Source organism: Mycoplasmopsis sturni DSM 22021 (assembly GCF_000701485.1).
Taxonomy (GTDB): Bacteria; Bacillota_I; Bacilli_A; order Mycoplasmatales; family Metamycoplasmataceae; genus Mycoplasmopsis; species Mycoplasmopsis sturni.
Genome location: NZ_KL370785.1, coordinates 57,672 through 115,342 on the forward strand (window position 1 = coordinate 57,672; position 57,671 = coordinate 115,342).

34 protein-coding genes (2 of these 34 cut by a window edge) are annotated in these 57,671 nt (G+C 28.0%); 4 read left to right on the forward strand and 30 right to left on the reverse strand.

The genetic code is table 4. The features are described from left to right. A protein-coding gene (locus Q349_RS01890) for a hypothetical protein (RefSeq protein ID WP_036464482.1) crosses the window boundary here: on the reverse strand, positions 1-2,342 show its 5' portion. Its footprint begins 10,537 nt before the window's first position; 2,342 of the gene's 12,879 nt are visible here — the first part of the coding sequence; it begins with the start codon at positions 2,340-2,342; its stop codon lies off the left edge, out of view. Between the two features lie 691 nt (positions 2,343-3,033). Here Q349_RS01890 and Q349_RS01895 point away from each other — a divergent pair. Beyond that, entirely contained in the window at positions 3,034-4,251 is a 1,218-nt protein-coding gene (locus tag Q349_RS01895) for a YbhB/YbcL family Raf kinase inhibitor-like protein (RefSeq protein WP_036464485.1), read from the forward strand. A gap of 125 nt (positions 4,252-4,376) precedes the next feature. Here Q349_RS01895 and Q349_RS01900 read toward each other — a convergent pair whose 3' ends face one another. The 3 genes from Q349_RS01900 to efp all read right to left on the reverse strand — a co-directional run bounded on the left by Q349_RS01900 (position 4,377) and on the right by efp (position 16,775). Next, on the reverse strand, positions 4,377-15,506 hold the full coding sequence (locus Q349_RS01900) for a CCDC158 family protein (RefSeq protein ID WP_036464488.1): 11,130 nt from the start codon (positions 15,504-15,506) through the stop codon (positions 4,377-4,379). Between the two features lie 397 nt (positions 15,507-15,903). After that, a complete protein-coding gene (locus Q349_RS01905) occupies positions 15,904-16,212 on the reverse strand; it encodes an MMB_0454 family protein (RefSeq protein ID WP_051616751.1) in 309 nt (102 codons plus the stop codon). Next, the gene (efp, locus tag Q349_RS01910; protein ID WP_036464494.1) at positions 16,212-16,775 is read right to left on the reverse strand and encodes an elongation factor P; all 564 of its coding nucleotides are present in this window, start codon (positions 16,773-16,775) and stop codon (positions 16,212-16,214) included. The genes Q349_RS01905 and efp overlap by 1 nt, the downstream gene beginning before the upstream one ends. Before the next feature lie 288 nt (positions 16,776-17,063). On the opposite strand from efp, the gene Q349_RS01915 reads away from it, so the two are divergent. Continuing rightward, positions 17,064-18,644 carry an APC family permease gene (locus Q349_RS01915; protein ID WP_051616752.1) on the forward strand — a complete coding sequence of 527 codons (1,581 nt, stop codon included), beginning with the start codon at positions 17,064-17,066 and terminating at the stop codon, positions 18,642-18,644. Positions 18,645-18,678: 34 nt separating this feature from the next. On the opposite strand, the gene Q349_RS01920 is transcribed toward Q349_RS01915, so the two are convergent. The 21 genes from Q349_RS01920 to Q349_RS02015 all read right to left on the reverse strand — a co-directional run bounded on the left by Q349_RS01920 (position 18,679) and on the right by Q349_RS02015 (position 44,298). After that, entirely contained in the window at positions 18,679-20,460 is a 1,782-nt protein-coding gene (locus Q349_RS01920; RefSeq protein ID WP_036464498.1) for an MIP family Ig-specific serine endopeptidase, read from the reverse strand. Continuing rightward, complete coding sequence (locus tag Q349_RS01925) at positions 20,444-21,814, reverse strand: MSC_0618 family F1-like ATPase beta subunit (protein ID WP_036464501.1); 1,371 nt, start codon at positions 21,812-21,814, stop codon at positions 20,444-20,446. Before Q349_RS01925 ends, Q349_RS01920 begins: the two co-directional genes overlap by 17 nt. Continuing rightward, on the reverse strand, positions 21,814-23,346 hold the full coding sequence (locus Q349_RS01930; protein WP_036464503.1) for an MSC_0619 family F1-like ATPase alpha subunit: 1,533 nt from the start codon (positions 23,344-23,346) through the stop codon (positions 21,814-21,816). The genes Q349_RS01925 and Q349_RS01930 overlap by 1 nt, the downstream gene beginning before the upstream one ends. Before the next feature lie 6 nt (positions 23,347-23,352). Further along, positions 23,353-25,368 (reverse strand): MSC_0620 family F1-like ATPase-associated subunit, encoded by a 2,016-nt coding sequence (locus Q349_RS01935; protein ID WP_036464506.1) that lies wholly within the window; start codon positions 25,366-25,368, stop codon positions 23,353-23,355. Next, on the reverse strand, positions 25,359-25,832 hold the full coding sequence (locus Q349_RS01940; protein WP_036464509.1) for an MSC_0621 family F1-like ATPase epsilon subunit: 474 nt from the start codon (positions 25,830-25,832) through the stop codon (positions 25,359-25,361). The genes Q349_RS01935 and Q349_RS01940 overlap by 10 nt, the downstream gene beginning before the upstream one ends. Further along, positions 25,813-26,706, reverse strand: coding sequence for an MSC_0622 family F1-like ATPase gamma subunit (locus Q349_RS01945; protein ID WP_036464512.1), 894 nt, complete (start codon positions 26,704-26,706; stop codon positions 25,813-25,815). Before Q349_RS01945 ends, Q349_RS01940 begins: the two co-directional genes overlap by 20 nt. Next, positions 26,672-27,229, reverse strand: coding sequence for an MSC_0623 family F1-like ATPase-associated protein (locus tag Q349_RS01950; protein WP_036464515.1), 558 nt, complete (start codon positions 27,227-27,229; stop codon positions 26,672-26,674). The genes Q349_RS01945 and Q349_RS01950 overlap by 35 nt, the downstream gene beginning before the upstream one ends. Beyond that, the gene (locus Q349_RS01955; protein WP_036464518.1) at positions 27,219-28,685 is read right to left on the reverse strand and encodes an MSC_0624 family F1-like ATPase-associated membrane protein; all 1,467 of its coding nucleotides are present in this window, start codon (positions 28,683-28,685) and stop codon (positions 27,219-27,221) included. Before Q349_RS01955 ends, Q349_RS01950 begins: the two co-directional genes overlap by 11 nt. After that, a complete protein-coding gene (locus Q349_RS01960) occupies positions 28,678-32,100 on the reverse strand; it encodes a putative immunoglobulin-blocking virulence protein (RefSeq protein WP_036464521.1) in 3,423 nt (1,140 codons plus the stop codon). The genes Q349_RS01955 and Q349_RS01960 overlap by 8 nt, the downstream gene beginning before the upstream one ends. A 10-nt stretch (positions 32,101-32,110) precedes the next feature. Further along, complete coding sequence (mip, locus tag Q349_RS01965) at positions 32,111-34,444, reverse strand: Ig-specific serine endopeptidase MIP (protein WP_051616753.1); 2,334 nt, start codon at positions 34,442-34,444, stop codon at positions 32,111-32,113. A gap of 282 nt (positions 34,445-34,726) precedes the next feature. Continuing rightward, positions 34,727-35,464, reverse strand: coding sequence for a CDP-diacylglycerol--glycerol-3-phosphate 3-phosphatidyltransferase (gene pgsA, locus Q349_RS03285; protein ID WP_051616754.1), 738 nt, complete (start codon positions 35,462-35,464; stop codon positions 34,727-34,729). Further along, positions 35,451-36,074: an MHJ_0274 family protein gene (locus tag Q349_RS01975; RefSeq protein WP_036464524.1), complete on the reverse strand. Its 624-nt coding sequence runs from the start codon at positions 36,072-36,074 to the stop codon at positions 35,451-35,453. The genes pgsA and Q349_RS01975 overlap by 14 nt, the downstream gene beginning before the upstream one ends. Before the next feature lie 24 nt (positions 36,075-36,098). Continuing rightward, positions 36,099-36,419: a hypothetical protein gene (locus tag Q349_RS01980; RefSeq protein ID WP_036464527.1), complete on the reverse strand. Its 321-nt coding sequence runs from the start codon at positions 36,417-36,419 to the stop codon at positions 36,099-36,101. Positions 36,420-36,427: 8 nt separating this feature from the next. Next, positions 36,428-38,056 (reverse strand): magnesium transporter, encoded by a 1,629-nt coding sequence (gene mgtE / locus Q349_RS01985; RefSeq protein WP_084270841.1) that lies wholly within the window; start codon positions 38,054-38,056, stop codon positions 36,428-36,430. A gap of 10 nt (positions 38,057-38,066) precedes the next feature. Next, a complete protein-coding gene (locus tag Q349_RS01990) occupies positions 38,067-38,648 on the reverse strand; it encodes a diadenylate cyclase (protein ID WP_051616755.1) in 582 nt (193 codons plus the stop codon). Further along, positions 38,648-38,932, reverse strand: a complete 285-nt coding sequence (locus tag Q349_RS01995) for a hypothetical protein (protein ID WP_036464528.1) — start codon at positions 38,930-38,932, stop codon at positions 38,648-38,650. Before Q349_RS01995 ends, Q349_RS01990 begins: the two co-directional genes overlap by 1 nt. A 173-nt stretch (positions 38,933-39,105) precedes the next feature. Next, entirely contained in the window at positions 39,106-40,185 is a 1,080-nt protein-coding gene (locus Q349_RS02000; protein ID WP_245601326.1) for a CNNM domain-containing protein, read from the reverse strand. Then, positions 40,160-40,417 (reverse strand): CNNM domain-containing protein, encoded by a 258-nt coding sequence (locus Q349_RS03460; RefSeq protein ID WP_245601327.1) that lies wholly within the window; start codon positions 40,415-40,417, stop codon positions 40,160-40,162. Before Q349_RS03460 ends, Q349_RS02000 begins: the two co-directional genes overlap by 26 nt. Positions 40,418-40,434: 17 nt before the next feature. Next, positions 40,435-41,889, reverse strand: a complete 1,455-nt coding sequence (locus Q349_RS02005) for a DnaB-like helicase C-terminal domain-containing protein (protein WP_036464530.1) — start codon at positions 41,887-41,889, stop codon at positions 40,435-40,437. Then, complete coding sequence (gene rplI / locus Q349_RS02010) at positions 41,876-42,334, reverse strand: 50S ribosomal protein L9 (protein ID WP_036464532.1); 459 nt, start codon at positions 42,332-42,334, stop codon at positions 41,876-41,878. The genes Q349_RS02005 and rplI overlap by 14 nt, the downstream gene beginning before the upstream one ends. Further along, the gene (locus Q349_RS02015) at positions 42,334-44,298 is read right to left on the reverse strand and encodes a GGDEF domain-containing protein (protein ID WP_245601328.1); all 1,965 of its coding nucleotides are present in this window, start codon (positions 44,296-44,298) and stop codon (positions 42,334-42,336) included. Before Q349_RS02015 ends, rplI begins: the two co-directional genes overlap by 1 nt. Positions 44,299-44,507: 209 nt before the next feature. Here Q349_RS02015 and Q349_RS02020 point away from each other — a divergent pair, with 209 nt between their 5' ends. Continuing rightward, entirely contained in the window at positions 44,508-45,323 is an 816-nt protein-coding gene (locus tag Q349_RS02020; RefSeq protein WP_036464535.1) for a PTS sugar transporter subunit IIAB, read from the forward strand. A 76-nt stretch (positions 45,324-45,399) separates the two neighbouring features. Here the strand turns inward: Q349_RS02020 and Q349_RS02025 are convergent, their stop codons facing one another. The 4 genes from Q349_RS02025 to lepA all read right to left on the reverse strand — a co-directional run bounded on the left by Q349_RS02025 (position 45,400) and on the right by lepA (position 55,517). Next, complete coding sequence (locus tag Q349_RS02025; protein WP_036464538.1) at positions 45,400-50,112, reverse strand: hypothetical protein; 4,713 nt, start codon at positions 50,110-50,112, stop codon at positions 45,400-45,402. A gap of 413 nt (positions 50,113-50,525) precedes the next feature. After that, entirely contained in the window at positions 50,526-51,554 is a 1,029-nt protein-coding gene (locus Q349_RS02030; RefSeq protein WP_198763711.1) for an MIP/aquaporin family protein, read from the reverse strand. Between the two features lie 244 nt (positions 51,555-51,798). After that, positions 51,799-53,703, reverse strand: coding sequence for a M13-type metalloendopeptidase (locus tag Q349_RS02035; protein WP_036464540.1), 1,905 nt, complete (start codon positions 53,701-53,703; stop codon positions 51,799-51,801). Next, positions 53,703-55,517, reverse strand: a complete 1,815-nt coding sequence (gene lepA, locus Q349_RS02040; RefSeq protein WP_036464542.1) for a translation elongation factor 4 — start codon at positions 55,515-55,517, stop codon at positions 53,703-53,705. The genes Q349_RS02035 and lepA overlap by 1 nt, the downstream gene beginning before the upstream one ends. Before the next feature lie 253 nt (positions 55,518-55,770). Between lepA and Q349_RS02045 the strand changes: the two genes are divergently transcribed. Then, entirely contained in the window at positions 55,771-57,279 is a 1,509-nt protein-coding gene (locus Q349_RS02045) for a DUF2130 domain-containing protein (protein WP_036464544.1), read from the forward strand. 23 nt (positions 57,280-57,302) lie between these two features. On the opposite strand, the gene Q349_RS02050 is transcribed toward Q349_RS02045, so the two are convergent. Next, positions 57,303-57,671, reverse strand: the end of a protein-coding gene (locus tag Q349_RS02050; RefSeq protein ID WP_036464546.1) for an MFS transporter. The gene runs 1,626 nt beyond the window's last position; the window shows 369 of its 1,995 coding nt (coding positions 1,627-1,995); its start codon lies beyond the right edge, outside the window; it ends in the stop codon at positions 57,303-57,305.

Below are 57,671 nucleotides of genomic sequence, written 5' to 3' on the forward strand. Positions count from 1 at the left end.
ATTTGCTCTTGTGTTTTAGTTTGTGCACTATTTGCTTGTTCAAATGCTGACTGTGTAAAGTTAGATTTATTGAATCTATTATTTACAATATCTTTTGCTAATTCTACTTTTGGTTTAATATCTTTGATATCATGGATAGTTTGACGAATATCTCTAACTGTTTTATCTCAATAATCAACCCGACTTAAATTATCACCTGTTCCTGTATAAAAATGCTCTTTGGTCCAGTCATTAGCAATCCCATCTTTAACTTCTTCTTTTTGAGTAGCATTTAAAACATCTTGTGCACCATAAGTTAAAGTACTATAAGTATTACCTGTTTGTCCGTTTTCTAAGTTTTTAGTAAAAGGTAATTCTTTAATTGTTTCTAGCTTTTTACTTCCGGCTTTACTTCATTTTAAATCAGCAAAGGTATTAAATCTAAAGTCTGGATTAAATAAAGTTGAAGTATTTTGAATATAAGTACCAGTTGGGTTATTAGTTGAGTTTGCATTAGTACTTCTGGTTGAATAATTTTTATAAAGATCATTAGAACTATAATCAAAGAAATCAGCTAGATGCCAATCGGTAGGCTCAATAATTTCTACTTTATATTTTTGTCAATCATTTAAATCTCTTGCGGTTTTTAATTCAATTCCTGTTTGATTTTTATCTTTTAAACTATTTAAATTTGCAGTAGCTGTATACTTAATTTGCAATTTTTTATCTGTACTTGCAGTATCAGTAAAGTTATAAACTTTTGCTTTATCAATTACCTCTGCAGGAATTTCCGCAATAGTTTTATTTCCAAATTTAAGTCTATATCCCAACCCTTTTGGTAAATATCTAAAATCAGAAAAAGTATCATTTTCAGAATAAACATTTTCATTTACATCAAAAGAAAAAACTCTTTTTTCATCTCTAAAAAAGAATAAAGCATCCGTTCCTACGGTTGACTTATTAATATTTTCATCATAATTACCATAACCATGTTCTAAAGCTGCTGCCGCAAAAACACCAGATTTAGTGTTATTAAATAAAGTCAAATCACCATCAAGTAGTGCATCATTATTTTCTGTTTCAAAATCAACAATAATAGTAGGTACATAGTCTGAATCTCAAAAGTTTTTACTTCCACCGTTTCTTCAAAAACTTACTTCCCCTTGAAAAAAAGCTCCAGCATTATTAATTTGTTCATGCAAAAAAGTTTTGTTAAAAAGCTCAGAGTCAGTATTTTGGAAAGTTCTAATAACCGAAAGCGATCTTCCGCTTGATTCGTTATCATACCCATTACCATTGTTTTTTACTCCATAGAAAATATTCTTAATTGTATTTTTAAAATATGTTTTATTTTCTAAGTTAGCTCCATAATACCTTCAATTGACTAGTTTAAGTCTATTAGAATTATTTGGACCATAAACATCATAATTAGGATTTGTGAAATTTTCAACATTACCTTGCTGTCCCATTTCATTAACATTGTTGCCACTTAATTTAAGAGTTTCTTTATGAACAGAAAAATAACTTCCACTTTGATTAAGTTTCTTATAAGTATTAAAATCACCATCATTTGGTCTTGATATGCTTGTATCAGGAATAATAGGTTTTTGATTAGAGTCTTCTAAAAAATTATAAATTCTTCCTTTGATATCAGAACCATCATCTTGTCTTAAGATAATATTATCTTGGTAACCTGTATTTATATCTTTACTTCTATAAACTAAAGAAACCTTTAAAGAGTTAGGTTTAATTTTTAAATCTTTTGAGATAAAAAATCCAAACTTAAGATTTGGCCTACCAATTGCATATATAGATGCACTTCCGTTTCCGTCTCCATTTCCTGATGATAAATCATTTGGTAAATAGAAATTATTAACGGTTATTTTTCATCTTCGTGTTTTAACTGCGTTGTTATTATTTTCTCTATAAATATCATTAATTTGGTTTATATGGGTATAACTTTTGTTATCAATTGGGGCATTACCATCTAAAGTTACTTCTTGTAAATTTATCCAGTTTTTTACTTTATTGTTTTCTCCTAATTGTCGATCTGAGTTCTTTTCATAACCAAGTCCACGAACATAAGCAAATGATTTTCCATTAAATCACATTCTTTGTTCTCCGTTAATAGCAGGAAATGTTTGAAATTTATCCACAGGAAAATTATTTGAGTTAGCTTCAGATTTATTTCTTCAAATATTTAAATATTCATTATCTTTATAACTTATATACCATCATTTATCAGCTGGATTTTCTTGTTGTTCACTAGTGTTTGGTGTTGCCGAAAGAGCGACAAAAGTTACTCCTGACACCGTTAGTGTGGAGGAACTTAAAAGTAATAGTATTTTTTTATTCTTTTTCATTTTTCTCCTTAAAATTACTATGTTTTTGTTATGTTTTTATTTATGTTATTAATTAATTGAAATTAATTCCTTTTTTAAAAAAATTTTACAAAAAAAAAAAAAAAAAAAAAATTTAAGTTTCAAAATATATATAAAAATAAAAACATATAAGAATCTTCTATTAGAAATTTTCATACATCATATATAATCATTTATGCCTTTAACATCATCATAACAATAATAAAATTCAACCCTATTCATTTGTGTTATTTTTAAACAACACAATAATGTGGTATTGAAATTTTTGGTATCTCTACTTAATTTTTACCTTTCAATTCTCGAAATGACGAAATGAAAAAATAAAAAACATTAATTCAACCCATAATACAAAAAATATCAAAATTGATCTAAATAATTTTTAACTTTTAAATATAAAATTCAATTCTTGGATTATTTAAAATAATAGATACATAAAAATAAGTATGAAAAAATATAAATCTAAATAAACATAAACAAGAAATAAAAAATAATAAAAAGCGATAATAATTCTTTGAAAATATCATGTTTTTAAAAAATATAAATAAAATATGTTCAATAAAAAATAATAAAAAAATATAATTAATTAAAAAACATTAAAAAAGACATTTTAAAAACTTCAATAATTAATCGATAGGAGCGGGTTAATCATCTTTGTCTAACCCAAAATATAAAAATGGAAAAATTAACCAACTTGAATATTAGATCTTCGGCAATTGATCAAAATACACATCATTTAAAAGATGAAAACCATGCTATTAAAGGTGGAAACTCAATTCATTTACAATGAGACTCAGTCCCAACTGCTAAAAGCTATGCTATTATAATTACAGATTATCAAGCAGCAGGTGCTGTTTGTGCCCCTTTTATACATTGAGTTGGACTTACAAAAGGAAATATCACTTCAATACCGGCAAATTTAAATCAAGAAAATGCAAAAAAATATCTTTTTCCTTTTGAAAATTCCACTTCTAAGAAAATAATAAATTCTGCCGTGCCTAGTGCATTTCAGACAGATAATTCAACTTCATACTTTGGGCCTTTCCCTCCTGATTCAGATCATAAATACGAAATCAAAGTAATGGCTTTAGCTAAAGAATATAACGATGAATCATTAAGAAAATTATTGGGTAATGACAAAAATGAGCAAAGTTATGGTTGTCTTTTTGAACTTACAAAAATTATCAAAGATGCCGGGGTAATTGCATATGATGTGCTAACTTTTATCGCCAAACAAAGTCTTCCTGGGGATGAAAAAAGTGGTCCCAAATTTGCAAATAATAACTTTCAAATAAGCGGAAATTTCTTTAATAACAAAGATAGAGGCCATATTCAAATTGAAATCTTAACTAACCTTAATGATGAACAAGCAAAGGCATTAAAAAGTCAATTTGATGAAAAACTTCAAAAATTTATCGTAAGTGATAAACCTTTTGAAATATCCTTAGATGCCTCACAAGCCAAAAATGTCAAAAGTTATGTTGTTTTAGTGTTAGATAATTCAAAAACAAATTCATGAGCCGTTCAAACAATTAATGGTGTTGCCTATTCAATTGCAAATAATTGAGATAACAAAGTTCAGGTAAATCTTAACCAAAAAGAAAACGATGTAAATATTAAATTTGGGGTAAATTCATACAACCAAACCAAAACTGCTTTTGTTAATATTATTACTCAAAAAATAAACCTAAAAGAAATTCCTGATACAAACTTAATCTTAACTGATTTTGATTCAAAACACAAAAACCACTATACAATTATTGCTTTTGCAACTAATTTAGATGCAAATGATCCAAAACTAGCATTTGAAGAAGAAAAACCAAATATTGCCCAAATTCTAAAAGCTATCCATAGTAATGTTGTTGGTTATGGAAGTAAATCTTTTGAATTTTAGTTAAAAGAACACTATTTAAAGTGTTCTTTTTTGATTTTATAAATTAAGACCAATAATAATAATAATAACAATAAAAAAACACCGTAATAACACGGTGTTTTATAATTGAATAAAATAATTTAATTTTATTGTTTATTGCGTCTTTTAGCAAGAGCAATAATAATTCCTAAAATTAAGGCTGAGTTAGTTGCAAGGAAAACTCATCATAAGAATCCAAGTTTTTCTTCAGCTACTCTCATTTCTTTAAAGTTTTTTACTAAAGCACTTTCTAAAACATTTGAAATATCATCAAAATCAAGTTTTGAAAGTTCGTTTCAAATACTTTGTAATAATTGGTAATCATCAGCTCTACCGGCTACAATTTTTCCAAAGTATTTAATTCTATTTAAAGTATTAGCAAAGTTATTATATTGATCAAAGTGACCACGGTTATTAAGGTCATAAACAACATTGTTAAACTTATCTTTTTCAGCTGCTCGTAAAGCTTCAACTAAAGCAATTTCATCTTCACTTTGAGCTTGGTAAGTTTTTAGCGAAGCGTTAATAGTGTTAATTAAAGTATTTAGTTTTGGATATTTGGTGGTATTTAAGAATTTAACTAAACTAATTTCTTGCTCTAATTTTTCTTTGAGCTCTTGGTAATCACTTTCTTCTACTCCTGTTTTTCTGTATTTTTCAAGGGCATCAAGAAGAGAGTGATAACGACTAATTGCTTCTTTTGTTTCGATAAAGTCTTTGGTTGAAACACCTAAATCATCAAGGTGTTTAATGAGTTGATCAATATCTTTAACAACTTGGTTAAGATCACCTTCATTAAAGTAATGAGCTTCTTTGGCGATTAATTCATTAACTGAATCTGAAATATCTTTAGCTTTAGCAAGTTCGGCAAGAATATCATCTTCAGTAGGTTGATTGTGAATATTTTCTTTAATTTGAGGTTTTTCCTCTTCGATTAAACCGTCTAAATTATCAATAATATTATCAATAACTTTATCATGTTCTAACTTAATTTTGTCAATTAAGTCTTGTACTTGATCTTTGTCAAGATTTGCATTTGTATTATCATTAATTGGCTTGTTAGTGATAGTGTCATATGCATCTTGAATTGCTTTAATAAATGCATCTTGAGCACCTTTTGAGGCATTTTGTTCAAAAGCTGGTTGGTCAATTAATTTTGATGCAATATCACTAACTTGTTCAAGTTCTGACATCTTATCATCAAGTTCTTGAGCTGTTGTTTGAATTTCTGTTACTGATTTTTGATTATCTAATAATTCTTCTTCATGTAATTGAGTATTAATAATTTGATCTTTGAAATATTCTTTTTGATCATTGTTTAAATGTTTTTGTCCTAAAATCGAATCAACAATGTCTTTTTTAGCTTGGTTATCTTTTTGGGCTTGTTCTCAAATTTTATTTGCATCTTCAGGATTTTCGGTATTTTCTAGTTGATCCTTAAATTTAGCTTTTTCTTCAGGTGAAAGATAATCTAATTGATCAACTTTATCTTGAATGCTTTTAATTTTGTCATAAAACTCTGCCATTTTAGCAAGAACATCATTGATTATTTTATTAAGTTCATCAACTTGAGCTTTGTTTCAATTTGCTTTGTGATCAGAAGCATCTGCATTTGAAGTTTCTGGTTTAGCAACATTTGGATCTCAATCATTTTGAAGGTTATTAGTATCTGAAGAAATATCACTTCGATTATTTTGGAGATCTTTTGAAGCATTAATTGCATGATCGTAAAGATCTTTGTATTTTTTCGATGCTTTTTGATATTTAGGATCATTGTGAATTTGGTCTTCATCTGCAATTAATTTTTGATTATCATTCATTGAATCATCTAAACTTCCTGCCCGTTCAATAACTTGATTTGGCGTTTCAAGTTGAGGGTGAGAATTTTTGATTTCCTCATAAATTGGTGTATCAGGAGTTAATGAATTGATAATTTCTTGTTTAATAGCATCTTTTTGATCTTGATTTAGGTGTGGGAAGTTTACATCAAGATTATCAATTAAATCTTTTTTGGTTTTTTTGATGCTATTTGCTGTATCTATTTGTTTTTGAATCTCATCAAGTGAAGTAGCATTTTTAACATTTTCATAAAGTTTTGCTTTTTCTTCAGGTGAAAGATATGGATTGTTTTTGAAACTTGCTTCCGCTTCAAGTTTTTTAAGAGCTTGATCAATAAGATCATTTAAGTGATCCACTTGTGTTTTGTCTCAAGTATTATCTTCTGGTTTAGCTAGCTGATCACCTCAAGTAGGTAATTGAGTTGAATTTTTGTCATATTGATTGTTTTTCAATTTATTTGCAGCATCAATTAATTGATCATAAATTGCTTTGGTTTCATCAGTAGCATCGCCATATTTTGCAGAATCACTTCTAATTGCAGGAGCTGCGTCTTCACGATCTTTAAGTTCTTTCATTGAATTATTAAGATCTGTAGCGCGTTTTTCTACTTCTGAATAATTATCAACGTGCTCGCCTTCTGAGATTTTACTTTGAGCTTCTTGAGTAATTGAATCTGCTGAATCATCTTCAAGGATTGACTTAACAATTTCTGTTTTTACTTTATTTTTTTGATCGTTATTTAAATATTCATAAGTATGATCAGTAGCTGGATTTGCTGATACTTCATTAAATAAATCTTCTTTTTTCTTATTAATTTGTTTTGCTTTATTAAGCACATTATCATAATCATTAATTCCATTATTTGAAGTTTTATCTGGATTATCAGCACGAGCTTTTAAAGCTTCTTTTTCTTGATCAGAAAGATATTGCATATCATCAATTTGACGTTTTACATCATCTAATTTATTAAGATTTTTCTCAATTTCATTTTTAACAAGTTTAAGCATCTTAGTGAGATTATCAACTTGTTGTTTATTTCAATCAGCATGTTCATCATTTTCAGAAGTCTGAGGAATAGCAATGCTTTCGTTAAAATTATTTTCACGAGATGCTTTATCTCAAGCCTCTTGCTCAATTCCATTAACTGAAGATTTATTTGCTTCAAGATCTTTAGCATCTTGAATTAAATTTTCGTAAAGTTCTCTAACTGTATTTGGAATTTTATTGTAATTTCTATTTCTTCGCAAAATCGAATCACCATCAACGATTCTATGTAATTGATCCATTGAATTGTTCAATTCAGTTGCTTTTTGGACAATTGAATCCGTTGTTGGGTTGTTTGAACCTTCAATTGGTTTTTGGTTAGAATTAATAATTTCTTTTTGACGTTCTTGTTTTTGTTTTTTATTTAAGAAACTTAAATCATAAATACCATCAAAAGCTTCTTTTTTCTTATTATTAACATCTTTTAAATCAGCTTCGATGTTGGTAATGGCTTCTGCAGCTTGAAGATAGAAATCATCATTTTGTTCAATTGTATTTTGATCATTTGCTGTATTTTTCTTGAATTTATCAATTTCAGCTTCTAATTGTTTGATGTAGTTATTTTTTTCATCTTGTGATCAATAATTATTATTTTCACGAGCTTCTTCTAAAGTGGCATTTGAATGATTTAATGCATTTTTAAGTTCATTAACTTTTTCTGTAAGTAATTCTAGGTAAGTTTTGTAATTATCAAATACTACTTCATTAGTATCGGTAATAACAAGTTCACTTTCTTTTTTATTGTTAATTTGATCATCACTAAGGTCGGCAAATCCTAATTGTGCAAGAACCTGTGGTTTATTTTCTTTGGTAACTAATTCTGGATCTTCAATATCATAAAGGATGCTATTTTCTTTATTTGTTTGGTAAGTGTGAGTAACTCCAATAGTTCCGTGAGTATTATCTCTTGTATATGTTTTTGTTTGTGCTGATACATAATTTGGTTCAGCATTTAAAATAGCTTGATCTGATTGGAATCCAATATCACTATCTGGAACATCTAGTTCATCAGTTGGTAAGAATGGTTTTCTTTCTTCTTTATTTTTTGTATTATGAATACTATTTTGAACAAGTTCTTTAAGACTTTGAAGTCTTTCAAGTTCTGTTTGGAATCCATCAACTGTTGCGTAGAATTTTTGTGATACTGGTAATAAACCATCACCATCAGCATGCTCTTTGTCTGTATCAATTAAATAGTATGCCACAAGTGTACGACCGTTAATTTCATCATGACCTACTACTTTTGGTAAATATTGTTCATATTTATCATGTAATTCACCTTCAATACTTTCAGGAGTAACGACTTTTCATTGACCTGAAAGTTCTGGGTGGTTGCTCTTAATAGAATCTTTAATATTTAAGGTATATTGATTCGGATCTTGAGCTTGTGCTTGGTTTGCTGTGATTTTCTTTTGCAATTCTTTATTTGTGAAACCAACATCAGCTCCATCTGTTATGCCGTATTTTTTAAATTGTTCCATAACATTAGTGTAATTTGTTTTAAATCCACTAATTGTGTTGTTATTGGTCATGCTTGGATCTTGTTCTTTTAATTCATTATTAGTATTTGAATCTTGATCTACACCATAAACAAGCGAACTAAGCTTAAAGTTTACATCAATAGTTCCATTTTTAGCATTTTTAGCAAGAGTTAGACCACCTTCTTTAATGGTTGCTTTAACTCCATATGGACTATTGAGTTTAGCTATTTCATTATTTAAAGCTTCACGGATTTTTTCTTCAGTAATTTCATCAACTAGTTTATTTGCCTTATCTTGAACTAAATCATCAATAAGGCTTCCTTCAACAAGTTGTTTAACGATTTCATTTAAACGTTGTTTTTCGGTAACAAAACCAGTAATATTTTTGGTTTCATTTTTTGTAAAGTCTTGTTTGTTTTTAAAATCAGGTCATTCTGAAGTAATTTTGTAATGGACATTAGTTGAAGCTGAATTATCAACTGGATTTGCAACTGGTTTTCCAATAGGATCTGAATCACTGAAAGGTTTATCAGAGTTATTTTGGTTAACAAATTCAAGTCTTGTGTGTTCTTTAACAAATGAAACATGTCCAGCTTCATCAAGTTGTTTTTCTCATCCGCTTTCTAATAAACTATTGTATAGTTTTTCTTCTTCTAAAGTAGAGTTATCAGCATATGGCGGAACTGTTTTATTAATATAATCTAGTGCTGCTTGAACACTATCTACAGCTCTTTGAAGTTCATCTCTTACTTGTTGTGGGGTCACAAAGTTAATTGCATTTTGTGGTTGACTATATTTAGTAGAAGTAATTTTTGGTTGTGTTTCTATTGGAACTAAATTTTGTTTTTTAGATTCTAATTTATATTTAATATCTGTAATTGTTCCGTTTTCATTATCATATTCTGCTCGAAGATCTACAACCTTAACATCAGCTCCAGATTGATTATTAAATCACTGTTGAAGTTTGTCAAGTAATCTTGTAGGTGCTTCTGGATTACTTTGATCTTCTTTTGAATTAATTCAATCAACTGTATGTTTTTTATCTTCAGCATTTAAAAGAGTATCTGAATTATTAGGGTTGTAATCAATTATAGGAACACGAATGCCATTTGCTCTTGGATCGTTATCTAAAATTCAATCTAAACGATCTGCTTCTGTAGCAAAATGACTAATCATTGTATTTTGTACAGGATTTTCTTTTGTTGTTCCAGCAAAATCTCCTTGATAGGTCTTAACATCATAATCAATTTTAACTGTACCATCTGCAGCATTAGGGTCACTGAAACGAATATTTGTTAAAACAACATTTTCGCTTTCATTAAATCATTCTCCATCTTGAGGGCCTTGAATTCAACCTTTTGGTAATTGTAATTCTGAAATTTTAAAGTCTTCAGTACTGTAACGTACTTTTTCGGTTTTAAGTTCTGGCTGATAATCAATACTTAAACCTTCTGCAACTTTAGTCAATCTTGCTTTTTCTTCTTTAATTGTTTTGAATCCATTAATATGTTGTTCATCTTTAGTGTCAGAATGAACATCATTTAATTCATCCTTAGTTGATTTAAGATTAAAGGTAATATTTGATATATCACCTGTTGCTTGATCAAATTTACCAACAACTAAATCATTAATTTCTGCATAAGAGTTTGTATGGTCAGGATCATGATCACTTAATCATTGATTTACAAGTTGTTTAATTTCTTCTTTAAACTCATCTGTTACATTATTATTTTCATCAAAAATTTTCTTATTTCTATCTATGTGATCGTTAAATAAAGCTTGCAATGAAGGCATTTGATTTAACACTTCATTTAATCTTTGTTTTTCAGTTTTGAATCCATTGATATATGTATCAGAGTGTTCATTTGAAGGTAAAGTAACTTTTGCCGAAGTTAAATTAGAATCACTATTAGATTCACCATTTAATCTTCAATTTTTTGTTGATTGAACGGTATATGCTAATTTAATTGTTCCTGTATTATTTGCCCCGGTACCTTTAGGATCAACATCTGTAACTGAAATATTATTAATATTTCATCTATCATTTTCATTTTGAGGTGTAAAAATTAAGCTCTCTTGGTCATTTGAAGTATATCCACTTAAATTTAAGTGTTCTCTTAAAGTTGGGGAAATTTCACTAACACTATAAGGAATAGTGTTTTCTTTGCTTGAATAATCAAATTGAGGATTAACTTGTTTTAGAAGTTCTATTTCTTTTTCTTTAGTTCAAAATCCATCAATTGTAGTTCCTTCTCCAAATTCCTCAAAAGAACTATTAGCGCTTGTTAAACCATCAATTGTAGATTTTAATTCAAATTTAATTCCAGCTATTGCCCCTGAATTAAAGTCACTTAAAAGTTGACTAAATTGAAGCGAATGATCTGAGTCTTGTTTAAAATCAACATGATATTTATCAAATTCAGCTTTTAATTTATTGGCAAGTAATAGCGAATTATCAATTCCTGGTGTTTGTTCACCTTGTTTTCTAGTAGCCTCAAAAGAAGTTGTGTTATTTTTATCTGCTTCAGAATAAAACTCATCTGTATTAAGTTTTTCTTTAATAGAACGAACAACTTCTAAAACACGTTGTTTTTCGGTTTTAAATCCTTCAATTGTAGCTTCTTTTTCTGAGCTTTCAATAGAACTTGGATTATCAAAACGTTCTGAATCATTTGAAACTAATTTATATTTAACTTTAATATTCCCATTTAAAGCATCTCTGCTAGTTGTATCATCGTCAATAGGTTGGAGAACAAGTTTTGCTTTTTGTTCTTCATTAACTCATTCGTTATTAACTTTATTTCATCCTGGGCTTGTAAGTAAAACTTGTTCAATATCTAAATCAGGATTATTTAAAATGTCTCCTAAAGTATTTTTTTGGTTAGTTGTATAAGGAATAACATTTTGTTTGTCAGTGTAATCTAATTGAACCTCAATATTGTTTAAACGTTGAGTTTCTTTATCAATTGAATAAAAATCTGCTAAATTTTGAGGTTCTTTTTCTTTTGATTGAATATCAGTTAAACGATTTTTTGTAGATTGTACTTTAAAGGTTAATCCTGTAATTGTCCCATCTTGATCATTTATTCCAGATCAATTTAATGAGTCAGGCACTAAAGCAACATCATTTTTTTGATTTGCGGTATTGATTCAGCTATCAGGATTTTTAAGTTCTTTATCAGGATCTCTTAATCATTGTTCAATAACTGATTTAATATTTTCTTTAGATTTACTTGGAATATTATTTTTAATATCTGTTCTTCCGTAAATTTCAAGCAATCTATTAATATCAGGCATTTGGTCGATGATTTCATCAACACGGTTTTTCTCTGTTTTAAATCCGGTAATTGTTGTTTTTCTGGTATAGATAAAAGTATCATAGTATCATTGATCACTATAATTAGTACCGGTAAATTGATCTATTCAACCAACATTAGTTCTTGATGAGCGAACTACATATTGATATTCAACTTCTCCCCTTCTAGCATCAAAACGAATAAAAGCAGGATCTGTTATAAATATTTGATTTTCATCTTGGCTTCAAACTTGTTTATCTTCATAAACTTTTTGATTATTAACATTTTTTCATCTATTAATTGTTTTTTTCTCTCCGATGAAATTTAAATCATTAATATTAGTAGAATTAGCATCATATGGAACAATATTTTTATTTCCTGAATACTCACCTAAATTATTATTAGCGAGCCTTGAGACTCTATCTCCTTCTGTACCTCTTCTTCATAGAGTCATTCAAATATCAATTTGTCCTTTATATTGCTCTTCTTTAGGTCCTAAAACATCTTCTAATCCGGGTAATGTAGATTTTAATACAAAATGACGACCTATATAAGTACCATAATCATTACTAATTTCATATCCACCATTGCTTCTATTTTCTCGATTAGTATAATCAAGTCAATAATCTCCAAATTGAACATGTTCATTTGGTAAAGCAAGTGCTAAAATTTTGTTAAATACTTCTCTGTTTGCGACATCAGAACCAGTCATATATTGAGATATAGTCATATCTTTAGCACTAGGTTGTTCTGTTTCAAAATTAGGGAAAATCTCTTTCATTTTAATGGTGTTTACCGCATTAACTAAAAGATCTTTTGTTCTTAATCTATTCCCGGCTATTTCACCAAGTCTTTTTGCCTCTGTTTTAAATCCAGAAATAGTTCTATAAGGATCATTATTATTAAGTTTTAATTCTTCAAATCCATTTTTTGTTGAATATAAATCATATTTAAAACGAATGCTTCCATCTTTTGGATTACGATCTAATGTTTGATTTTCTGTATCATTACTATTTCCAAAGCGAATATTAGTTATTTTAATTTGTTTAGAATCATTTATTCAGGCTTGCTTTGTAATATCTGGATTATCTACAAATCTTCATTCTGAATTTGCGGCATTATTTGCTGTAAAAAGTAAATCACTACGTTTTAATCTATATTGTTCTGGGATTGTATCTAATCCATCAATAACTGGGTAATTAATATTATTATATGGAATGAAATTCTCTTTTTGTCTATAGTCAAAGCCTATATTAATCGAGTTCAATCTATCAATTTCTTGTTGTTCTGTTTGAAAACCACTAATAATTTGTTCTCTAATAGAAAGATCGCCTAAATTTCTTCTATCTTCTTTATATTTAGGAGAAACGATTTTATACTTTAGCTTAATTTGGCCATTTGCATTTAAATTCTCATCATGTTCTATATCGATAAATTCAAGAGAATACCCATTAAAAACAACATCATTTCTTGTTGTCGCTTCACCTGTATTATTTCTATCTCAAACTTGCATTGGTGTATTTCCAGATGCATTTCTTGCTTGTTCTTGCGTTGTTATTGCCGGATCTAATTTTGAATGTACAGTATTAAGTAAAATTTTTGCAAGATCTGAATTATCATTTGGATCTACGGTTGAAGCAGCACGATCTAATTGAGAAAAACTAAATGAATCTTGAACATCAAGTCCATTTAAATAATCATAAGCATCTTGCATTTTTTTCATTAATGAATTATATTCTTCAGGCGTTAATTGTCTTTGTAATTTATAAAGAGTATAGCCATTATCACTATTAAAATCAGTATTATCTTCAGCTACAATAGCAAAGTTTTTGGTTCCTCCAACACCATTAAGAACTTCATTAAAAGCATTATCAAATTCTTGTTTTAATTTTTCATCTGCGTAATGATATTTAATCTTATCTTTAACATTCATTAATTCTTGATATTTTTGGAGTAAATTTTTTGCATAACCGCTATTATCGTGATTTTTATCACTTATAAGTCCTAGTCCACTTTGTTGTTTAGCTAAGTTATAAATTTCTTCTGCTTGCTGATCTGCAAGATTATTTCTTGGATTTTCATAAACAGTATCAACTCTATTTTTAAATTCTGTTTTTAGATTATTAGAAATATAAGGCAATTGATCAATCTTATCTTTTCATTCTTGACTATTATTTTTGTTAATTTTATTAATTGTTACATTAAATAATAAAGCATTTACATCTTGGTTTATATTATATTGGTAATTATTTGGTTGAACAATTTCTCAATTTTCACTATCTGTAGAGTTAACAAAAGAAACACCTAGTTTTAATCTATCATAATGTTTAACCAAATCATTTGAAACATATGCCTTATATTTTGTTGTAAATTCATTAATAGATTCTGGATTAAATTCACGATCAGAGTTTCATTCAGCATATGTTTCGTTATTTGAACCATTATAAAGTCTATATCTTAAAACAGGAGCTGTTGTCTGTCTATTTTGATACTCAGGATGCCCAATAGTTTCTTTAATACCAATGTTATAAAGGCTAGTTGCTTTACGTTCTGCAACATATGCCTTAGCTCTAATTCCGTAATATCCATTATCATTGTAAGAAAAGTTTGCACCAACAAAAGTATACCCATCACTTAAAACTGCAGGATTAATAATTTTACCATTTTTTACATGTGCCGAATCACCTTCAAATGAAGTTCCTGAAGCACTAGAAGATGATGGGGACTCTGTATTTTTAATTGTTCTAAATCTAATTACAAAATTATCTCCCTTACCTACTTGATTATTATTACTATTAGTTTGTCTTGTATCAAATCTTAAGGTAAAAAAAGATCCTAAGTTATTACTTATTCTATAATCAACACTTAACCCTGGAGCTTGATCTCAAGCACCTCAAGATCTAATTTGATTTAATCTAGATTCAAGATCTCTTGATATTTCGTCGCTATTATTGAAAGAACCTAATCGCGGTGCTCTAAATACTCTTAATTGATTATAATAACTAGGGCGTAGACCATTCAACTGAAAAGAGTCCGAATTCAAATTTCTAAAATCATTTTTGCTTAAGTCGGGGATAGCTCTATTACTAAAAACTCAACTGTCTGATTTAAATGTGTTAATAGATTGTAATGTATTAGTATAGTTTTGATCAAAAGCTAAATCATTTGAAAGAAAAATACTAATGTTAGGATTGGATACATAATATTGCCCATTAGGGAATCCTGAATTAAATGTAATTTGTCACTCTTGAACCGGATCATCTAAAGTTCCGTTTACTAATGCTATATTAACACTATTATCAACTAATTTTTTTTGTTCCTCACTTAATCCATCTCTTTGAGCTCCATTAATATAAAAATTAAAGTAAGTTTGTTGATTATCAATGTTTATACCATCAGGCGTATATGTTTTTTTGTCTAGATTGATAATGGTATTGCTTTTTTTCCCATGTGAATCTTTGGCTAAATTATCAATTTGAGTACCTAAGTCTTGAGTATTTTGAACAACCGACAATGAAAAAATAACTGTAGGTATGCTAAGACTAGCTAAAGCTAATGATATTTTTTTCTTTTTCATAAATTATCCTTAAAAAGTAATTTTAATTTTTAAATTGTAAACAAAAGTAATTTTAAGCCTGACTTAAAATTTATTCTGATACTATTAAAAATAAATACCTTTAGTATTTAAAATCCTAAAGGATATTAATATATTTTTATTATAGATTATGATATATATTTAACAATAGCTGAAATTAATATGCAAAAATGAAGCCAATATCTTGATAAATCGTGTAAATAAGTTCAGAATTGGCTTTTGAAAAAAAAAAAAAAAAGAAGCATTTTGGCTAAAAATGGCAAAAATTGAAAATTTTTGATAGATAGGTCAAAATAGATTTTACAAGTAGAAAAACTTGTGTAATTTTGCTTAAAAAAAGAAAAAATGTAAGTTTTACACTTACATTTTTTTATACGAGTTAATTAAAATCTAAAAGACAAATTTGTACGTTTTTAGGGTTTTTATTAATTAAATTTTTAATGGCTTTTTCAACACTTCTCGAAAGATCTTTGATAATTTCAAATGCTCCTTGGCTCTGAGATGTGTTGATTTTAACATCAAGAGAAATTTCAAGATTTAAATGTTCTTTATCAAAAATTAATCGAGGACTATTAACTAATTTAACATATGGTTTTTCGCTAAAAAGATAATCGATAGCATCAATGATAGCTTTTTCTTGGACAATATATTTTTGATTTGAATGATAAAGAATATTAATTCAATTCATTATTTATTGCTTTTTCCCACGTATTTTCCGGTTTCACTTGAAACAATTATAATGTCATTTTCTTTAATAAACATTGGAGTTTCAAGTTCAAAACCAGTTTCAAGGACAACTTTTTTCTGTGGGTTGGTAGTTGTATTCCCTTTAACTGCATCAGGTGCTTCGACAACCTTTAAATCAACATTAATTGGCAATTCTATATCAAGCACTTCTTCTTCAAATTTGCGAATCTGTACTTCTGAACCTTCTTTTAAAAAATTAAGTTCTCATTCAACATTTTTAACAGGAATTTCTGCTTGTTCATAAGTTTCATTATCCATTAAAAAAATATATTCTCCATCTGAATAAAGATAATTCATTTTTCTTTTATCGATATGAGCTGGTTTAACTTTATCTCCACCAGTATATGATTTAATTGTAGTTGAACCAGTTCTTAAATTTTTAACTTTAGCTTTTACATTAGCTTGCCCACGTCCTTGTTTAGAGTGTTGTGCTTCAAGAACTACAAAAATATCACCTTCATCTTGGAATGTAATTCCAGGTTTAAATTCATTAACATTAATCATAAATAATTTACCTCTTTTAAGAATTTTTTTCTTTGTTCTAAGTTCTAAATTATAAGTAATATGTATTTTAAAACTAAGATAATAATATTAACAATAAATTTGTATATATACAATATATAAAATTATCAATAATCAAATTTTATCATTTTTTATGATTTTGTTTTTTAATGTTTAATGTAAAATTTAAAAATACGTATATACGTATTAACATAATAAATATTTAAAATTAAACAAAATTTTAAGAAACAAAAAATTAAGAACAATTTAAGAAAAGGAAAAAGATTTAAAATGACAAAAGTAAGCATCAAAAAAGCAAGAAAACTCGGTTTTTGAACAGCATTAAGTATTTCAGTAAGTGCTGTCATTGGAATTGGTATTTTCTTCAAAAATATTAGTGTCATAAATTCTCAAACTATTAGCGGAACAAATTCATTTGCTTTTTGGAGCTTTATTAGTGTTTGGATTTTAGGAGCTTTAATTTCTCTTTTTACTGCTTATAGTTTTAGTGAAATAGCAAGCTCAAAACGCTCAAAAAGCGGAATGGCAGGTTGAATCGAAAAACTTGCTGGTTCAAAAAAACAAGGTACTTGATTAAAGATTTTACAACCGGGTTTTTATAATTCTATCTTAGGGGTAGCAATGCCCGTCTTTGCTATGGAATCCATTTTTCTCGGGATTTACACAGCTTCAGGAAAAACATTAGATCCAAGCGTTTATCCTTGAATTATCATTAGTGCCATTGTATTATTTATTGCTTTGCTAGTTTTTAACTATTTTTCATTAAAATGATCAGCTAAAGTACAAATATTTTCATTATTTTTTAAAGTGATTTCTTTGGTAGTTGCAATAGTAATTGGATTTATAGGAGTAAATTACTTGGGCAAAACAGGAAATGAGCCAGGAATTAAATACGGAATTATTAATGGCTCAAGTTCATTTCTTTTTAGTGGTTTTTTTATCGCATTACCTGCTGTATTGTTTTCATTTGATTCTTTTTTATCAATTGGAGCATTAGAAAAAAATACCAAAAACAAAAATGTTGTGCCTTTAGCATCGATTTTTACTATTGTAATTGCAGGGGTTATTTATATCTTAATTTCCTTAGGAGCCGCTTTTAAAGGAACAGGATTTATCGGTAACATTTTTCAAACTATTATTCCTGCTGGTCACGAAAAGGATAGCCAAGCATTAGCAAGCACCATTTGATTTATTGTAGGTTTAGGAGCATGATTTGTTACTAATTCAGTATCAATTATCTTGATTAAAAGCAATGAAGGTCTAATTGAAGATAAGTGTATTTTTGGTTATAAATTCTTTGAAAAACTCGACAAAAAAAGAAAAGATTTAGGAGCACTAGTTCTTTCATTTATTTTTATAGGATTTTATTCAATAGTCTTATTATTGCCTTCATTAATTACTAACAATGATCAAATATTAGATTCCGTTACAAATTTACCAACAATTGTGTGATTCTTCTTGTATGCTTATGCTATGATTTTAGGGTTAATTAATCGTAAGACAAATAAAGTACAAGTACGTAAAGTCAAAGGCTTTATCCCTTCAAGTATTATTGCGATAATTTTAATTCTTGGAATTATGTCATTCCAATTTATTTATAAAAACATTTACATTGTGATTTTAGATAAGGATGCAATTTCTAGTTCAGGTCTCTTTGTAAGCACCGGAACCTTTACCGTTACAATAGATGCATTAGTTACTTGAATTTTATTAGCTTGAATCATCTTTTTAAGTGCAATGAATTACCACTTAGTAAAAAAACAATGAAAAAAGGACCAACTTGTAGTTGATCCTTATGATTTAAAATTAGTTCCAAAAAATAAAATAAATTTAAGAACTTGAAATATTTAATCTAGGAAAAATATTCCTAGATTTTTTATTTAGTTTACTTTGTTGATGTTTTTAAATTTGGAAATAAAGCTGTTTTAAGATTATTATCATTTTCGAATCCATTTGGATAAAGTTCTTCTAAATTAGAACGATAAGAAGTTTTTTGGTGCTCAAAATTAGTTTTATCTAATAAGTTATGCGCATAGAAAACTTTGTCATCAATTTTAATGTCATTTGTTTGGAGAAGAGGAGTTATTCCGCTAATTTTTAACAAATCACCAAACTGAGCACGTTCAGAAACTGTTGAATAAATTCCTACAATTTGTCCAAAGTCATTTAAAGCTAAAGAACCAGATGCTCCATGATAAAGTGATGAAAATTTAGTAGTAAAATTAGGTCCATATTGCTCAACAAAAACCCTATTTCATACAGTAGTATATATTCTTAAGTGATTGCTAGGATTTTGAATATCATTAGTTGAATAAACAAAAGCATCTTTATTTTTTGGGCTTTTAAAGTAAGTTACTGAATCATTATATCTTTCTGTAGGAATATTTTTCATTCAATAACTTTCTCCATTATCACTTGGATAACCACCTATATATATTTCTTTGGCATTTCCCAAAAGATTATCATTTTTTTGAGTTTCTAGAATTTTTGCAGCTGAATAATAATCATAGTCAATTAAATAATTTCCTTGCTTTTTAACATTAGGTAAAATAGATTTTTTAGAACGTTCAATAGCATGATCTAACGATGAAACTGCTTTTTGAATTTGATCTTTAATTTTGTTAAATTCTTCTTGCTTTTCTGGTGCTACTTGTTTATCAAAATCAAATGTAATTTCAAAAACCGCAAAATCTTTATAAAAAGGAAGGAAATCAGGATTTTTTAATTTGCTTTGAAATGAAATAAATTTTTCTCTATCAGGATCATTTTCTTCTTTATATTCACTATATATTTTTCGAATATCATCATTAAAAGGCTCATATGATTTATCATCCATAAAGTCAAAAGCAGCAAAAACTAACTTAGGATTATCAAAGAAACTACTATCAAATCTATGAGCAGGTCCTCCATTATCCTTTACATGACGTACTCAAGATTTATTTGGTATATTATCAAAATTAACTGGTTGATTACTTTTACCCAAAAATACACTAAGAAGTTTTTTACCACTATAATCTTTATAATTATATTTTTCTAAATATTTCTCATCCATTGCATTACTAAAATATCTTAATACATGTAAATTGCTGGCAAAAAATAATTTATATTTATTTCCTTCTTTGTATTTATAATAGTCTAACAATCAAGCTGTTCCAGCGTCTATAGTAATATCTAATTCATCTTCATCTCTGAAACTATAACCCAACATAAATGAGCGATCATAAATTTCTTGATAAATATCTTTTGCATCAATTTTTGTAAATTTATTTATATATTCTGGATAAGAATTTTGCTCTTTATAATCTTGGTTTCCAAAATTAAAATTTGGCGAAAATGTTGGAGGAAGAGAAGGTTCTACCGAAGAAGAAGAGTCATTAACTTTATCTTTTTCGTCATCGCTAATGTTTGTTTGATTGTCATTATCATCTTTGCTTACTTTTTTATCAGTAGAATCTACATTATTGTTTTTTTCATCTAATTTTTGATCTGATTCTTCATCTGATGAACCATTATTATCATCTAGTCCTTCTACTTTTGTTTCATTTAATTTATCTTCATCTTTATTGGGTTCTTTTTCAATTTTATTATTAGTGCAACTTAAAAAAGAAATCGAAACAAGCGGAACAATACTGCTTGCTAAGATCGATAATTTATTTTTTAGTTTCATAATTTAAATCTTTAGTAGAACCTATATAAAGAAATTTGTTTGGGTTTAAATCAAGATATTTACCGTTGATAATTTCTATAACCGAATCAACTGTTTCTTCAAGCGGAACATAAACACCTTTGGCATGCATAAAGTGCTCAGTCATAAAGAAGTTTTGTGAGAAAAAGTTTTGAAGTTGTAGAGCTTTTTTAACAATAATTTTTGATTCTTGGTCAAGTTCTTCAATACCTAAAATTAAAATAACATCTTCAAGCTCCTTGTATCTTTGTAAAATTCTTTTAGCTTGAATAATTGCATCATAATGTTTTTTACCAATAATACGAACATCGACACTAGAACTTGATGAAGCAAGTGGATCAAAAGCAGGGAAAATATTCTTAGCAGTCACTTCACGCGAAAGTACAAGTGAACCATTTAAGTATTTAAACACGGCTACAGCAGAAGGATCACTTAAATCATCCATTGGCAAGAAAACAGTTTGAAATGAAGTAATTGTTCCATGTTCATTTGTAAAAATACGATCTTCAATGGTAGAAATATCAGTATTTAATGTAGCTTGGTATCCACCAAGAGATGGTTTTTTATCAAGCGATGAAGAAATTTCATTTCCAGCTTGTAAAAAACGAAAAATGTTGTCAATAAAAAGTAAGACATTTTCTTTTTCTTTGTCTCTAAGATATTCAGCAGCAGTTAAACCAATCGGAACAATACTCATTCTCGCTCCTGCTGATTCATTCATCTTAGAAATATACATTGTTGAAGAATCCATTAAGTTGGACTCTTTAAGTTCTTGATAAAGTTCAATTGCTTCACGTGAACGTTCTCCAGAACCAATAAAAATTGAGCTGGTTCTTTCTTCGTGTTTTTGCAAGTTAAAGATAATTTCTTTCATTAAAACAGTTTTTCCAACACCAGCACCACCAAAGATCCCGATTTTTGAACCTTTTAAAATAGGAATAAAGAAGTCAATTGCTTTAATTCCTGTTTCAGTAATTTGAGGTTCATAACGATAGTCGTTATTTTGTGCTACTGTTGAATCCATTTCAATATAGTGATGTTTAGCTTTTGGATTAGTTAAAGAAATTCCACGGTAATCAAAAATATTTCCTTTTGCATTTTGTCCAACTGGAACAGCAAAACTACTTTTTGTATTAATAAGAGTTTGATTAATTGCAAGTGGTGAATCACTATTGATTACTACCGCTAAGAGATTATTGTCATTTAAAATCTTTTTAACAATTAAAGTACTGGTTTTGTCTTCAGAAACAAGCAAAGTATTGACCTTTGGTAATTCCTCTTTTTCAAAAGTAACTTCAACTACATCAGTTCAAATTTTAGTAATTTTTGCAGCCATTAATTAGCCTCCATTTTTTTAGTAATTGTTTCAAGAAGTTGTTCTGAAAATTTTAAAAACTTTGCTTCAGGTTGAATATTTCAATTTAAATGATTAAAATCTGAAAATTCTTTTAAGGCAAAAGCAAAGAAGTTACGAGCATTTGCTTCATCGATATTTTCGTTATTAAGAATTGAATCAAATGTAGTTTGAGCTAATTGGTCTTCTTCAATTAAGTAACTAAGGAAAGTTATTGCTTGTTGTGTATTTGGAATATCTTTAAGTAATCCTCAAGAAATTAATTTTGATGTAAGGAAAATAGTTTGATCTGAATAAAGTGATACCCCTACTTGTTTAAACATATTTTCAATTAAAAGACCATTTGAAATTAAAGCATTGGTTTCATCATTTAAATCATATTTTAAAGAAGCTAGTTTAGTTTGTTTTTTATATGCCTTGTAAATTTTAGAAATTTCAGCAGCAGTTTTACGAGAAAATGAATTAAGTACACTAGCTCCGATACGAGAAACTGATAAGTCAAAATCAATTGCTGGAATTTTTCCTGAGGCAAAAAGTTCTGAATTAGTTACAATTTGACCATCAGTAATAGAAATAACATTTGATGAAACCAATGAAGTAATATCGTTATCAACTGTTTGTAAAATTGGTAGTGCTGTAATTGTTTTTTTACCAACAAATTTCCCGGCTCTTTCAAGCAATCTTGCGTGAGCGAAAAACATATCTCCTGGAAAGGCTTCTTTTCCAACTGGTTTATTAGTTAAAAGAGCCATTTCACGATAAATATTTGCATGAGCACTAAGGTCATCAAAAACAACTAAAACATCATACTTATGTGAAAGATTTTCTGCATGAGCCATAGCAATATAAGGTGCTAAAAATTGTTCATACGGATTTGAAGCACTTGCACTTAAAATAAAAGTATTTTTCATGGCATCATGATCACTAAGAAGTTTGTATGTTTCAGCTACTTGTGAATGTTGTTGTCCAATAGCTACATAAATACATTTAACATTTGTATTTCTTTGGTTAATAATAGCATTAAGGGCAATGAAAGTTTTTCCGGTTTTACGATCACCAATAATTAATTGACGTTGTCCTTTTCCAACTGGAATGAGTAAATCCACTGAAATATAACCGGTTTTAAGTTGTTCTTGAAGTGGTTGGTAATTCATTAATAAATTAGGTTTATTAAATGGATACGAAAAAGTGCTTTGATCTTCATAAATAACTTTTGTTTTTGCAGATGGATAAACAATTTCACCGTTAATATCGATAATTGAACCAAAAAATGATTCTGATGTAAAAATTTTATCTTCAAAGTTACTTAAAACAACTTCTTCACCAACACTAAAATCACTACTTGTAGAACTAGATAAGCAATATGCTTTTTCTGTTGTAGCTGAAATTACCATTAGTTTTATTTCAGGTTTATTTTTAAGAGTGAAGTTTTGATTTTGCTTAAAATCAAAAGCACCACTAATTTCAACAATATAATCAAAAATTGCTGAGATAGTAAGTTTTTTATTTGACATTGTATTTTATCCTCCGAAAATTCCTAATAAGGTCATAATAATTCCAGCAACAAAAGTGCTTAATCCAACCAATGAAGCAAGAATTAACTTAATGTTTAATTTTAACAATCCTTTACGTTTAAATAACATTAGTACAAGTGTTAAAATAGCAAAGAATACGCTAATTAAAATAATAATAACACCTAAAACCAACAATAAATTTTTATGTCAATTCGAAGCTTCGTATGGTTCGTTTTTTAATTCAGCTATCCCTTTGCTAAAACGATCTTTAACTTGACTTTGAAGAGAAAAATCAATTTCTTGGTTAGTTGTAATTTCTCCTAAAGCTTTAAATTGTTTGTAAATTTTTTGATTAAGTTCAAGAATTTGTTTGTAATGCTCAATAACATTTACCCCGTTAAAAAGGCCAATCCCTTTTAAAGTGAGAATATCTTTGCGTAAAGTATTAATCCCTGATTCAAGTAAATTAAAATCGTGCTTAGAATTATCGAAATTTTTTCTAATGGTATCTTTTTGTGATTGAACATATTCTACATAACGCTTATAAAACTTTTCTCAACCACTTCCTAAGTAATTTCAATATGGATTTCCACTAATATTTGAATGGTTTAAAGAAGTTAAAAATAAAGTTTGTACTTTTTTAGTAAAAGAACTATTTTCATTATTTTTGTAAAGTTCATCAATTGATAATAAATTAGAACCATTAAAAGAATCTTTATTATCCTTAATTAATTGATTTAATAATTTATTAAAAGCATTGTTATCATCATTAACAATTTTAATGGCAACATTAATCAAATTAAATACTGTTCCACCTACATCTTTAGATCCTAAACTTTGAAGATTAATAGATGAATCTAACCCCATGGATTTATAAAATTTTAAATAGGTTTGTTCAATAATTTTATTAGATAATTGCATTCCAACAGCATAATTAACATCTGGATATTTAATAATTGAAGCATCATAAGTTGCACTTTGGTTTTCGTTGCTTTTATCTGAAATTAAAACTTTAGCTTTTTGACCATCATTACCAATAACATTGTAATTTATACGGGTATAAATTGGATTTCTAAACCAAAATAGATCATTTGCATTTTCAGAACTATTTTCTAAGTTAGTTTTATAAAAGTTGTATGAAACATAAGGACTTAAACGTTTAATGCTTTGTGGATTTAGCTCAATTTGAATTGGTTCTTCATTTGGTAAAATTGGCTCTACAGAAGGAGGTACAATTTCTTCTTCTGGTTTATTAAAAGTTTCATTTTGTTCTAAATCGTATTTTAAAATTCTTTGTCCAATTTTATCCTTAATATAATCTTTTCAATTATTATAATTTTCAGGCAATTTAAGTTTAAAACTAGGGTGTTCATTATCTAATTCTAATGAATCTTCTATAAACTTAGGTAAATCATCATTATTTACAAAAATATCTTCAATTGCTGAATTTAATCCATCAAAATATTCTTTAGTTGTTTTTTCTAAGTTTTCAAAATTAATTGAATTAACTTTATTATCTTTTTCTAATTTAATGTTATCTTTTTTTAGTAAATTAGAATAATCATATGGTTTGCTCGTTCCAATTGAAACTCCAGAAAAAACTCTATCTCCTACTTTTACTTCTCCTAATTTATATGTTTTTTGAGTACCTAAAATTTTAGGAAAAACGATTTCAAAACCGTATGAATATGGGTTTTGCACAATTTTTTCTTGATTGTCCTTTAAGTATCAAGCAACTTGTTGATAATAAAGGGCTTTAGCATAATTTTCTTTAATTGTTGAAGTGTCTTCGTCTTTAATTAAATTTTGAGCTTGTTCAAAAAGATCGTTAATAACTTTTTGGACATATTCTTTAATTGATTCTTTAATTAATGAATCTTGCTTAGACGCAAAGCTAGCAAAATCAGGATCATTGGTCTCTGGTTTAGGTGTTTCACCAGGTTCAGCCGATAATGCCACTAAAGTAGTTGGGGCAATACTTAAAGGAACAACTGTTGAAAGAATAATTTTTCTTATTTTCATAAGTTTTCTCCTTTATTTTGCTCAACTAAACCAAAATCAATTAGTAATTTAAGTTTATTATTTTCTTCTTCTAATTGTTGTAATTCGACTTGCTCTTGCAAGGAAACTCCTAATTCACTTGCTGCTTGGGCTTTTTTAATTTTCTTTTTTTGTTCTTTATATAACTTAGTTAGTTCTAATATTTGATCAGAACTTTCTGATTGATAATACATTTTCAATTGATCTTTATATGAAATTTCAATAGCATCATTAAAATAACGTAGAAAAACATTTTTTAAGACAAAATAATGTTCCTTATTATTTAAATCTAAAATTCTAAAAAAACATTGTTCATAACTGCCAATTGATCCTTTTTCAAAAGAAACTCAAAGATCTTGATTTTGTACATTAATCTCTAATTTATTGATATCTTTACTAATAACCTTATTATCTGAGGAAATAAAATTAACGGGTATTTTGCTCATATTCTCCTCCTTTTTGGTTATGTAGTAAGTCTTTTTTATTACTTAAAATTGACATTTGTTCAATTTCAAGTTCACGTTTTTCACGCATAATTTGCCGCTTTAAATCACTTTGTTTTTTTTCTAAATCATTAATTTTTTGATTTTGTGCAACCAATTTGTATTTTTCACTAATGATAATTGATTCACTAAGTAAAGTAAGTGTAACAAAAGTTAAATATGAATGAATTTGACTGTTGATAAACAAATTAACATTAGGGTAAACTTTTAATTTATTAAATTGAATATCTTCAGGAATAAAGTTGGTAGTTAAATCTAACTTTAAGTTAAATGAATCAAGTGGCAATACTGGAACAGCGTCCATTTTAACCTTTGATGAATTAAGAACAAAATTAACATTACAATATTGATTAAGTTCCAAAAATGATTTGATAAATTTAGGCAATACTTGCGCTAAAGTTTCAACATCATTTTCTTGAGCCGTAAAAACAATTTTAAAATTATTCTTTTTAGCAAAATCATTGGCTCTTTTTCCGATTGCAACAATTGCATCTCTAGATATATTAAAATATCTTAACATTGATTTTTCTTGCTTAAAATATGGGTTAGTCTGATATTTTTCTTCTTCAGTAATGTAAATTCAAAGGGTTGGATATTTATCCTTGTATTTACTGGTTTTTAAAAATGGATGGTTTAAATCATATTGGTTCATGATTTGGTCAATAAGATATTTTGATTGCATAGTATGGTTAGAATAAAGAATGTTTTGTTTTGATAATCGTAAAATATTAATTAAAGTAACATTCTTTTCAGTTTCAACTATAGTTGCAATTTTATTTAAACTACTGAATTTGTTCTGTAACTTTTTTAAATTCATCGCCTAAAAAATCCGGTGAAAAGACTAATTTGATATTTGATTGACCATAATCATAAAATAAAATTAAACCAGGAAGAATCTCAAGAGGATTTTTTAATTTAAGCACAATGTTATCAATCAATGAATTAATAACATCAAAATATTCATTTCTTTCTTCTAAAAATTCAGAAGTAAAAGCAACACTAGAAACATTATTAGGAGCTTCTAAATAAGTTATATTTGGAATTAAATTCACAAGCGAAAAACGAAAATCACGAGTAAAAATTATTTTAAAGGAATCAAAAATAACTGTTTTTTTACTTGATACAGCATCTTGAAGTGAAGTTCATATTTTTTGAAAGCGCTCAATTTTTTCTGAATAATTTAAAATCAATTTAGCTTGATTAATAAAAGTTGAATTTGACACTAGATTAGATTGCTTAGCTAAGTTAAAATATGGTTCAAATACTTTCTCTTGGTAAGCAATCATGTGTTCATCAAAAAGTAATTGTTGTTTAGAATTTTGTTTTAATTTAATTTTCATAATGACCTTCTTTGATATTTGAGTTTTGTGATTTTCTAATTTCTAAAGTTACAACACTAAGTGAAATTGCTAATTTAATAGCATTGTAAAGTAATATAGAAACATTAACCAAGAGTATAAGTAGCAATGCAAAATCAGAAATTTTAAGAGGCACAGGAATTACATTAAGAGCGTAATTACTTGGTTTTTGCGATAATAAAATGACATTTAAATTATCTGTAACTATAATAAAAATAATTGAAAGCATAATCACTAAAAATTGCAAACGATGAATTGTAGCGATGTCATTATTGTATTTTTTATAATTAAAGAATATTACAATTCAGCTAATAATAGTTACTAAATAATTAACGCTTCTCATGAGTAAATCATCTCAAACTGACTCAAAAACAAGCAACAATGAGGATGAAAGAATAAAATAAATAGTGGTTAAACTTATTAAATTAGGAATAATAACAGATCTTGTTTTTCTATAATTGCTAGTAAATACTATTCCAAAAATAAGGGCAAAGTTAATTACAAAATAAATAATAAAAGGATAGAATAAAAGTTTTTGCTTTTCAATAATTCCTTGTTCATATTTATTAATAAAGAAGTAAGAAAAATATCAAATAACAAGAGCCGAAATAACTGAAAAACTAAAAAAAGTTAAATTTTTAACAAAAACTTTAATTCTAGTTTCTTTAAAATTACCGAACCAAAAATTAAAGTGAAATAAAATAAATAAAACAGCAAAGGCAATAGCAACAAGTAATGAATATAAAACAGAAAGCGATTCTCCACTGAAAAATGTATTTTGAATAGTTTTAACAAAATCATTTTCATAGAATAAATTATTTTTATTTAAGAAAACGATTTTTCCGCTTGAATCTAGACTAGTTACAAAGAAAAATAACGCTAAAATCCCTATACCCAACGTGATTAATTTGCTAATTTGCGCAACAATAAAAAAGACAAAACTTTTTTTACTAATAGGGCTTGACTTAAATTTTAAAACTTCATAATAAGTTTCGTAAGCAAAATTAATTATTCATATTAATATTAGGAAAACTGACTTTAAAACAAGATGTAAATAATTATCGAATTCTTTTCAAAAAATGAGAAGCAATCCACTTAAAACTCCAAAGAGTAAATAAATAATAAATCAAGGGAAATAATATTTTAGCTTTTGAATATTATTATCTAAATATCGATAGTTATATCAATAAAAAGCAAAACTAGCAAAAACAAAAATACTAGAATGCATTAATGTGCTAAAACTTTCTGCTTTTGCAGTAACGCTAGTAGCATCAAAAAGATCTTGATAGTTTAAAAATTGAGGGATAATAAATAAATAAATAAGTGCGCTAATAAAAGAAAAAAGTAAAATAATTTTTTTATAAAAAGATTTGTTTGTTAAATCAATTCGCTTAAATGAAGCTATTGGATTTTGAAAAAATAAGGATAAACTAGTCAAATTTTACTCCTGACCCACTTGATGTGTTGTAATCTTCTGGTTTTACTTGAATTGTTGCTCCATTTAATTGACCATAAGCTTGGCTGCTTCGAATTACTCTTGCAACCGCTTCATTATCAACATAAATAGTTCTTAAAAAGTTTTTACTTGCTTGGAATAATCCATATAATTCTTGGTTTCAATCTTGACCAAAATCTGACACATTACCTTTAATGTAATATGTATTAATATCAACAAGTTTTCCTGTTGTTGTTTTAAAGTCCATTTGAGCTTTTTCAGGACCTGCAACTATTAATGCTTTTCATTGTTGTTTATTTAGGTTTTTAAGATCAACTTCAAATACTCTATCCCCTAGCTTTGCATTTAATGTTAGTAGCTTAAATACTCTTCCATAAAGAGGGAATCCTTCAAGGCTTTTTACATTAGATACAAGAGAAAAATCTAAATTGGTAGGTCATGAACCATCACCAAATGCCCCTTGATATAGTCTAAATTGTTTTTTAGTATCAAATACCAATTTAAATCCTTTTTGAATATCTGTTTTACTTGAGCTTGAGCTAAATTTAAGAGTATTAAAGATAATTGAACCCGGAATTTCTTCGGTTCTATCATAACCTGAATTATTATTTACATAATCAAAGCTATAATGTTTTACGCCACCAAAAGAAAGAGGATCCATTGCTCATTTATCACTAAGAGGGTTTAAGCTTGTACTAATTGATAATTCATCAATAATTTTATCTTTAAGTCCAATAAGAGATGTTGCATCATAATCTTGAAGATAAAGAGATAATAACTCTATATGTGCGGGTAATTTTTTTAGAAGATTTGTAAAATCAGCCGAAAATGAACCCTTACCAATATTTTTGATGGTAATTCCATTTATTTTTTCTCCTCCAGAAATCATTTTGTTAATAACTTGAAGGAATTTATCATAACCTCTTTTATTAGATGCATCAAGAGTTATTATGTTCATCTGGGTTTTATTTTGTTCTTTAGCAAATTTATTATCATCTGAAGGATAATATGAGCTTACGGTAATTCCATCATAAGCACTTGCTCCATATTTTTCATATTGGCTTGTGGTATTAAATTTATTTCAACCGTAATATTCATCATTTCTAAGTTGATATGGTGTTCTTTGTTCTGCTCTTGAAGAAGACAAAACACGGTTTTCATTTTGTTTAATCATATGTTGAACAACATAATTATCTTTAATATTAACATATGTAAATCTATAACCACCAATTTCTGAAGGCCAAACTCCAAAAGCAGGAACCATTCCTTCCTCATAATTAGATTGTTTTTGAGATTCTGCCATACGAAGAGTCGAAAGGAAAATCTGTTTTTTATCAGGATTCTCAGCCATATATTTAATAAGATCTTCAGCAAGTGATTCATTTAATTTTAGTGGTGTACCATTAATATCGACTTGCAGCTCATAAATATCTTTAAAATTCTTAACAAACTTTTGAATATGCTCTTGAGTTAGATTTTGAGGTAAATTACTTAATAAATTTGATAAATTAGATAAAGCAGCATCAACAACTCCTCTAATTTTACTTGATACACCTTTAGATGAAGAAGGTTGAGGATCTGGTTTTAATAAAGCAAAATCTAAATTAGCGTTTTCATTCGGAGAAACATCTCTTCCTTTTGCAGCAATAGCTTGACTAACTTGTGTTTCGATATCTTCTGTAGGATCCTCTACCGGTTTACTTTGAGGATGTGTCTCTGGCTCTGGTGCCGGGGTTATATTTACTTCCGGTTCTGGTTCTATAGTAGGCTTAGGTTGTTCTACAACTTTTTTCACAACATTAAAAGTATTATCTTCACCAACTTTTACTGTTTTTGATTTTTCCGAATCTTGCAATTGATATTCTCTAGCATATGTAGATTTTGCAAATTGTTCTTCTACATTAATTTGTTGGTTTGATTCTGTAATTACCCTAATTGTATCTATAAGTTGGTTTCCATTCATAAACTTTAATGTTGTAGTAACTTTTTTGATTATTGGTTCAATAAAAATTTCATATTGATTACCTTGTTCTACAAGTTTATTAGCATCTTCTTGATTAATAAATTTATATCCTTCAGGCAATAATGTTTCAATTTTTACCGGTTGATATTTCTCTTTATAATCAATTGCATCTGTTTTGATGATTTTATTACCATCATTTCGATCTTTAAAGGTAACAGTTGTTTTAATTTTTTCAATTGGAATGATATTTTCTTTATCTAATTGAATTTGATTTTGATTAAAATCATATTCTTTTGCAAAACGGTAACCAGAAGGAATATTACTTTGAATAGGTACAACTTGATCATCAAATGTAACAATAGGCCCCACTTTAAATTCCTTATTATTCTCAGAATCTTTGAAAATCAAGGTTGTTTCGTGTTTTACCTGATCTTTTGCTATTTCAAAACTATATTCTTGGTTAACTTTAAGTTTAGTACCTTTTTCAGGATCTAAAATATGATAACCTTTAGGAACAAAGGAATTAGCATCGATAGTATCAGTTATTTTTTTAGACTTAACAACTTTTGTTTCGTGAACTTTGCCATTTAAGTTATACTTAATTGTTGTAACAATTTCACTAACCTGAATATTATTAGTTTCACCAATTTTAACTTGAGGAGTCCCAATAAGAATGTAACCTTCTGGAATTCTTTCTTCAAGTGAAATTTTTTGATCATCAAATGTTTTAACAGTTAAAGTTTTGACTGTTTTTTTATCTTTAGTAACAAAATTAATAGTTGTTGAAAATTCTTTAATAATTTTTTCAACTTCAAAAACATTTCTTTGACCTAAATTAACAACTGGTTTTTCATCACTATTTTTTAAACGGTATCCTTGTGGTAAATTACTCTCAACTTTAATAACATCTCTTTTTGAAGTTGAAACAATAATTTTAGTTCATTCTGGTTTTTCCTTTTTATCTAAAGTAAAAACTAAAGTTGTTTCTAAATGAACAGGTTTTTCTTTAACATAAATTTTGTTTAAACCTTCTTCTAATTTAAATGCACCCGGATTTTTACCTTCATCACTACCTGCAAGAATATAATCCTCTGGCAATTGTGGTGTTAAATTAAATTTATCAAGCTCTTCTTTATCTACTTGAAGAGTAACTTTTTTAATACTTTTGTTGTCAAAAATATCAATAAAATCCAAAACAACTTCAACAAATTGTTTTTCAATTTCTCTTTGAACATCAATATTTGATAATTCTTTTTCATTAAGGTCTTTTGCAATAATTGGATTGATTCCACGCTCATAATTTAAAGTTTCTTGACCTGCATTAGAATCTTTATTTGCTAAATAAGCTGAAGATCCAACAACTGCACCAAAAAGAACAGTCGAACCAATTGTTGATGTTAAGATAATTAACTTTTTCTTTTTAGCTTTAATCATTATCCCGCTCCTAATTTTTAAATTTATATTCTTCTGGAATTACATTAGTTCCTTTTTGGAATAAATTAGTTTTATAGTTATCACCGTAAAGTTTTTGTAAAGCTTGACGATATGAAGTTCTTTGGTTTTTTCCTCCACCATAAATTAAGTCATATTGTTCAAGATTATATTTACCATAGAATCCATGATAGTCAATTCCTTCACTTCTAAAAGCGGCAATGAGCGAAACATTTGAAAAACCTTGAGATGTTCCAGCAAAGAAATTTATACCATATATATTATTATCAATATCACGAACAGATGATCCTGATGAGCCTCCAAGAGGTTCTCATGATGCAAGTGAATAACCTAAACCATATAATAGATAGTGATCACCTTTATATTCGGCATCCTTTTCCTTAATGCCATCAACAACAAATCCCTCTTTCTTTTCTGGCTTAATTATTGGGTTAACAATTAAAATATCCGAAATACCTTTTTTATCAGCAAAACTTCTAAATGTTACTGCATTTGTTAATCCATTTCCAAGCTCACTTGGGAAATTTTCTCTATTAGGTTTGTTTGTTCATAAACTAGCATTAGCTTGTATTGCATATCTATATTTATATTGATCTTCTGGGCTTAATTGATTATCGGTAGTAGCAAGTGGATATCCAACAGCTAAAAAATCTCAATTAAGTTTTGAACGAATTTTTTCATCATCACCAAGTAAAATTTGTGAATCTTGAGTAAATTTTTCTTTTGGAATAATTGTATCCTTAAGGTTTTTGTAGTCTTTATAAAGAGATTTAGTTGCAAATTTAATTTGTTTATCTTTTTGATTTGCATAATTTGAAGTAGCTATTTGAGCAATATCTTCAGGTGTGATTGCTCGTGATCCGCTTCTTTCTATGATTTCTTTAACTTCTTGGATTTTTCCTTCGCTTGTAAAAGTTGTATATTCACTTAATTTGCTAAAATCAACTTCAATTACTGCAAAATCAGCCATTTCTTCGTAGTCTTTATAAGGACTATTAGGTTCTAAATAATCTTTAGGATGACTATTTAGAAAATTAGTTCCAGCATAAACAATCTTCATTTGATCAGGTTTAAAAAGAAAACTTTCAAAATAACTATTTTGTTCATTAACAGATAATTCTTTATGTAACTTAGCATTATCATTTAAGTGCACAAGAGAAATACTTGAAGTAATTCCTTTATTCGTTTCTAAAAGTTTGTCTTCTTGTATCTTATATTTTGCTCATTCTTTAAATTCATTAATATCACGTCTAGGAATACTTTTTGTCTGCTCATATATTTTTTCAGATTCATTTTTTAATCATTGATTTGCTTCTTGTTTGCTTGTTTTTGATTTTTCATTATATGTTTTTTGGGTTTCTAAGCTATTTTTTCATTTTTCTTTAGCTTCTTGAGCAAAACCTTCTACCTTATCAAGATATGCTTTTTCTCATTTTTTTCTTTGATCCGAAACTTCTTTAAGCTCACGAGCTTGCTTTTCGCCATCTTTTATATTTTGGTAAACACTTTGGTCACCTTGAGATTTTATAAGCGCTTCTGCAACATGGACATTAGTAGCAATATATCATTTTAAGGGGTACTTTTGTCCTTCTTCAAGTTTGTAATCCAAAATTCAAGCCGTTCCATAATGATTTAAATAATCATTATCTTCTGAACCTACCTTTTTGCGTTCGTTAGTAAAAATAATTGAATATGTTTGTAAAGCCGCATCTTTATATAGTGAATTAGATAAGTATCTTGCTTTACCACGATTACCCGGTGTTGAGTTTCAGTGACCACTTCTTGTCGAATTTCCAATTGGATTAACTACCAAACCTTTTCCATTGTAATATGAAAAATTTTGATAGTAAGCATCGGTAAAAGTAGGTTGTAGTTCTTCTTTAGCTTTTTTATTGTAATCTTGAAGATTAATATCCGAAGGAATTTTTAAATCTAATCCATTACTTTCTAGGTGTTCTTTTAAAGCTTTGGAATATGCTTCAGCATCAAAATAATATTTTTGTTCTGTATTAGCATTTTTATATTCTGGCGTATCTGCATTATCAGGTTTTCCTGGAATTCTTGCATAATTGTTGCTTTGATTTCCATTTGGGTTCATATTTGGAAGATTGGCACTATCATCCTCTACTGTTCCACCTTTATTAATAATATCTTGAATATCACTATTATCAGTATTAGAACTAGATTCTGGATTTTTATTTTCTGGTTTTGAATTTAATTCTGTGCTATTTGTACTATTTTTATTACTTGTATTACATGCCACTGATAAAGGCACAATCGCCAAAAGCGAATTAACTAATAAAAACTTTTTTCATTGCTTTTTCATAAAATATCCCCTGCTTTTTTAATTTAATAGAATTGTTTTTATATATTTGTATATACTTAAAAAAATATTTAAAATATATAAGCTTTTTTGGTTATATAAATAATATTCTTTTTTTTTTTTTTGCAAAAAATTTTAAAAAAATTTGCGTAAATACTATATTTTCTCATAAAAATTAAAAAATAAAAGAAAAAAGAAGAAAAATTTTAGAATGATTAAAAAATATTTTTTTGTCTTAATTTTAGTATTAAAAGTGAATAAAAAAAGTAAAGATTTGATAAGTCTTTACTTTAGAAAATAAAGTTTTATTTTCAATAAATATTGAATTCCTGAAATATAACTAATAATAACTCCTCCTAAAAGAGTCAAAAAGTTAATGATGCTAATTGCTAAAAAGAAGTTAATTTGACTAAAGTTTGATGAAAATACTGATAAATTACTTACAAACTCAAGATATTTTGTATAGCTAAAAAAAGAAAACTCAGGAATAGCTCCTAAAAAATTGGCATCATTTAAATTCTCTTTAATTATACCTACATTAATTCCTTGATAAATGCTTGCTAAAAGTAAAGCAAATAAAATAATGATTGAAATATAAAAAGTTTTAATTTTAGCTAATTTAGAAGCTTGAATTTCAATATTATTTTTACTCATAATAACACGTGATCCATCAACCACTAAATCACGAATAACAATTAAAATAACTAAAGCTGGATTAAACATATTAATTATAAGAAGATAAATTAAAGCAACAATAGTTATCATTTTATCTGCAAGTGGATCTCAAAGCTTACCAAAGCTTGAAACAACATTTCATTTTCTTGCTAAATAACCATCTACAAAATCAGTAATCATAGCTGCACTAAAGATAATTAAAAGAAAAATGGTGTATCCAAATTTATAAAAATATATCCTTAATTCACTAAATAAATCAAAACCAAATGGAAGAATAAAAATAACACTTAAAAAAGCCAAACAAATTCTAACAAAAGTTAAAAGATTGGGAATTTTATGCTTTGGCATTTTCTCTCTCCCTTTTGCTAATTGATTTTTGAATTTCAAAATCATAAATTTGTTTGATGTTTTCTTGGTCACTTTTTACTTTACTATGATCCAAAAGTGTTTGGTGATATTCTTGATATTTTTTTTCAAAATAATTAAGACTATCTAAAATTTTCTTATCTCAACTATTTGGTTTAATTTCTTTTAAATTATTTAAATGTTTTAAAAAATCCATGTGTTGTTCTTTATTTGCCATGATAAAACGCTTAAAACGATCACGTTCAAGTAAGTCATTAATTAAATAACTTGCTGCATGGTTAATATCTGACATTTTAACTTTTCCTACACTAACTTGAAAATCTTGTAATTCTCTTTTATTAAGCTGAATAATTTCATTAATTTCTACAGTGATTTCATTTGCATATTGTTTTGATTCAATTGTAAATTGTTGAATTTCGGCTTTGGTTTTTTTAACCTTAATTTTATCGCGAATATATGAATAAAGAATAAAACCTAAAAGCCCCAATACTACAACACCAAGGAGCACAAACATAATAATAGTACCGGAATTATTAGTAAATGAGCTGGCACTAGAATTAGAGGAGCTGGTGTTTGTTTCAAAATAATTCATAATTTTCTCCTGTTTTTATTTTATTTATTTAGTAATTTGTATTTTTCATTTATCGGGTTTTTGCTCGGTAAATTGTTCAATAATTTTATCTAACTCACCTTCAGATAAAGTTTTAGTTTGAATAGTAGCATGCAAAAATGCACTATACGCACGATAGTTAAATGATGGTTTGGGGGTAAATTTTTGATAAACTACTCTTCCGCCATTAGAAAGAGGTTCGTTAAATTCTACTTCAGTATCTTTAACTAAATCTTTTAATTGTTTATTTAATTCTTTTAATTCTTTTTTAGCTTCTACAATTTGTTCAGCTAAAAGCTTAACTTGATCAATATTTGCTACATTCATAAAGGTCCTTAAAATGCTTGTGATATAGAGTGAAAAAGATGATTTGGGGTATCTTTAATGTTGGTTATAAAGTTAAATAATTCTTTGCTTGATTCAATTGTATTAGCTGGTGCTGCAGCGGCAATTTCTTTAGTTGGAATTGCTCCTAGTTTAACCCCTAAATATAGCATTCCAATATTAATTCCAAAGAAAATCAAAGTTGATAAAGCATCCGAAAGTGTTGTTAAAATTGGCGCAGACATAACCGCTGGATCTTTTTTAAATCTAATTGCCATAATTGGAATAATAGTTCCTAAAAACTTAGCAAAAATAACAACAAATCAAAGTGATATTGATGAACCTAAAATAACAAAAGTTAACGATCATCATGAAGGTTGGTTTAAATCATCAGCATTTCCGTCATTATCCATTGAAAAAAGGGCAAAATAAATATAAAGTCTAATAATGTTAAAGACAAACATAATAATACCGACAATAAAGGCTACTTTAAATTCTTTTCAAACCGCTTTTCATGTATCTTTAAATTCGATTTCACCAAGTGCCGCAGCACGAGTAATAGTTGTGGAACTTTGAGAACCAGCATTTCCTGCAGAACCAGAGATTACCGGAATAAGACCAACAATAATGGCTGTAGGCATTGTAATTAAAAGAGTTTGAGTTAGAAAGTCTTCACTAATTTCGGTAAATTTTTGAATAACTAATTGGCTTAAGGTTGCTGAAAGCATTAAAATAAGTAGTCAAAAAATACGGGATTTAACGATCTTTCATACCGTTGTTTTAAAATAATCTTCTTCAGCGGCATCTGGGTTAATCCCGGACATTTTATAAATATCTTCAGTGGCTGCTTCTTGAATAACATCAATTACATCATCAGAAGTAATCATCCCAATAAGAAAATTTTCACGATTAATAACCGGTAAAGTAGAACGATCTTGGTCGGCAAAAATAAGTGATGCCGCTTCTTTAGAATCAGATGTATAAACTGGTTTAACCGGTTCGTAAATATCATCAATTAAAGTATCTTCATCAGAAAAGACAATCTCTTCTAACGTAACTGAACCAAGTAATTTTCCTGCCTCATCAATAACATAGATATTGTGTGATAATTCCATGTTATTACGGTAGTCCTTTCTAATTTTAGCAAGGGCTTTTTTAGCAGTAAAAGTATTAATAATAGTAGAAATATCAACACTCATGATACTTCCAACTTGCTCTTTTTCGTAAGATAAAATGGAATTAATTTTATCTCTTTTACTTGGATCGGTGTTGTTTAGAATTTTTCTAGTTAAATTAGCCGGAGTTTCTTCTAAAACATCAGCTAATTCATCAGTTTGTAACTCTTGAAGAATTTTCATCCCTGATTCTTCAGCTGTTAAGCTTTCAACTAATTGTTTTTGGGTTTGTTCATCAAGATATGAAAATAAATCGGCAGCTTCTTGAGTTTTAAGCATTCTCAAAATATAGAGTTGATAAGCTGGTTCAAGATTTTCTACTGCATAAGCAATATCAGGCATTGGATATTCTTCAACAAAATCACGTAAATCTTGAATTTTTTTGGACCCTACAAAAGTAATTAATTCTTGTTCTAAGAATTTAATTGAACCAATTTCATATTCATTGTGAATATCGTCACGCATATTACCTCCTTTAATCTTTTAAGTATTTGATCAATTCTTCTTTAAAGTTTTCTAATTTAACATTTTGAATGTTTGAGCCTTTAATAATTTTAACCGAACCACTTTCTTCAGAAACTACAATGGTTGTTGCATCAGATTGCTCAGAAATTCCCAAAGCAGCACGGTGACGAGAACCTAACATATTATCGAGGCTTTTTTTGGTAATTTTATAAAAAGTAGAAGCATAATATATTTTATTATCACGAATAATAACAGCCCCATCATGCAAAGGACTTTCTTTATTAAAGATAGAAATTAAAAGCCCAGAAGTAATGTTGGCATTTAAAATAACTCCATCAGTTCTTAAATTATCTAAATTATCGTTGTTTTCAATTGTAATTAAGGCACCTATTTTGTGTTTAGAAAGATATTCCACAGCATCATTAATTTGATAAATAAGTCGGTGTTGCGAAGATTTTCCTAGTGATGTATATTTGTTTTTAATAATTTTAGAAGCAATAAATTCTTTAATATTTGGTAAAACAATAAAATAAAAAATCCCCACTAAAAAGGCAAAACTTAAAATACTAAAAATTAAAATCGCAATAATCATTATGAACCAATAAAATATGCACCAAGAATTAAAGCAATAATGAAAATAATGGTTAAGATAATGTAAAAAATATTAAGATAAAGTAGTTTTTTTTCTTTTTGTTTGTTATTTTGAATTTCTTCTGGGGTTAATTCTGGCTTGATTTTATGATCACTATCATAAGTTGCTTCAATGATTCTTTGAATCTCTAATTTTCGCAAATTCACAAGATACTCAGGGTCACGATCTTCCTGTTTTTCTTTTTTGTGCAGTTTTTCAGAGTTTAATAAATCTTTAAGTGGCATAAAAACTCCTTTAAAATATTTATATTTTAATTTTATTTTAAATTAACAAAAAGTTAAGTAAATAATATATTTAGAATTTTTAAAGTATACTAAATTTAGTGCTAAATTAGTTAAAACCATTAACAAACAAAGAAAATTACCTAAAAAGAAAAACTATCGCTAGCGATAGTTTTTTATAATTTATTAATTTCAATTAAAGCTATTTCTTTTGGTTTTGTTGGTTGTTTAAAAACCTTAAAACTGTATTTTTCATCTAAGACAAACTGGGTTTTTTTATAAAGTTTCTTATCTTTTGTTTTTCAAAGTAAATATTCCTCAACGGTCATTTCTTCTTCTTGCTCACTTAATAGGTTTAATGGAATATCTAATTGCTTGAATGCATCATAAATATAAACATTAGACTTTACACGAGCTTCTTCAAGGGAAATTTCATAAATTTCTTCAAAATCATCATGTTCATCGTAAATTTCACCAACAATTTCTTCGATGATATCTTCAATAGTAATAATACCTTTAACTTGTGTTGAATTATTATTCTCCACAACAAAAGCCATTTGAGCTTTTGCTTTACGCATTTTTTCTAAAGCTGATGATAACAGCGAATTTTCCGATACAAGTGGAACGGATTTAGTATAGTTAATGATTTTGCCACGCTTTAAGAAGAAAATATCTTTTAAAATGACTATCCCAATTAAATTACCATCTTTCATCACCGGAATTCGACCGTATTTGGTTTCTTTAAAAATCTCTTGTGCTTTGGCAATGTTATCACGATAATCAAGATATGAAACATCTTTAAGTCGTACATAATGTTTTTGAACTTTAGTAGAATCAAGATCTAAAGCATTTTTGACCAATAAGCTCTCACCAGTTTGCAGCACCCCTTCATTTTGGGCTAAATTAATCATAGTTTTGAGCTCTTCTTCGGTATTAGTTACTAAAACTTTCTTTCCGAATTTACTTACTGGAAGTGTTAATAAATATAAAATTCAGTACATAAATTCAATAAAAGGACTAAAAATTTGTAAATATTTATCAGCATATGATTTAGCTAGTAACTTTGGAAGAATCTCACCAAAAATAACAAGTAAAGGCGTAACTATGCTAATGGAAACAATTGTAACAACACCTTCAGAGTGAATAATTTGAGTTAATAAAAGTGAAGTTAATACCGATGAAGCAACATTAACTAAATTATTACCAATTAAAATAGTGCTTAAAATTTGATTAAATCTCTTTTTTTTGCTTATCAATTAATTTAGCATTAGTCATTTTATTTTCAACCATATCATTAACTTTAGCTGGCGAAATGGTTGAATAAGCCGTTTCAGAACCACTGAAAATTGCACTTAAAATAAATAAAAAGATTAGCACAACAAGCAAAATAACTTGAATGTATCAAGTTAGTCCTTGCTCATTGTTTATTTTAGTAATTTGTTCACTTGTATCAAGTGCTCATTTAGACAGACTCGGATCTGTACTCATGATTGTTTTTCTCCTTATTAATTTTCTTTACGATATTCTTTAAAAAGAACATATTGACCTTCATATTGAATCCCTTGAATGCCCGGTTCTCCCATTCTATTTTTAGCAATAGATAAAACTGTATTATACTGATTTTCTCTAGTATTATCCTTGTTTCGACTTAAAAAGATAACAATATCAGCATCTTGCTCAATTTGCCCAGAATCACGAAGATCTTGTAATTGAGGCAATTTATCTTCACGGTGTTCCACATTACGAGAAAGCTGTGAAAGTGCTAAAATTGGAATTTTTAGCTCTAAAGCTAAGGTTTTAAGAGTACGGGAAATAGTTGCTACTTCATTTTGTCTATTTCCGGCAAAACGCTTAGATTGAATTAACTGTAAATAATCGACAATAACTAAGTCTAATTGACCATTGAGATCATTATAATGTTTACGAATCTTAAAAGCAATTTCATCAATATCACCACTAGGTTTGTCATCAAAATAAACACCTAAATTACTAAATTGGACATTCGTCACTTTAAGCGCATTAAATTCGTCATTAGTTAAATATTTTCCGACTTGAATCTTTTGTAATTCTACCCGTGCATTTGAAGCAAAGAATCTAGATGTTAGTTCATGATTAGACATCTCCAGTGAGATAAAAGCAACGTTTTTAGGGCGACTATGACCTGAATTAGGGCGAAAACTACTAAAGGCAATATTTCGTGCTATATTAAGCGCTAGCGCGGTTTTTCCTACTCCAGGACGAGCAGCAAGAATAATTAATTGACCTGGTTTAAAACCATGTACACGATTATCAATTCCATCAAAGCCAGTCATTAAATAGTTGGTTTCCATGCGTCCGCTTTTAATGTCGCTAACTTTTTGAATTAATTCATTAGAAGTATCTGATAATTTGACAAAAATAGAATCATCAATAGCGTTTTGTGAATTATCATCTAAAAAATTTTGCAATTCATAAAAAGCATTGCTTCATAATTGGCTTTCGTTTGTTAAAGCTTGGTTGTTAAAATGCTTAATTTGATGCTTATAAAAAGCCTCCAAATAGCGCATTTTAGTTAGATTCATTAAACGATCTAAATTCCCTAAAAAATGGCTAGTGTTAGAAGATACAAGCGCAATTTCCGCAATAAAAGCATCATCAATATCATTAAAAAGACCAGAATTTCTGATTTCATCACTTTGAATGCTATTTTCTAGCTCAACGATACCAAAATGAGCAAAAGTGCTTCCGTTTAACTCTTTAAGTTTTTTAATGAGCAAAAATAATTGTCGATTCTGAATGTTAAAAAAATTATATTCTTGCACATATTGAATTGCTTGTTCTTGGTTTTCTGAATAACTGATCATTGTACTAAGAATTTGACGTTCCAAATCTCGATCATAAAAAACTGTATCGGCACTAATTTGTGGCGTTAGTAATTGAATATAATTTTCTCGATTAGATATTCGCCTATCTTTGAACATGCAATTTTACCTCAAGTCTAATTGTTGCTTGAATGTCTTTGTATAAAGTTGCAATAACTTCGTGTTTTCCTTCTGAAACAAAATGAATTTTTTCAAGTGCATGCTTTGGAAGGTTAAATCCCATTTTTTTAAGTGATTCATGTACTTCTTTAGTTGAAATACTTTTATGAATATGAAGATTACCATGCTTATCAATAGCCCCTTCTAAGGTGTAGTGCAAGGTAACCTCTTCAAGTTGACTTTTAAGATGAATAAAATGAGTTCTTTTTTCGTGCTCATTAGCTTGTAATTCTAAGAGTTTTTTATCAAGCTGTTTAGCAGTTTTTTCATTATATGGAAGCGCTAATCCTTGCTTAATTAAAAAGTTAGTTGCGTATCCGCTAGCTACTTCAATAATAGTATTGGCTTTTCCATCTTTACAATCTTTTAATAAAATGACTTTCATTATTTCTCTCCTGTCGCGACAATCGCATGTTTAATGTTATCTACAAATACTTCTAGTGGCTCAGTTGAAACTGCTGCAGCTACACCAAAGTGTCCACCGCCTCCAATGGATTCGCAAATAATTTGGACATTAGTGTTATTACCACGAGCACTAACTTTATAAGTATTTGGATTTTTAGCGTCTTTTAATTTTGCAACTACAAATGAAGCAAGACGTCCCTTGATTTTTAAAACTTCATTGGCAGCAATAGAAATGGTATCATTAGAAGCTTCTACATCTGAATATGTTAGGAAAAATCCTGGTTTTACTTCTGTTAAGTTGCTAAGTAATTTAGCAATGGTTTCTTTGGTTTTTTCGTCAATTTTTAATAATTCTCCTGCAATTTCACCTCGCGCACCTTTACTTTCTAAAAATCCTGCTGCTTCAAAAGTACGAGACGAAATTGATTTTGAAAATTGGTTTGTATCTAAGTAAATTCCATTGAGTAAAAGTTGGGCTGCAACTCTGGAAATTTCTTTTCCTGTCTGGATAAATGCTAAAATTTCAGTGACAATTTCACTTGCTGAGGAAGCAGATGTCTCAATGTAAATATTACTTCGTGGACAATAATCAATCTCTTTATAAATACGGTGATGATCAATAATAAAGACGTTATTACGGTTTGAATTAATCAATGCATCAGGGTTATCCGTACGCATAATATCTGAATTATCAACAAAAACAACCAGTGTATTTCCATCTGTAATTTTAGTTAAATATTGCATATTTTTAATACTATATGCATCCTTTAATTCTTTTTTATCTAAATAAGAATCACTAAAAATGTTAATAGCAGTATTATCAAATGTATTATTACCTATATAAACTTCTTTTCCATAATGTTTAGCTAATTCATAAATCCCAAAAGAAGCTCCTATTGCATCTAAATCAGCTAATGAATGTCCATAAATAATAACTTTATTAATTTCATTGCTTTCGAGTTTTTGCTGCAATTCAAGAGCAATATTTTTAACTTTGGTACGATTAGTGTCAGGAATAATTTCACTATTTGAACCATAATATAATGGTGTGCTACTATTTGAAAAAATAGCAATTTGATCTCCGCCTCTACTTTGAGCTTGTAGTAGGGCTTTTTTAGCTTGTTCTAATTGCTCATTTAAGGAACTTCACCCGGTTGCAAAACCAACTGAAACTGAAAGTTTATTGATAACTCCTCCAATTGTAGCGGCTTTTTGGTTTAAATTTACAAAAAGGTCAAATTTTTGTTCTTTAAGACTATCTAATACTTTTTGATTAGTAATAATGATAAATTTTCCATTAGTATACTGACGATAAATTAAATTATATTTACGCACATATTCTTCAATGGTATCAATAATAATTTTGTTAATTCTAAAAAAATGTTCTTCAGATAAAATTGATTGATAAAGTTGATAGTTATCAATTTCAATTTCTCCAATAACAGTTTTTTGCTCATCAGCTTCTGTTTTAAATAAGTATTCAGTAGAAATATCCCGTATAACAACAGTATTGCTAGCTTGTCAAAATTGAGCTTCAAAGACGCTATTTTCATCATGAAACTCGATTTTGCTTTGATTTAGATCAATTTTATGATTAGTACTTCCTGGAAAATGAAATTTATGAAAAAATTCCCCAATGTCTCAATTAATAAAATCACCCTTAAACTTGGTTTTTATAAAAGTACTACTTCAAATGATTTTTTGTGAAGCATCATAAATAATGATACCAATATTATTGTTGGCCATAATTTCTTCAACAAAAACATTAAAAGAATTTTTCGCTAACTCTCTTGATGCAATAAAACTAGTAACAATTTTGTATAACATGAAAATTTCTACAACTAAAATAACAACAATAGCAAAAGTCAAGCCTATAACTACTAAAAAATTATTGGCTTGTTTTATCAAAGGAATCAGTAATAAAATGACAAAAATAAGAAACATAACCATTAAACTACTTAAATACCAAATTTTTCGTTTATTTGTCAAGATTACCTCCATCCAATTTGTTTTAATTATATAAAATTTTATTTATTTTTGTGCTATGTGGTAAAATTTCGCTTTTTTTGATTTTTTTACTATCTTTAGTATCTTAAATGGTAAAAAATTTATATAATATTTTTAATTATAAATATATATTAAAGTGAGGTTATATGTCACAAAATATTTCACAAAAAGTTAAAGATATTGTCTCAGCTTTTGGTGGTGTTTACAACATTATTGCATACAATAACTGTGTGTCGCGTTTAAGATATGACGTTAAAAATTTAGCATTTGTTAACGTTGAAAAACTTAAAGAATTAGGTGCTCTTGACGTAATTATTTTTGATGGACAAAAACACGTTCAAGCAATTTTTGGATTAGAAGCTGAAGAACTTAATAAAGAAATTAAAGCAAGTATTTCAAAACTTAAAGAAGATCCAGAACAACTTGCTCTTTGCGAAGTAAACGAACAAGGATGTAATGTTGAAGTAGCAAGTGAAAATGCATTTGATAAATCAGCTTTAAATCAAGTTAAATTAATTGCACCTATTACTGGTGAAATTGTTGATCTTAAAGACTTAAATAATGAAATTATTGCTCAAGGATTAGCTGGAAAAGGATTTGCCATTAAAGTTAACGAAAAACAAAAAATGACTTTACTTGCTCCTTTTACAGGAACAGTTACATTAATGCCTGCAAGCAGACACCAACTTATTTTAAAACACCCAAATGGTCTTGAAGTTTTAATGTTATTTGGTCTTGATTCATATAAGTTAAATGGAATCGGACTTAATTCAAAAGTACAAGTAAATAAAACTATCTCTCAAGGTTCAGATTTAATGGAAATTGAATTTGATCGTTTAGCAAATGATAAATTAGATTCTCACATCGTCTTTATTGTTACTAATGATTCAGAACTTAAAAAGATTCAAATTAATTCAAAAAATGTAAAAACCGGTGAAGAATTCGCCTTAATTAGTAAATAAAAAACTCGCTTTTTAAAGTGAGTTTTTCTTATTTTTCTAGATTAATAAAATCGCCTTATTGGCGATTTTATTAATTTTATTCTTGAGGTTGTGCTTCCTCTTTATTATCTGTTTGGTTTGAAGATTCTGTATTTTCTTTATCTACTTGATCTACTTTATCAAGGAAAGGTTTTGATGTATCTCTAAATTGGATAATAGCATAATTAAGAGCAGTGGTGAAATTCATTTTATCAACTGCTGCTTTAGCAGATTCATCACTATTACTTAATTTAGTAAGTGATTTAGCTTGTTCAAAAATATGCTCAACCACTTTTTGTTTATCTGCTTCGGTAATAGCTGAATCATCTTCGTTTTTAGAATTTAATCCAAATAATTTAAGAGTATCATTGTATCAAGTTTTAGCTGAGTTAATTTGAGCTTTAAGGTTTTGATCGTTTTCAATATATTGTTGGTAGAATTTAGTATCTAAAACATAGTTAGAAAACTTGTAAGCTAATTGCATAAAGTAATCTTTTTTGTTTGTGTAAATTCTAGTTAAAGCTTTTTCATACTCTTGTTTAGCAATATCAAATGTTTGTGTGTAATATTGAATTGCTTTTGTGTAACTTCTTTCTGAATCTCTTGAAATAACTGTATCAAGTAAAGCTTTAAGAATTTGTGCTTTTGAATAGAAGTTAATAATTAATTTAACATCTCTTGTTAAGCTATCTTTTTCGCTTCTTTCTTCAAGAGTGTAATCGTGCGCAAGTGTTTTATCAGTATTTGGTTGCGCATCATGTGCTGGGTGAATAAATTGACTATTAACTTGAAGAAGATCATTTTGTACTTTTTCAAGATCGCTTACAAGATAAAGATTATCTTTAAGTTCTTTAAGTTTTTTCTCAACATCTTCTTTATGTGCTTGAGTTAACTTATCACCTACATAGAAGTTATAATGAGCTATAAAAGCTTTTAATTTAAGAATGTAGTTAGATAAAGCTTCTACTCTTAAAAAGTTATCTGTAGGAATGCTATTGTCAGGAAGCGCCATGTAGTATTTTCTTTTTTGAGAATCAAAATTAGCACCTTCTTCTTTAATTAATTTTAATTCTTCAGTTAAAGCATCTAATTCTGCAATTTCATCTTTAAATTGTTCTAACTTAAGATTTTCTTGTTTATCTGAGTCTTTTTTGAAATCTTCGTATTCTTTAATGAATTTTTCAATTTCTGTTTTAATTGCTGAAATTTGTTCTGAATATCTTGGATCAATGTTGTCATTTTCTAAGAATGATTCAGCAATATATGAAGCAACTCTTGTCATTGATTCGCGGTATTTTTTCTCTAAGTCTTGGTAATCACCAACTCTATTGTTTGCATATTGAGATAATGAATAATCGTTAACTTCCTCGCCATCAATTGACAATGATGTTCCATCATCATTTAAAGAAGCTCCATTTAATTTTCATAAATCTTGTTTTTGTAAGTCTTTAATAGCTGAATGTTGACTTAAAAAGTCTCAGAAATTAATAATATTTGCAAGATCTCCACCAATTTTAGCGTTTTCACCATCTTCGGCATTGTACTCGCTTCCTAAGAATAATTCTTGGCTATATTTAGCTTTTTCACCTTCATTTCTTGAAAGAAGTGTAAGTACTTTATTTTTGATAAAATCGATGTTTTCTTGTTTTTTATTTACATCAAAATCATTTAAATAGTTTTTAAGTTCTTCAATTTGTGTACGATGTTCGTCGTTTACAGGTGTATCTTCATAACTATCTGATAATTTGTAAAGCTCATTTCTAAGTTGACTTAAAAATAGATATTCAAGATATCTATCACGAAGTGATAGGTTTTCTTCATCATTTTTGAATGTATAGTTATAATCATGAAGTAATGCTGCTTTTTCTTCATCTGTATCTTTTTGTTCTTTAATTACAGAGTAATACTTAAAGTAACCTTTAATAACTTCAAATAAATCATCATAAAGTTGAGCCGCAACACCGTTTTTAGGTTTTAATGAAGATTCTTCGGCATTTTCATTAGTCATATCTACAAAGAATAATTTTTGAGCTTCATTAGCTAAATCTTTATAAAGTTGTTCTAATGCTTCAGGTGTAATTAATTCTTCGTTTAATTTTGGATTATCTTGGCTTTGTGGACTTTTAATTCAATTATAAGCTTCAAGACCTCTTAATCTACCATAAGCTTCAATTGTTCCTTGTTCATATAATCTACTCATAAATAGATCGATATTTGATCTATAATAGTCACCTTCATTTTGAATATCATTAAAAGCATAACTTCATGTAACAGCACTTTCGATAAAACTACTAAATCTAAGTTTTTCGTTACTTTTGGCATCTTTTTTGCTTTCAAGTTCTTTCTTTTCTTCTTCACTTAATTCTTTTTGTGATTGTAAGAAGCTTAAGAATTTAATTCATTTATCTAAATCACTTTCAAATAATTCCGGGAATTCTACATAAATAGGATCGCTTTCTTTATTAAGTGCTTTTCAATTTGCTTCTTCAACTTTAAGAGCTTCAGCTTCTAATTCAGAAGCAGTTTTTGAAATAATTGTATCTCCTGAATTTTCATTTGGTAAATTAGTTTCGATCAATTGGTTTTTAGCAAAGTAAAGTCACTTTTGCATATCAACTGCATCAGCAGCTTGTTGTTCTGTTACGTCTCTACCATTAATTGTTTGGTAATCTTTTTCTAATTTATCTAATCATCTTTGAACTTGAATTGAATATTCTCTAACTAAGAAATTATGTATGTAGTTTTCTGAATCTTTTTTAACATCATCTTTGAGATATTCTGCTTTTGCGTAAATATCTTGTCATTGATTTTCGATGTCTTTGTCTTTATTTTCTTCATTTTTTGGATCTTGTAATAATGAATTAATTGCATCTAATCTTGATTTAACAAAACCAGTTTTTGATATATTTAATCATACTAATTCTGAAGCTCAAATAACTTTAAAGTTATCTTTATTATCTTTAAGTGATTCAATTAATGCTTTGAATTTTTCCGCTTCTGAAGCATTATCTCATAAAACAGGTTTTCCATCAATAGTACCATATTTATTAATGTTTTCTCCACCAAATACATCTCTATATTCATCAAGTAAAATTGCTCTAAATTCAGGTTTTTGAATTAATTCTGCAAATTTAGTATTTGCTTTATCTGCAACTTCTTTAGCTTTTTCATCACTAAAGTTGTTAGGATTTTCTTTAATTTCTTTATTAGCAAGTAAGGTGTTTAATCTTTTAATTGAAGCTTCATATTCAGGATAGTTTTCTTCAAAAACATCAACATTATATTTAATGTATTGATAATAATTATTTACTTCAAAATCTCAATGTGCTGTTTGAGGATCGTCAAAATCAGTAACATTTTGACGTTGTAAGAATCTATAAAACTCTTCAACTGTTTTAACGTCATTATCAAATTGTTTTGGTGAATATCAAGAATTTTCAGGTAGTTTAAGTGCTTCTTTTTGATTATTTCAAAAGTCTACTTCACTTTGTAAAGCTACTTCAGGCGTGACTGGATTTGCTCAATTATCTTTGTATTCTGAAGTTTCTCCAATTTTTCCGTCTTTATCTCTTGTGAATCTTTCAATATCATATTGAGTATATTTAATTAACTCTTTGTATCTTTCAGCAATTGCTCTTTGTTCTTCTGTAGCTGGTTTAGCTTCATCGATAGCTTGTAATGCTTTAATTTCTGCTTCAAGATCATTAAGAACTTTATAACCACCATCAACATTATTTAAAAGTCTTAAAATAGCATAATTAACTTTATCTTTAGGTGTAAGGTCTAAGTTTCTAAATTGCCCTAAAATTACTTGTAATTTTGTTTCATCTTTTTTATCTTCTAAGATGCTAAGTTCATCAAGAATATTTGAAAGTTTGGTTTGGTATTTTTGTCTAAGTTCATCATTAATGAATCAATAAACACTATTTTGAGCTTTTTCAGCTCTATCTTTAAATTCCTTAGTATATGCAGAAATTTCTTCTTGTGTGAATTTTTGATTATCTTCAGGTTTTCTTAAATAATGTGCAGCTTTTAGAGAAAGTAATCTATCATAAGCTGGTTTGTATTGAGTAAATTTATCTAAGAATTGATCAACTTGGTGTTCTAAATATTCACCTAAACTTGTAATTTCAAAATTAGTTGTGTAATTTTCGTCTTTATATCTGTTGAAAATAAAGGTTAAGTATGACTTAAGTGATTCTAAATCTTTGTTGAATTGTTCTGATGAGTAATCAAAATCTGCTTCTGATAAATATTGTTCTAGACCTTTAAAAGCATCAACAGTAGCTTGTGCATTTACATTTGCTTGATATTCAAGTTCACGTTTATAAAGTTCAACACTATCAACTTGTTTAGCTGTTAAGCTTGTTGTGTATTCTGGATTTGGTTTGAATCCTCTGATTACATAAGTTTGAACATCACTTAAAGTCCCTGTTTTAATGTCTTTTAATTGGAATTTAACTTCGGTTTTAGTATTTAAATTAAGAAATGAAACATTTACTACTTCATACTTTTTAGTATCATAAGCATAAAATCTTACATCTTCAATTTTTGAAACGTATGTTGAATAAACATCACTAATGTTTGTTTTAATTCTTTCACGCCCGTATTGTGAGTCTTTATCAAAAACTGAAACCTGAACAGTTGATGCAACTGCATTCATGATCTTCTTGTTTTCTTCAGCACTTCTTTCATTTGAACATGAAAGCGCTGTAAGAGGTACAAGTGATAATGCAGAAGCACCTAAGATAAGTTTATTTTTTAGACGCATGTTATCTCCTATTTTGTTAGTGAAAAAGTAAAAATAGTCATACTTTTTCCTTTTATATCTAATTTAATATTGAAATTATACAACTTTTTTGAGCTAAATTTAAGATGAAATTCAACAGAATTAATTTAATTAAATTTAACTTTTTTGTTGTATTTTTGTCAATAAATTATTATTTTTAATTTATAGTTGAAATTTTACCGAATTTTGGGGTATTTTTGTTAAAAAATAACTAGTTTTTTTATAAAAATTACACAGCAAAAAGTTTTTTGATAAAAGTATTTTTTACTTTTTATTTGAAATTAACCAAAAATTTAAATAATTCAAAATGCAAATTCATTTTTGAGCAAAGGTTTGCACCTAAGCTAAAAAACAAAAGAAAACAAAAAAGCACCATTGAGTGCTTTTTTAAATGATTATTTTTCTTTCTTAATTTCGACTTCCGTCTCGTTTGCTCAGTCTTTTTCTACATTACTATCTTTGCCTGTAAGGGCTTCTTTATTTGTTACCATTGAATTAGCTCAATTGTTTTTATATAAAATGAGTTTGTGAATCATTTTATTGAAGTAGTATTCATTAAATCCTTGTAAGAATACATATAAAAAGGTAGCAAATAAATCCCCAAGGATCATAATAACAGTTGATCAAATTAATGATTTAGCCACCTGAGGGTTAGTAATTTGACCAAATAAGTATAAGCTTGGTAATTGTTGCGCTAATCCTCTAGCTGGATTAATAGCAGCTGAACCACCTAAAATACCTGCTCAAACAGACATTGAGATAATGAATAAAATCATAAAATCACGGTATTTAGATTTAATAGTTGGTGAAAAGATTGAGAAAAGTAAAATAAGCGAAACAAAAACTTCAGTGATAAAAATAACACCTAATCCACCAAAGAATTTACCTTGTTCTGTTGTAGGAAGAAATGTTTCGAAGATTTTGCTTGCAGAACCAAATGCATTAATAGCTTTGTTAGGTAAAAGAAGCGAATCATCTGAAAATGTTGAAGCGGCGTTTCCGACACCTAAAATAATAGCTCCAGCAATTAAAGCTCCAACAATTTGAATCGCAATTTTATAGATTGCGTATCAACCGTTGTTAATTCCTTTTAAATAACGAGTAATAGTTACAATTGGATTTAAATCACAACTTCAACGTAGAAAAATAAATAAACAAAGACCTACAATTACAAATCCGGCAAAAAAACCTACAAGAACATTAAGAAATAAAAAATGTTCTTCAATAGTATAAGAGCCGATGTAAGTGCTAAGACCTGCCAAACCTAAAGAAATAAAGATTGTCCCAATTAATTCACTAATTCCATGAATAATTCAGGTTCTTGTATCTTTTGGTTTAAGTGCATGTTCTCTTTGTTCTGGAGTTAATTTAAAGAAAGAAAATAATTTAGCAATGATACCTTGCGGTTCAGTACTTTGATTCATTTTACTCCATTTCTATAAGATTTAAATTGACTTATAATGCTTAATATCGTATAATATTATATAAAATTAATTTTTTTTCAAAAAAGTTAAATCCTCTGCTCTTTAAAGATAAAGAAAGAAAATAAAAAAGCCAAATTCTTGGCTTTTTTTCTTTATTTTAGAATTTTTAAAGCAAAAAATCGTTTTTGAATATTTAAAAAAGAAAGCATAAAGCCAAAACTTTTTTAATGAACTCAAAGTGAAATTATCAAATTTTCACACGTTTTTCTTTTGGTAAATACATCTTATCTTCTGGTGTAATTTGGTAGTATTCTTGGAATAAATCACAGTTTTGTAATTGCACATTAGCACGTGCTTTAGCTGGTGCGTGAACATCAGTGTTTAAAAGAAGCTTTTGGTACTCAGGTTTTGCTTTTGTTCGTCAAATTCGTGCTCAGTTCGCAAAGAAGTCTTCAGCATTAAAATCAGGCTCAAGTTGGGCTGCTTCTAAAGCACATAAAAATCCACCTAAATCAGCAATATTTTCTGAAACAGTTAATTTTCCATTAACAGGGCCTGCTTCAGTTGGAAAACCATCAAAAAGTTCAATTACCGCTTGCGTTTTTTCAGCAAATTTTTCACGATCTGCATCAGTTCATCAATTATTTAAGGTTCCATTTTCATCAAATTGCGATCCATTATTGTCAAATGCATGAGAAATTTCGTGCGCAATAACTGCACCAATTCCTCCATAATTAACTGAACTTGATTGATTTTTATCATACATTGGAGCTTGTAAAATTGCAGCTGGGAAGACAATATGGTTTTTAATTGGATGGAAGTATGCATTAATCATAGCAGGTGACATTTGTCAATATTGACTTGATTCGTGTTTTAAATAAAGTGAATCACGATACTCTTGTAAAATATCTTGAAATCTTAAAACATTATCGACAAGGTTTGATTTTTGAGTGTAAGGAATAACTTGGTATTTCTTGTAAAAAGGTCTTAATTGATTTGGGTAACCAACCATAACATCTAATTTTTCAAGTTTAGCAATTGCCTTAGCAATAGTTTCTTTTGACAATCAAGTATTGGTGCTTAATCTTTGTTTATAAATTTTAATCATGTTAAAAATCATTTTTTCAACATCAGCTTTAGCTTCCTTACCAAAATGTTTTTCGGCATAATACATCCCCAAAGGCATTGCAAATCATTTTTGTGATAATTTAAAAGCTGCTTTAGAAGCTGAAACTGGTTTAGCAACTCCGCTAATGGCTCTTGATAATTCTCCTGCTTTGAGACGAATTTCATTACTTAAATATGGTGCATAGTTAAGTAAGTTGCAAATAATTAATAACGATTTGTAACCATTAAAAGTTTCACTGTTATAAATTTTGTCAAGTTTTTCAAAAAATTCTGGATTAGTTAAAACAATTGTTTCAATGTCTTGTTTTACAACTTCACGCGCTAGTTTTTCTAAGTCAAAAAGTTCCTTAGAACCTTTTATTTGGTCAAATCTTACCACATTATAAAGACTAGTATAATCGGCTTTATCTTGCGCTGAAAGAACAAAATCTTTTAAATGGTTATCAAAACTAATAGCACTTTCAACCATTTGATTTGCTTGTGTTTGAGAGTAACCATACATAGTTAATAAATCAAATGACATTTGTCTAAAAATATTTAATAGTTTTGCAGCATCTTCTTTAGCGTAATACTCTTTTGAAGGTAAAATCGTTCCTGGCTCACCAGCTCATAAAACTTTTATGGTATTATCTTCAAAATCTTCTTCTACTTCTAAAGTAAAAGGTAAATATGCTCATCCTGAACGTTTAGCTACAAAAATTTGACTAAGTTGTTCAAAACTTTGTAATTGTTCAATTTCATTAATTAATGAACGAATTGGTTCAAACCCAAGTTTATTTCTTTGGCGGTAATTTTTAGCCATTTTATAGAATTTAGCAAATGCTTTGAGACCATCAATTTGAGGTAAGTGTTCACGTTGAGTTAATTCATTAGCCATTTTAATAAGTTCTTTTTCAAGTTTTTTATCAAGTTCTCCAAAACTTGAAATTGATGCACGATCACTAGGGATTTTTGTATTTTTAAGTCATTCACTATTTATGTGAGCAAAAAAATCATCTTTTAATAAACTTTTTTGTTTCATTATTTCTCCTTTTTCTGAGGTTCAATATTGGTTTTGAGAATTGATAAAAAAGCTTCTTGCGGAACATCAATTGAACCGAGTTTTTTCATTCTCTTTTTCCCCTCTTTTTGTTTTTTAAGAAGTTTTTGTCTTCGAGTTACATCTCCACCATATAACTTAGCAGTAACGTCTTTTCTAAAGGCTTTAATAGTTTCTCTAGCAATAATTTTCCCGCCAATAGTTGCTTGAACAGGAACTTCAAAGTTTTGCCTCGGAATAGCTTCTTTAAGCTTTTTGGTTAATTCACGAGCTGCTTCATATGCTTTTTCACGGTGAGTAATAATTGAAAAAGCATCGACTTTATCACCATTAAGTAAAATATCGACTTTAACTAAATCGCTTTCACGATATCCAATTCACTCATACTCAAATGAAGCATATCCTTTTGTGGTACTTTTAAGACGATCAAAGAAGTCAAAAATAGTTTCAGCAAGTGGCAATTCGTAAATGATTCTAGTTCTTTTTGGATCAATAACTTCAAGATCCTTATAAATTCCTCGTTTGAATTGACATAATTCCATTACGTTTCCAATGTATTCATTAGGTACAAAAATACTTGCTTCAATAAAAGGCTCTTCAATAAAATCAATAAAAGTTCGATCTGGTAAAAGAGTTGGATTTGAAATCAGTTCCACTTCTCCGTTGGTTTTATGTACCATATATTCAACAGAAGGAGAAGTAGCAATAATTCCAACTTGATATTCACGATCAAGACGTTCTTGGAGAATTTCCATGTGTAGCATTCCTAAAAATCCCACCCGGAACCCAAAACCAAGCGCTTTTGAAGTTTCTTGCTCTCAAGTAATTGAGGAATCGCTTAAAGAAATTTTTTCTAAACTTTCTTTAAGTTGTGAATAATCACGAGTATCAATTGGATAAAATCCAGTAAAGACAACTGGTTTCATTTTTTTATAACCAGGTAAAGCTTCTGAAGTTGGATTATCCACCAAAGTAATTGTATCCCCGACCGAAACTTCTTTGGCATCTCTAATAGCTGCAGAAACTCAACCTACTTCACCAGCTTCGAGAAACTCTTTTTTAGTTTCATTTGGATTACGAACCCCTAAATCAATAACGTGGTACTCAGTTTTGGTATTATGAGACATAAATTTAAATTTATCCCCGACTTTAAGTTTTCCTTCAAAAATTCTAATAAGCAATACCACTCCACGATATGCGTCAAAATAACTATCAAAAATTAAAGCCTTTAAAGGTTTAGTATCATCAGCATTACGTGGTGATGGAATATTTTTGATAATAGCTTCAAGTAGGTTTTCTACTCCATAACCTGTTTTAGCTGATACTAAAACAGCATTATCAGTTGAGATTCCAATTACTTCTTCAATTTCTGCCTTAACACCTTCTACATCCGCACTTGGTAGATCAATTTTATTAATTACCGGAATAATTTCTAAATTATTTTCAATGGCTAAATATACATTAGCAAGTGTTTGTGCTTCAATTCCTTGGGTAGCATCTACCAAGAGTAAGGCCCCTTCTGATGCAGCTAATGAACGGGAAACTTCATAAGTAAAATCAACATGACCAGGCGTGTCAATTAAATGAAAAGTATAATCTTTATATTTAAGTTGTACTGCATTTAATTTAATGGTAATTCCACGTTCTTTTTCTAGATCCATAGAATCTAAAAATTGAGCCGTTAATTCCCTTTGTGAAACAGTATTAGTAATTTCTAAAATTCGATCAGCAAGCGTACTCTTACCGTGATCAATATGAGCAATAATTGAAAAATTTTTGATTTTATCTTTATTCATATTAAGTATTTTACTAAATTATTAAACTTTATATGTTTTATCATGTAAATACATCTAATTCTAATTTAAACTATAATACTAAAGGTATCTATTTTAAAATGCTTCTTACAATGCTCGTGGGGTCTTTAAAATCTAAAAAGTTAATTTTATTATTTTTTTAAAATTGAGTTTAATTAATCAATAAGTTTTGGTTAATTTCAAATTCACAACTCCAAAATAATAAAAAGTTTTATGATTAAAAAAGGAGAAGATTATGGAAAAATATGTTCAAGCAAGAATTCTTGATTCTAAAAATTTAATAATTGAATTGCTAGAAGAAGCTAAAGTCGGTGATAAAGTCGATCTAAAAACTTTAATAAATATTGATTTTAGATCCCTTAGTGATCAAATGAAAAAGATCATTGATCAAGAAGTTGAAAATAAAATAAAAGAAAGAATTAAAAAAGAACAAGAAAATTGAATAATTCAAAAAAATTGAGAAATAAATGATTTAAATACTAAATCAAAAAACGAAAAAGAAAAACTTCTTAATGAACTTGAAAATTCTAAAAAGAATCAAGAAAAAGATTTAGAAATTGAAAAAGCAAAGTGACAAGAAGAATATCGAAAAGAAAGTGAAGAAAATAAAATAGAAATTGAAACGTTAAAAATTCAAGTTGAAACATTAAAAGATGAAAAACAAAAAAATGACCAAAGGTGAAAAGAAAGACTTGAATCGGTTGAATCTAACAAAGAACAAGTTTTACAATTCGAAAAACTAAAGTGACAAGAAGAGTATAGAGAAGAAAGTTCAAAAAATAAAATAGAAATTGAAACGTTAAAAAATCAAGTTGAAACATTAAAAGATGAAAAGCAAAAAAATGATCAAAGGTGAGAAGAGAAATTAGAAGATATTACAAAAAAACATTCAGAGCAATTAAAACAAACCAGAGAAGATACTATAGAATTAGCAAAAGGGATGTTAAAAGAATTGCAATCGCCATTAAACAATAGAACAACAAAAATGGTAGGAGAGGATTTGGAAAATTGATTACAAAATCAATTTGATAATACTTTTAAAAATCACGATCACTTAACATCTATTGAAATGCATAAGGCAACTAAATCAATCAAAGGTACAAAACCAGATTTTTATATTGATGTATATGATCAAGAATTCCATCCTTTAGAAAATAAACCAAGTAATATTCAATCTATAACCAGAATTGTTGTTGAAGCAAAAAATAAACAAACAGAAGAAGGAACTAAGAAAAATGCCGATTTCATTAAAAAACTAATTAAAGACACCGAAAATTATGAAGGTAACTATGCAATTTTAGTCACTGAACTAGAGCCAAATCATGAGTTTGCTTTTTACCAATGACCAGATAATCCAGCCATTTTTATTTGTAGACCGGAATTTTTTGTGCCTTTAGTAACTTTTTTAAGTAGAATATCAAGACGTTTATTTCAAATTAAAAGTAAAATTTTGGGAGCTGAAGCCCAAGTGAAATTTATCGAAAAATTCACCGAATTTTATGAACTTTTAATAAACGAAACAAAGAAAAAAATCCAAAAAGAATACGAAGATATTAACAAAAAATTACAAACTATAGAAAATAGTACTCAAGCAATTAAAAAATCAATTAATGCAATTGTTAATGATCATTTAAATAAAGCAATTGAAAAATTAGATCAAATAAATAATTTTTTATTAATTGAAGCAAAACAAAACAATAATTCAGAACAAAAATTACTCAATTTAGAAAATTTAGAAAAATAAAAAACAAAAAGCTTAACCAAAAGTTAAGCTTTTTTATTAAGTTTTTTTAAGACATAAAAAGTAACCGGTGTAGAAATAGATTTGACCATTTCTGTTTCAAGAGCTTCGTCTCGGTTAAAAATTTCAACAATTTCAAAACTATAATTTTTAGCTATATTTTCAATATCTTTAATTGTATAAAAACGATTTTTCACAAGAGTTCCATATTCAACTTTTGTCAAAATCTTTTTATCTGAAAAAGTCTCTAATTCATTAATTTTAATAAAGTTATCTCAAAATTCTCGATATTGCTCATTTGAGTATAAATTATGAGTCGTAAAAATAAAATAACCATTATCTTTTAAGCTTTTAGAAATATTAGAAAAAGTTGTTCTGATTTGCTTTTCTTTTAA